Origin of the sequence: Alkalinema pantanalense CENA528 (assembly GCF_050753345.1) — a bacterium.
In the GTDB taxonomy this organism is placed as follows: Bacteria; Cyanobacteriota; Cyanobacteriia; order Leptolyngbyales; family Leptolyngbyaceae; genus Alkalinema; species Alkalinema pantanalense.
In genome coordinates, this window is the sequence record NZ_JBLZFX010000044.1 from 1 (window position 1) to 47996 (window position 47996).

Genomic DNA, 47996 nt, shown 5'->3' on the forward strand with positions numbered 1-47996 from the left:
TACTTGAATCAGGATACAAAGCAACTCATTCATGACAAACCCCCAACTCGTCACCCCGGTCAACTCAAGCGGCGTCTGTTATCTCAATTGCGAAAGTTGCAGAAGTTGCCTGCTCGCGTCAAAAACTATTTCAAGCATCCATCGATTGCTTATGCTGCATTGTAGAATTCACTCTATTTAATTGCCGAGGTAATAACTCTAGACGAGACTTAGCAACCGTCACCTTTGCTGCAGCTATGGCATCCAGACCATCGAACCATTTCTGATAAGGGCTTGAACCATCTTCTCTAATATATTCTTGAACTTTCATACTAGATTGATAGTAACTTATACGTTACTAGCCGTCAAGGACTAAGGTGTGGGGAAGGAATATGTACCTAACGCAAAGTTCACCTGTTGCGAGTTGATTTTGCTGAAGACAGTGTAGCATTGCCAGTCAGGTGCAACGATCGGTTAGGCTGGGCTAATAAGGAATATTGTCTGAAAATTCAACTCGGAACGACTACTCACGAAATAATCTGAAAAGCCGATCGAACTTTGCATCACACGAATGAGGGAGAAACTACACGATCGCTCATAACTACCCCGATCGCTGCTTTCGCGGACGAGATTCTGGGCCAATGAGCCGCCCACTTTTGCCAACCCCCCCTGAGGGACCTACAGTCTGCCAGATGAACAAACTTGTAGGTCATCTCAGCTTCATCGTTACCGTTAACGCAGCCGTTCACGACTCAATATATCGAACGATCTGCAATCAAAAATATGCTTGTTCTAACGATTTTGGCTACCGCTATAATTTTGGCGATCGCCCTACGACATTGCCAAATATTACAGGATTGCAAAATTTTGAAATACGGTTGACAGAACCTTCGTTTGTCCGTAGGCTTGTTTCTCATAGCTGAGTACAACCGTGTTGAACTTCCCGATTGAATCAGCTTAAGCTCCCGAAAATTAAGGCGCTACCCAATGTTGATTGAGCCCAACAAAGGGCAGCTAAACCCCCAAGCTGAGACGACCAGCAAGGCGGTCTGACACGGATTGTAACATTCGATCGGGCCACCCTACTTGTCCTGCGCAAAAGGGTGGCTTTAATTTTTGGGGTTTCTTCCCGTCCCTACAATCAGGAGAAATCCCATGTTTACTGGCTTCGGCGGCAGCGATCGCCCAGAAAATTCGATCGACGATTCCCGCAGACCCTTCCAAATTTACCTCCTCGGCACCCGCGAAGAAATCCAATCCACGATCAACCAACTGCAAGTAGTACGGTTTTGCGAACGGATTCGTTGGAGTCCCCCCATTCCCGTCCTCGGTTCTGATTGGAAATACATCAGCATGATGGAACGAGATCGGGCTTTGGAATAGGTGCGATCGCTGAGTTTTCCTAAGGGATTTGCCAAGAAATAATATCCCCTCTTCATTCCCCTACCCTTTTACCCTTTTACTCTCCTACCCCTACCCAATTGGGATTTTATTGATGCGCTGTTCCCTAAGGAGGATCAAAACCGGAATTCAGGATGGGTTATTTACTAACTGACAACACTGAAGAGCGTTCCGGTGCAGATTACACCTGCCAATGATCCGGGAGTTTTGTATCTTTCCAATAGTGGTGATCCGACCCCGATCGCTGCTGCCAGCGCAGCTGAGTGGCAGCGACGTCATTAGATCTGGCAGTATTTCTGATTCAGTGTAGGACAGTCTAGCTCACTAGGACAGTCTAGTTAACCTAGAGTAGCGATTTCCATTGCCATACTGCGGTTCATGTCAACTTGCCACACACAGTTACAGCCCTTCTATGGATCTCATGCTGATTAGACAAACCAGGAAATTGGAAATGCTTGAACGGGATAACAGAATTCTTGGAGTTTCCAGCGATCGCTGGTATTTTGTCGTTATGCAGTTTCACCAACTTCCTGTTGAATGGGAATCTGAATTACAAACTCAGTACCTTGGCCAGGGGTCGAAAAAACCTCTAACTTACCAGCATGGGTGACGGTGATAATTTGATAACTGATGGACAAGCCCATGCCCGTCCCCTTCCCAACCGGTTTCGTCGTAAAAAATGGATCGAAGATACGATTCTGAATGGGTTCAGGAATGCCGCAGCCATTATCCGAGATCGAAACCATGATCCTCTTAGAATCGACCACAGACGTGCAAATGGTAATTTGACTAGAAGAATGCTGATCTTGATCCATCTCTAGGGCATCAATCGCATTGCTCAAGATATTCATAAACACCTGATTGAGTTGCCCTGGATAACACTCTACAAGCGGCAAATCACCATAGACTCGACGGATGGCAATCCCCGCCTTTTTCGCGTTGGGTTTAAGTCGATGTTGCAAAATCATCAGCGTACTCTCAATCCCTTCATGGATATCAACGCTCTTGAGACTGGCTTCATCCAGGCGCGAAAAATTTCTGAGAGATAGGACAATCTGACGAATTCGATCGGTGCCCACCCGCATGGAGGAGAGCGCTTTGGGTAAGTCGGCTAATAAATCCTCTAGAGCAATCTCTTCCGCTTTATCTTGCACAACAGGAATAGCTTGGGGAGAATGCGCTTGCAAGAGCTCAGTGAATTCAATCAAATCTTGAATGTAATTTTGTACACAAACCAGATTGCCATGAATAAAATTAACTGGATTATTGATTTCATGGGCAATGCCTGCCACCATTTGGCCTAAGCTCGACATTTTTTCAGTTTGAATCAGCTGAGTTTGCATCTTGTGGAGGTCATGCAGTGCCTGCTGCAGTTGCTGAGCCTGCTCACGAGAACAGGTTTCTGATTGGCGGAGGGCAATCTCAGTTTGTTTCAAACTGGTAATGTTATGGAAAACAGCAATTCCACCCTGAACAGTGTTTGCCTGATCGTAAAAAGACCGCGCAGTTAAACTAAACCAATGGCCCTCCAAGGAGGGTTCAAGACGCACGAATATCTCCGTAGCCTCCACGTTTTTCCCTTGCATGGCTTGAAACAGCGGGAAAGATTCCAAAGGATAAAGCGTCGTTTGGTCTGAGTGATAAGCCCCCCACGTCTGCGCCCACCTTTGCAGCGATGAGCAATCCGGGCTAATGCCTAACAAACTTTCAACAAAGGTATTGAGAAACAGAAAATTGCCTTGCTGATCTACCACCATGACCGGATCACCGATGCTGTTTAACATCGATCGCAGAGTTGAAAGGGCGGATTCTGCATGGGTCAGGTGCTGGGCATGGCAATGGAGGTCAGCTAAGGCTTGCTCCAGTTTGCCAGCTTTATCCATAGACTCCTGCTCATAGACCTCAAGCAACTGTTCTAAGGCGATCACCTGTGCCCTGAGTTGCTCCACTTCGCTAGTGGCCGATTCGCTGGTTGCCGAAGGTTGGCGACTGCTGTCTTGGGGTAGGGATAGACTCATAGCGATGCTCTAACTTACAAACAGACCTGAAACTTATAGTGTTGTTAAAGCAAAAGATGAATTTGGGGTTATCTGTCTTGAAACTTTAGTTGTGATGAATACTGCGAGAGATCGACTCCTGCACTGATTCCTACCAGGATTAATCCCCTGCCAAGGGAGTAGGCATTCACGGTGACTGGGCCTGCCTAACCAGAAAAAAATTATGCTAAAAGAGATGCTAAAAGAGATTCAAAACTAGAAGAGAATTAACCAGAAGAGACTTAAACAAGTGTGGGTGTAAAGATCGTGCCTTGATCAAAGGGTAAAATAGCTATTTTGGCATTTAGGGCAAGGGGTTTGAACAATTCTGCTGTTTCCCGTTGAATAGGAACCTTAGAAAATAGAATAATTGCCATGAGGTTACCGGATGGTAATACGCCGCCAAAACCTAGAACTGACTGAATTTGGAAGGGACAGACAAACTCATCTTGGGCAGGAATGTAGGGACTGCTTTTCGCCTCTGGCACATGAAAAACGTTATAGGTGCGCTCTTGCAAATTCACCAGCAGATCGGGATCGGGTGCGATGATATTGTCGATAGTCAAGCCTAGTTGCCGGATTAATTGTGAAATCATCGGGGCTTGGGTCACCATCTCCTCACTCGGCAGCGGAATCACTTGGTGACCTGTGGATGCAGTTCGAGAATTCCAGTCTGGCCGATCGCCCACTGTAGCCAATAAAGTCAAACATTTCAGGCTGGGTTGAATCGAGGCAGATCCCAGGTTCTGTTGGGCGATCCGTTGGAGGTCTAAGGGGAGATCGCCATAGGCATGGGTCTTAAAAATACGAGCCAAGGCCAAGGCACTTTGCCCAGTTTCTGGATCGAGAAATTGGTTGTAAAAGTAACCCACAAGTCGATTTGCAACTTCCTCCATACTGACTGCACCAGCTCCAAGTTTGCGTAGCGCTGCCCCACACTCGGTCATTTCCCTTAGTGTAAATTTAGTCAGACTATACATAGTGCAGGATCATCTTGTGTGAGAGTGGCGTAGTTGCGAAAGCACTAAATGGACAGATGATTTAACATAGAGAGCATCAACGAGATCTCTCAACCCAATATTGCAAATAGTTCCCCTTTCAGACATCCGCCTAACAACAATTGTATGGATAAATTTCTGAGTTGCACCCAATCAATTTATGTTTGCAACCTATGACAATTCCCGGTTGCTGGATGTGAGCACTGGGGAGAACAGAGCAGTGGGGATCGCCGCCATAGCACAGCACTGAGGAGAATAGGGCGAATGGGAAGCTCTAACACACGTCTAGCGTGACCACTAGACTCTATCTGGAGTAAACCACGGCCTTAGGCGGCAACTATGGAACGCTGTAAATCTATGAATTACAACCCTAGCCAAGTTGTCTCTAATGCATGACTTCGATCGCTGGCCCCTACTTCACTCCAGGCAAATGAAGTTTGTTTTGGCTTTGACAATTTCGATCGTGAACTGTATTTAACGTAGCCTTATGTGGTCTCGATATGTGGTCTCGATGATCCAAGAATCCCCCGAATTCGATCCGGGGGACTGTCAAAATCGCGGAAGTACAATCGATAGTTCCCATTCACTTTTGAGTGATGCATCCTGTGGTGGGTCACAGAATGTGGTGGGTCGAAGAAGTTTTCCACTGACCTAACCAATGTCACGTCCAGATCTGTGGAATAACTTCATACCCCAGATGCCCCATCCCATTCATGACCACTGATGCAACTTGATATCCCAATTAGCACCTAGTGTATTTATTGACCAGCATCAATTAACCAGTAGCGGATTCGATCGAGCGACTCCTGTCATCTGTTGCCGTTGCTTCTTTTTTTGCCAATCTGCTTGAGTAAACGACTCGTGGTAAGAGCGTTCTGTGTTGACATCCCAGAGATTATGGGATTCACCAAACAGGTTCCGCGCCGCTAACACCGCTGTTAGCATCGAATGATCCTGATTGTTGTAACGGTGCATGCCATTGCGTCCGATCGTTTGTAGATTTTCGATCGTACTTAAAAAATCTTGAATCACCTGTAAATGCTGGCGATAGTCGCGATCGTACACCGGATAGGCCTTCGGTTGACGAATCACCGTTCCATCTTCCACCGCTTCCATCGGAGCCAAGCCCAACGCCGCCACCTCACGGGTCGCCAAATCCAGCAACTCCGTATCGGACATCTCCCAGAGCTCATCGCCTTCCGAACAGAAATACTCCATGCCCAAGCAAGTTTTACTCGGATCGGGTACCATCGCCGGACTCCAATTTTTAAAATTCTGAATCCGCCCCACCTTCACCTCTGGGCTATGGATATAAATCCAATTATCCGGGAACAGATCCGCCCGATCGATCACGATCGGCACAATGATAAACGCACGGTAGTTCAGCGATCGCGCTGCTTCCAGCACCTCCGGTGGTGCAGGCGGATTCAGCCGTTGCACCAACGCCGTCACTGGCATACTGGAAATAAACTGCTCCGCCGGAACCTCCAGCGTTTCCCCGGCTTGGCGTGTCGTAATGCTACAAATGCGGTTGCCCTTGCGATTGATCTGCACCACCCCCGTATTCATCACCACTTGACCGCCCCGCGCCTCGATCGCCTGCTGGAAGCGCTCCCACATTTGCCCCGGCCCTAGGCGAGGATAATCAAACTCCTTAATCAAGGTTTTCGTGTTATTCACCTTGAACAACGCATTCATCACCGCCGTGCGCAGCGACAGCCCCTTAATGCGTTGCGCCGCCCAATCCGCCTCAATTTTGTCGCATTCAATACCCCACACCTTTTCCGTATAGGTTTTGAAAAACGTGCGGAATAAGCGACGGCCAAAGCGATTCGTCACCCAATCCTCCAACGTGGCTTCGGAGGCAATTGGACGGGCTTTCACTTTGAGATAACTCAGCAGAATCTTGGCACTTTCACGAATCCCTAAATTTCCCAACGTATCTAGCAATTCCAGGGGATAGTTAAAGTAGTTGCCATTGTAGTAAATGCGCGACAGACGGGGCACCTTGATAAACTCATCCCCCATGACCTCCTGCCATAATTGATTCACCACATCCACTTTGGTGAAAAAGCGATGGCCACCAATATCAAAGCGATAGCCCTTATACACCTCTGTCCGGGCAATGCCCCCCACCTGATGCGATCGCTCCAGCACCAACGGCTTCACACCGTTTTTCACCAATTCATAGGCCGCAGTCAGCCCAGCGGGGCCAGCCCCAATTACCACCACAGGATGTTGCTTCACAGTTGATACCTCCACGATGGAAATTGCTTATCGTTTTTGTGCGACTAGGCTAGACATGGGTTGAGCAAGCGGTTGAGCAAGCATAACCCGTTGCGACCGATCGGCTCCGCTTCCAGACTGCATCCAATACTTCACTGTTCCGAGAACAAACGCAATCCCGCTGTAGGCATAGTATAGCCAGTGCCAAGGAATAACCTGAAGGGTAAAAGTCAAACTGCGTTTATGGAGAAAAAATCGATAGACTGATGCATTCAATAACAGTAAAACTAAGCTACAGACAATAACGCCGTTAACTGCCCAGAGACTAAAGGGAATACAGGTTATAAAAACTGCCAAACTATAAACTGCAATGACACTAAGACGGCTATTGGTGTCTAAGTTCAAATCGTTGACCAACATCCGATCGCGCCAAATCAGTTCAGTCCAAGGCACAGCTCGGTAGAAAAAATCCGCCTTCAGCAGCGATCGCACGCCCCAGCGCTTCAGATGGGTCACCTGCACTTGCTTACACAGACCAATGTGATAGTGATGATGCCTTAGCCGATAGCCCAGTTCAATGTCTTCGATCGACGGATAGCGATAGGCTTCATCAAATCCGCCAACATCAAAGAAAACGGATTTACGAATGGCACCACAGGCCCCCCAGAACGTAGAGGCTTCCTCGCGGGAAACTTGGTGGGTGTAGTGGTGCAATAAATTCTTGTATTGCGATAGAAAGTTCACAGCCCCCGGCGTATCGTCGTAGGAACCAATTAGGGCATCCAGAGCCGGATTCGCTTCAAAGGCTAAGGCAATCTGGGTCAATGTATCCCAGTGGATTGCCACATCCGCATCCATAAAAAATAACAAATCCCCCCTAGCCGCCTGGGCACCCACATTCCGCGCATAGGCTGGCCCCTGGTTACGATCGAGGCGAATTACTTTGGCTCCAAACGATCGGGCCGCTTGTTCACAGGCATCACTGCCCCCATCGATCACAACAATCACTTCCACCGTAGGCGGCACAAATTGTTCTAAACTGGCTAAACAACGGCGAAAACTGTCACCTCCGTTGTAAACCGGAATGATGACGGAAATCTCTGACGGGTGAAGCAGGGAGATAGCAGGAGCTCTATTTACCGCTGCAGTGAAAGCAGTAGGACTCATAGGGGGACAATCTGATCTGAATCTGAACGGTATCTGGATGGGAGGCAAAAGTAACAAAAGCCACCAAGTTGCTAGAAATTACTTAAGTAATTCAACGGTGTATATTCTGTTACTCACATGCCCCGCATGGTATTAGATCCGCCTCGAGCCAAGCTACAGCCGATCCATTCTCTTCATCGACTCTTTGTAGGAATCCGAATTTTCCCCTAGAAATTACAAGCGATTGTGAAGAATCCTGAATATAGATCTCCCTTTTTGCAAGTTACCTAGGATTTCGATGATTTCTGTTGATTTCACCCAATGTCATCAATAGATTGTCAATGGGTTGTCAATCCTCATTTTGAGTGAGAAAGCCTGAAATAACGCCCGATCGATCAAAATCTGTGTAGCCCCTTAGGTCTATAGACCCTTTATGGAGCAATAGAATGGACAAGTTGGAGCATTTTTTGCCTATTTGAATCTTTTACAAACCTTGGATGAAACTCCTATGAAACCCATTTACTACAAGCCTCACTGGCAGGAGATTTGATTCAGTATATTTACGAGGAAACAAGCTACAGAATTATTGAGAGGATGGGCAGTGTAAACGCAAACATCCGCAAAAGCAGCTAAAGCATCTGCACAAACAATTTTATACAGTACATTTTTATGCAATACATTCAACTCAATAATATTTTGGAGGCTGATAGTCTACACTGAAGCTCATCAATTATTTTGACCATAGGATTTTGATCAAAACTTGAACCCATGCCGTTGAATGAGCCAATCTTCAGATGTCCATCTTAGATTTTCCGTGATTGTGCCGACCTACAATCGGCCTCGCCCTTTACAGGCTTGCTTGCAGGCGATCGCACAGATGGATTACCCCCGCGATCGGTTTGAGGTGATTGTCGTGGATGATGGCGGTACCCAGCCCTTAGAGGCGATCGTGGAACCCTGGCAGAGTAAACTCGCATTGACCTTAATCCAGCAACCCAATGCTGGCCCCGGAGCCGCCCGTAACCACGGCGCAACCCAGGCACGCGGCGATTATCTGGCCTTTACCGACGATGATTGTCAGCCCGATCGCCGTTGGTTAAACACCCTCGCAACCCAAATTCAGATCCATCCCACTGCCCTGATTGGCGGAGCCATTCATAACCGCCTCACCCGCAATCCCTGTGCCGAAGCCAGCCAGCTCATCATCAGCTACCTCTATCAGTACTTCGCCCACAATCCCCAAGCCCCTCGTTTTTTTACCTCCAATAATCTGGTGGTACCGCGCGATCGCTTCCTAGCCTTGGGGGGATTCGATCCAGCCTTTCGCATCGCCTCGGAGGATCGGGAACTGTGCGATCGCTGGAACCAGCAAGCCGAGCCGTTGATCTATTGCCCCGCAGCCCAGGTCTTCCATAGCCATGATTTAAATCTATGGAGTTTCTGGAAACAGCATTTTAACTACGGTCGCGGTGGATTTCGCTTCCAGCAACAGCACACCCAGCGGCAATCCCCATCAAAACTAGCCCCAGAATCACCCCCAAAATCTCCCCCAGAATCACCCCTAGTTGGAGCCCAATCCCAGACCGATCGCCTGCGTTTTTACCGCAACCTGTTGAGCTATCCCTATCGCACGGTTACCCCCAAAAACCTCCGGACGATGCTCTGGGCGACGGGTCTAGCGTTCTTGATTCTACTGGCCCAAGTCGCAACGGCCAGTGGCATGATTTGTGAATGGGCACGATCGCGGCAGGAGACACGCAACACACCATGAGATTAGAGCCTTCGATCGATCCGCCTGCAACTCAACCCCGGTGGGAGATTCAGCCCATCGATCCGCCATTGCCCCAGGACATCGCCGTGTCGATCGTTGTCGCCACCTACGATCGGCCCCAGGATTTGCAAGCCTGTCTGACGGGCTTAGTGCAGCAAAACAGCGATCGCCCCGTGGAAATCATCGTGGTGGACAACCATCCAGCCTCGGGTATGACCCCGGAAATCGTACAGCAATTTCCTAAGGTGAAATTAGTCCAGGAGCCGCGCCAAGGCAGTTCCTACGCCCGCAATGCTGGAATTCTAGCCAGCCGAGGGGCGATCGTGGCCATGGTGGATGATGATGTGCGGGTGCCACCGGATTGGCTGGAGTCGTTACTGGCCCCCTTTAGCCGCCCGGAGGTGATCGCCGTGACGGGGCATATTTTGCCGATCGAGCTAGAAACCCGTGCCCAGAAGCTTTTTGAGCATCACTACGGCGGCTTGGGGCGGGGCTGGAACCGTCGAGAGGCCGATCTAACTTGGGCCCAGCAAACCCGCTGGTTTTCGCCCCCCACCTGGGAATTGGGAGCCACCGCCAATGCGGCCTTTCGGGCTGAGTTATTCAACCATCCCAAAGTCGGGTTGTTTAGCGAATTCCTTGGGGCAGGACTGCCGATCGGTGGCGGGGAGGATACCTATTTTCTCTATCGAGTCGTGCGATCGGGGGGCACGTTGGTCTATGAACCCAGTGCTTGGGTGTGGCATTGCCATCGTCGGGACATGACAGCCCTCTGCCGACAGGTGTATAACTATCGCAAAGGCCATGTGGGGCATCACTTAACGGCATTGTTTCACGACGGGGAATGGCGAGGGTTGATGAATCTTCTGGTGGGCATTAATGTGCACGATGCCAGACGAATTTACCATCGCTTGCGCGGCTGGAGTGCCTACCCCATTCAACTGGTTCTCTGGGAAATGCTAGGCACTTGGGTTGGGCCTTGGGCCTTGGGGCGATCGTACCTGCGGGTCAAGCAGCTCGGAACCAGCCGCCAACCACCCATAAAAAAAGGCAGATCGTTTATCGCTAGAGACTCGATCCCCCCTAGCCCCCCTTAAAAAAGGGGGAACCGGATTGAATACTTTTCTGTTCTATTCGTTCATCATCTTCAACTCAAAGTCTCCCTTGATAAGAGGGATCCTCACTCAGATCCGACACCATGTCCTACCGCCAAAAGTTTATTGACATCGAACTGAGCCAACCTTTACCCACGCTGACAGGCTTGGGGAGTTATCAACAGGTACAGGGATTGGTGCGCCTATGGGGGGAAGTGCTGGGTTGGGTTTGGATTCCGGTACGCAGTGGCATCTGTTCCGCCGCCGCGATCGCCGAGGCCATTTTTCCTAAGTACGCCCGTCCTGTCAGCCAAAAACTGCTGGCCCAACGGTTACTGCGGCCTACAGTCGGCAGTTGGCGGGTGGCGGATTGGTTAGACGAAAACGGTTTGCTGCAAGATCGCAGCGATCGGCAAACTCCTGCAAGCCAGCCTTGGCCCTCGTTAACCGTCGTTGTCCCCGTTCTGCCGGAGGAAGCCGATCGCGCCACCGAAGGACTTCAATTCCTCCAGCAAGCGGTTCAGCAGGCGATCGCGACGATGCCTACGGCGGAACTTACGGTGATCATCGTTGAAATTACCCCTTGCAACGATCGCCTACAAAGCCTGATCCGCACGGACTATCCCAGCTTCCGTTACCGATCGACGGACAATCCCAGCGTCAACGCCGCACGGAACTTGGCCCTTCAGGAAAGCCAAGGGGAAATCGTGGCCTTCACGACGCCGCTAGCCCAGGTTGATCGGGCTTGGTTGACGACGATCGTTCAAAGTTTTATCCAGCATCCAAACCTTTCCCTGCTGACCGGATTGGTGGTGCCAACTTGCATCGAGCACGATCGCGATCGGCGCTATGAAGTGGGTTACAGCTTGGAGCGGGGCCATGAGCGTCGCTGGTTCCACTGGTCAGCCAATCCTCCTTGGCCGGAGTTGGGCCGGATGCAAATGGCGGCTCCAATGAATTTTGCTCTACGACGATCAGCCTTGAGTGCGATCGGCAACTTTGATCCGGCGCTGGATTTACCAAAGCTAACGGGCTTGGGCTGTGGGGTATGGGAACTGTTCTGTCGGGGCTTATTGGCCGGACAAACGGGACTGTATGAACCCGCCTTAGTAGTACGCTATCCCCTACCGGAAACCCGGCGGGAAATGGCCCGATCTGCCCAACAATTTGGACGTAGCTTTTTCAGCTATGTGACCATGGGGCGTCGTCGCTACCCGGATTTGAAGGGACGCTTTTTCCTGCTGGGCTGCTGGAAACTGACCTGGATCCTCATGTTGATTGTGGGGGGACGCTATATTCCACGGTTGTGGAAGTGGGCAGAACTACGCGGGGCGATCGGCAGTTGGGGCAGCTATGACAAAGCACTCCAGCAAGTTGCCGCCCTGCCGCCCACCCCCTTGGCCCTGCAAGCGCCTGCGTTATCGCTGACCATGGCCGTGCGGGAAGTGGATCTGGCCCAACCTTTGCCGAAAGTCCTGGAAGCCCCAGAAGCTCAGGCAGTACGGATCTTTGTCAAACTAGGCAGTCGCTTAATCGGTTCCGTGGATATTGCCCACGACGGACAGCCAATGTCGCCAACTCGCTTGGCCCAGGCGATCGCCAAGCAGCTAACCCTAGAGTTACTCGCCCTCCCCTACCAATCGGACACCGCCCAAGCCTGGAACCGTACCCAACAGGCGATCGCCGATCACTGGACGCCTAAGGGCATGACGCAGATTCCCCAAACGGCTCAGCGCTATGACCGATTGCCGCAATCCATGACGGTGAGTGTGATCATTCCCACCTGCGATCGCCCCCAGGATTTAGTCCGCTGTTTGCAGCATGTGTTATCGCAAAACACCGATCGGCCCTTTGAAGTGATTGTGGTAGATAATCGGCCCCAGTCCGGCATCACCGCGCCGATCGTGGCCCAGTTTCCCACTGTGAAATATATACCCGAAACCCGCGCTGGCAGTTCCTACGCTAGGAATACCGCCATTACAGCCAGCACCGGAGACATTGTGGCGATGGTGGATGATGATGTGGTGGTGCCGCCCGATTGGTTGGAAACGTTGATTGCGCCCATGGCGCGGCCTGAGGTGATGGTGGTGACGGGAAATGTTTTGCCCCTGGAACTGGCAACCCCAGCCCAGGTGATGTTTGAAAATCTGAAAGGGGGACTCAGCCCTGGATTTGTCCCTTTTGAAGTGGATAAACGCTGGCTGGACTCCTTTGAGATCTGTGCACCGCCAATTTGGGAGTTGGGCGTCTCGGCCAATGCGGCTTTTCGATCGACGATTTTTTCCCATCCGACGATCGGGTTAATGGATGAAGTCCTCGGCCCTGGCACCCCCACCTTGGGCGGCGAAGAAAATCACCTAATTTACAAAGTGCTGAGATCAGGTTTTACCCTCGTTTACGAACCGGATGCCTATGCTTGGCACCACCACCGTCAGAGCATGCAGAGCCTCTATCGCCAAACGGTGGGGCATATGCGCGGGGGGATGTGTTATCACATTCTGATGTGGCGGCAGGAGCGCGATCGCCGGGGATTTTTACAACTGTTTAAGGAAATGCCCCGCTATTTGACCCAACGGATGTGCGATCGGGTTTTGGGACGGCATCAAACGCCGTGGGGTCTATTGCGTAGCGAAATTTGGGGCTATTTATCTTCCTTTTGGAGCTATGCCCAAAGCAAAAAACGGGTGCAACGCATCGGTCGCAGCCAACCTTATATTCCCAAGGATCAGAGATCGACGCTATTGGAAGCTGACAACTCTGTTCAAGTTCAATCCACGCAATTGCTATCGAGTCAGCCCTCCCTGCCTGAATCCCCGCCGGGATAGGCGAGAGATCTTCCCTGGCTTCATTCATTTCTCATTGAACGTTGGATTTATGTGTAGATTTCGTTCTTCCCCGAGTTTTCGATCCCCCCTAGCCCCCCTTAATAAGGGGGGGATTAGATCGCAAGTTTGTTTTTCGCAATGGATACACGACCGTCAATTCAAAGTCCCCCTTTTGAAGGGGGATTTAGGGGGATCAACTCTTCACTGCACGATCCGATCCCCCCTTGCCCCCCTTATTAAGGGGGGGATTAGATTGCAAGTTTGTTTTTCGCAATCGATGCACGATCGTCAATTCAAAGTCCCCCTTTTGAAGGGGGATTTAGGGGGATCTGTTCTCCGTTGTTGGATTCGATCCCCCCTTGCCCCCCTTAAAAAGGGGGGGATTAGATTGCAAGTTTGTTTTTCGCAATCGATGCACGATCGTCGATTCAAAGTCCCCCTTTTGAAGGGGGATTTAGGGGGATCAACTCTTCACTCATCCCAACAACTAATTTATGCATGACTTTCAATCCCCCCTTGCCCCCCTGCGCAAGGGGAAAAAATTCAAGCGACGACAGTTGATTTACTACCGAGATTTACTGTGGGAATTGGTGGTACGGGATTTAAAACTGCTCTATAAGCGATCGCTGTTAGGAATCGCTTGGACGTTGTTAAATCCACTTTTACAGTTGGTTGTTTTCTCCTTTGTCTTTCGAGCCATTCTGAGAGGATTAAACATTGAACATTACATTTCCTATGCCTTCAGCGGCATTCTAATTTGGACGTGGACACAGACAGCCCTCTTCCATGCAACGGGACTAATCACAGGTAACCGACCTTTAATTCGCCAACCCGGTTTTCCAGTAGCCATTTTGCCCATTGTTACAGTCACCACAGGTTTGATTCATTTTCTGTTAGCTTTACCTGCACTATGCATTTTTCTATTCATTGAACAAGTTCAGATGTCTAGCAGTTTATTACTATTCCCGATCGCGGTAATTTTGCAGTTCCTAATCACCCTCAGTCTGGCCTATCCATTAGCAGCCTTAAACGTTACCTTCCGCGATACCCAACATACATTAGGGGTGCTATTGCAACTTCTATTTTACTTACTCCCCATTTTCTATACGATCGAACAAGTCCCCGCCGCATTCCGCACCTATTACCGTTGCAATCCCTTCGTCATTCTCATCGATACCTACCGGGCAGTCTTGATTGATGGCCGTTTTCCCGAGTGGCCTGCCCTATTCAGCTTAGTCATCCTCTGCGCTTTACTCTTACCGATCGGGTATCGTATTTTCAAACATCAAAGTGCAAGATTTGTCGAGGAGGTGTAATCATCTTAAGAGAGATGCCATAGGCATGTTTTAGTCGATCGTAAAGTGGGTTGAGATCCCCGCTAGCCCCCCTTAAAAACGGGGGAACATGAGAAATGCATTCAAAATCCCCATTAATAAGGGAGATTTTGAGGGGGATCAAATAGAAAATTCGGGACATTTAGCTGTTGTGGAAACTGGTTCATGAAACCTGCCGTCGTTGCGCAAAACCTAGGAAAACGTTACGCCCGTTACCACACGGAACGGCCCCGCACGATCATGGAAGCCGCGCTGGCGGGATGGCGACGCATGGGCGCGACGGAAACCTTTTGGGCGCTGCAAGGCGTGAGCTTTACGGTTATGCCGGGACAAATGCTGGGCGTGATTGGACACAACGGCGCAGGCAAATCGACGTTGCTGCAAGTGCTGAGTGGCATTGTGCGCCCCGATGAGGGGCAGGTACAGGTGTCCGGTCGTATGGGTGCCCTGTTGGACTTGGGCGCGGGGTTTCATCCCGATCTGACGGGCCGAGAAAATGCCCTGATTAGCGCGATCGTCGGGGGCCTGACCCGCCAAGAAGCCTTACAACGCTTCGACGCGATCGTGGAATTTGCCGAACTCGAAGCTTTTATTGATAATCCCTTGCGAACCTTTAGCACGGGGATGCAGATGCGCTTAGGGTTTGCAGTGGCGGTGCACACTCGGCCTGAGGTGTTATTAGTCGATGAATTTCTGTCCGTAGGCGATTTAGCCTTTCAGAAAAAGTGCCTCGATCGCATTATGGAACTGAAAAAAAACGGTTGTGCGATCGTTCTGATTTCCCACAACACCGACCAAGTTAAAGATCTTTGTGATCAAGCGCTGTGGCTGGAGCGCGGGCAGGTGAAAGCCTACGGGGATACGGAATTGGTGGCTAGTCGCTACGCCGGGAAGATGGATCTCAAAGCCCATATGCGCCAACTCCACAGCTTTTCCCAGGAAGTAGAGATTAAACAGGTGGAACTCACAAATCTCCAGGGAGAACGCATTACTGAAGTCAATTCGATCGAGATTGCTGCGGGTGATGGCTTACGGATTATGGTTGAATACGAAGGCCATCAGGAATTAGAGAACGTTATTGTCAGCATTAGCATCAGTCAAGATGACGGCCAGATCTATTTCAATACGAATACTGCTACCCCTCGCTTAATCTTGCCAGTAGCCACCGATCGCCGCAGAATCTCCTTGCAAGTCGATCGTCTAGATTTGAGTGGTGGCAATTATTTTGTCAATGTCGGGTTGTTTAGCCCTGACTGGAACCTGACCTATGATTACCACTGGCATCGCTACCCGTTTACCATCCAATGGACCCCCAACGAGCAAAGCTGGCTCCATCCCCCTCGCCATTGGGAAATTGAGAAACCAGATAATCCGCCAGTAGAACCTGATTCCACACCCTCTGCATAATCTGCATAAGTGGAACGAACTCTGGGATATTTGCCACCATCGCCGATTCAGTCCGCCATGCATCACCCGGTTTTGCCCCCCATACCTTTAGGCAAGAACAAACCATGTGGAATTACCGCCCCTCGATCGCCCGCCAACTGTTCACCATGCCCCTCGGTTGCCTATTGAGTAGCCTCACCCTGATCGCATGCAGCGCGCCCCCCAAAACTTCCGCTTCCAGCAACCCAGTGCCACCGCAGCCCCAAACCACTACCGTCGCGACTGCAGCGCCGATCGAATCGAATAGTAATCCCGAGAGCGAACCTGTCAGTGCATCCGTAGATCAAAAAGAAAAATCCCAAGAGAAATCAGAAACATCGATCGAGCTCTATGATGGGCGTAACGTCACGTATAAAGAAGAAGCTGCCGTTAGTGGAATCGCTCGATCGATGGTGAATAAAGCCGTTAGTGAAGACAAAGAAAAAATCCGTCCCCATAACCAATTTGACTGCGATCTAGACCTACCGAGTCGCTTCAGCCCCGACTCCAATGGCCCTGGAACGGAGGGTGTGAGCATCATTGGCAGAGCTGAAGGCTCGTTTACCCGCCCTAACACGAACCAAAGCGCCTTTCTCTACACCCTCTGCGAATCCGGTCGCACCTTTGGTTTAGGTGGCATTTTAATTCTGGAAAACGAAACTGTTGTCGCCCATTACCTCTACGGGGAGAACGGCTTGATGTATGGCATGCTGTCCGCTCCAGACGTTAACCAAAATGGCTTGACCGAACTGATGCTGACCTTTGGGGGACTGAATCAAGGTTACGCAGGTCGGGGGATTAGCCTGTTTGAACTGGGTAATGGCAACCTCACCTTCCTTGGCCGAGAATCCACCTACAGCGATAACAGCGGCGCAATGCTCGATCGATCTAAAGTCGAAACCTTTGCCTACAGACTTTGGGTAGAACCCGCAGCCAGCCCCCGCTTTTTAAAAGACACCTACAAAAATGCTCAGTTAATCACCCAGTCAGAACCGATTTCCCTCTCTCAAGTGGAACCTGGCAAGTTTATCAAACTTCGATAAGCCTCCAGCCCTTCGGGTGATACCGTCCCTAGGGCACAGTACCCCTTTCAGCAAACTCTAGCTCAATTGATGACCGCAACTAGCGCAAAAGCGATCGGTGGGTTGCACAGCATTCCCACACTGGGTACAAAAGCGCTTAGCATTCAATTCAGCACTAGAAGAACCCGTAGAGGCAACACTAGAAGAAACGCTAGAGGAGACATTTGAAGCAGCCGAAGCTGAAGAAACGGAAGCATTTGCCGTCGGGTTCCCCATCCGCATTTCCATATTCCCCATTCGCATTTCCATTGGATTCGAGTTCATCTGCATATCCCCCATCCGCATGGGTTGCATGGGTTGCATGGGTTGCATTCCCGGCATAGACTTCATGGGCTGCATTTCTGGGATGGGCTGCATTCCTGGCATGGGCTGCATTTCTGGGATGGGCTGCATTCCTGGCATGGGTTGCATTCCCGTCATCGTCGCCGTCTGTTGCATTTGCAGCGCCTGCCCTTGGCTGCCCGCCGGAAAACCTTGCACCATGGCTGCACTTGAGCCCTGCACTTGGATGGCAAGTTCCCCCTGCTCCGTGCGCAGTTTAATCACCGCACCATTGGAAAATTGCAAGGCTTCCGGCGGCGCGACCCAGGCTCCAGTTGTGAAACTCGTGCCCGATTGCTGTTGCTGACCGGGCTGGGATGACGCGATCGTCATTGTGGTTTGCTGACCGATATTATCGAGATATATTCGCTGTCCGTTATTTAATTCACAAAGGTACGGCATAGCCTATGACTTGAATGCTTCACTTTCCATTGTCAGGACAGTTTCCTAACTTCTCCTAGGGATTTAACAATTGTGTATTGTTTGAAGCAATTGTTTATTTATTCAACAAACCTTGATTTTCTATTGATTGCCAAGAAAAGACAGTGAATGGGAAAAAAACGTGAATTGAGCCATTCTAACGCACGGGGCCTGCACCATCCCGTTGCAAGTCATACAGCACCTTGTCCACATACCAGCGATCGGGCTTACCGGGATACTTCAAGCGTGCGCCCTGGAGCAACCGTTCCGCCAAGGCCCGATCGCCCTTCGTCGCCTTCAACAGCTTGCCATCAATCCGACCACTCACGCCCCGGCTACGCCCCGATCGATCTCGATCCTGCAAAACGGAATACACCAGTAATCCCAACGCTGCCAGGATCAACAGCCCTGCAATCAGTTTCACCATCACTCCATCCTATCTGGGAAAAACATTAAGGACCAAAACACCAATCAACCCAACCTCACGCATTCCAAACTTAGCCCAGGTTGTGCTGAACCGCATTCCGTAGAATCCACTGCTCCAACTCCTGTATCTTCAACCCCTATCCGTTGGTTTACGAATATTAATCGGCTTTGCATAGCCCTATTTATGCAGCCCGTTATGAACTTCATTCGGCGAATTCATTGAGCTAGTACGTCCATTCCGCACCTTCTGGATCGGTCACGATGAATTCCAATACCGAATTTTGCGATCCCCCAAATTTGAGTTGGGTACCTGGATAGAGCTGCACCTCCTGGTGATTAATCTTCTGCCAGCCCTGTGCCCCCAAAACCCAGGTGCCATAGCGCGAAAAATCACGCAAATGATAGGTCATTACCTCATCTCCATTAAAGGCATTTCGGCAGAAAATTTCGGCATGTTTCCGAGACACCCCCGGTTCTCCCCGCAGCACCAAATCATTATCTTCGCTAATACCCACCCGCATTAGCCCCCCCCGAATTGTCCACATCCGTGAGGTGATTAACGATCGCAACGAGACGATCGGCATTTTACGCCCGAACTGGCTGGGATTGCTGGGAATCTGCGTCAGGCTCTCATCCAAAGGTTTGATCAACTCCCCATCAAACTCCGGATGCATGTAGAGCACCGGCAACGTCCAAGCCTGCTGATTAAACTTAAACAACGTCAGCAAATTCTGCCTTGCTACCGCCATCGCTTGGTCGATCGACAACCGTTCTGCCAACGCTTGTGAGAATGCTTGAATAAATGCCAACGCTTCTTGATCCGTAATTGAGTCCCGCATGGCTAATACCGCCGGAACCCCATGGTGCAGCAACACTTCCGCCAAACTGCTGCGGGGAATTGTCTGGCCCCCTTGGTGATCGGGTTGCGCCCCCCAGCAAGCGTTAAATACCGCCAGTTTGACCCGTCCCCGCCGCAACACCTGCGCCAGTTCTGTCCCGTTCATGGCCATATCCGATCGTAGGAACAACAGCCCCCCATCGGGAGCCGGAATCCCATGCCCTGCATAGAACAGGACATTGTACTGCTGCGTTTCCAGGCGAGCAATCAGTTCCGCTGGCGAGGGCTGCACCAGCACATCCACATTACAGAGCGCCGCATTGCCAAATCGACTAGAGTTACGCAACACCCTCGACAGCGCCTCTGCTTCCTGATCTAACTTCAGGCGATCGTCCATCTCCAAATGCTGCTGCGTCACGTCTCCAAACCCTGAGCCAGAGTGAGGTTCCATCTGAGGCGTCGAATCTTGACCTAACACCAGCAGCACGTTTAACATCTGCTCCGTCCGCAGGGGCGGTAAATCTTCAACGTCACTCGTCGTGCGGCTAAATAAAACTTGTTGTCCCAGGGAAATTGCGGGTTTGCCCGCCTGACTTTGCATAATCTCCCAAGGCACTGCGATTAAATCGGGATCCCGGATATCCAACCGCAACCGCAGCGGCTTATTCTGCCCCATGGCAATGCCTTGACTTTGGCTCAGGCAAGTTTGGATCGGCCCGGTAAATAGCCATTGCCATAGATTAATACCTAGAGTCTGCATCAAACGAACGCTATAGGGAACCGCTTGTCCAGAGGCAGAAGGCCCGGTTTCCATTACAGGCGGTTTCGAGGGCGGTAGACCTGCTTCCGACACATAGGGCACCGTCGGCACCGATCGCACCGCAAACATCTCCTGCCAAGAGGCCCAAACCTGGGAGAGTGATTCGGCCCAGAGCCCATCATGCAACACATACCCGGCGCGATAGGGCGCATGGATAACATGGATGGCAAAGTGGTTCGCCCCCGTCGCCCGCAGACGATCGATGGCCAAATTGAGACAAGGAATGTCCGAGGAGCCCATGCTGAACTGTTCCAAAATGACTACATTCAAGGAAAATGGCCCCAGTGGAACCATCCATTGAACCAACTACGGAGAACTGGCTGCTGGCGCAGGAGATGAGTTTGCTGCGGGTGACGAGGATGGCGCGATGCAGGAACCGATCGACGCATTAGGCATAACCGATAGAGGTTCCGTCACCCGACTCAGGACAGCGGCCTGTTGCCAACCCTCTACACCCAGCAATATCTGCTCCGTGGGTGACGGTTGGGGTGAAGGTTTAGACGAGGGCCGTGCCGCAGGAGCGGTTGGGATCGCAGAACTTTTGGCATTAGCACTAGAAACACCGGAATTGGGAGAACTGGAACTGGAAGACCCGGAACTAGTGGGATTAGTCGTGGGATTAGATGGCATAGGCCCCGAACAGAGCTTCAACTTCACCCATTGCCCCAAAGATGCATCAGGAGGATTCTCCACCTGCAACACTTGGAGCACCGATCCCACCGCCGCATCCCCCACTTTGATGGGAATGTCGCCTGGAGCCTGCTGAGTCGGCTGAGGTAGAAGAGCAAGCCCTTGGGGCGATCGAGCGTCCGGTTTTACCTTGACCAATTGACCCACCAAGAATTCCCGGAGAGGTGAAGATGGACGGGGGGGAGCAGGCGATCGAGACAATCGAGACAACCACCCCACATTACCTCCCCCCAAGACCCAAGCAACCCCCGCAACGGATAATGCAACTAACGCTAGGAACAAAACCCTAGGAAACCAGCCACGGAAGGAAGACTGGCTGGGCTTCATCAGACGAGTTTTAAGGCGGGAAACCCTGTTTTCATCTAGACGACTCGTCGGAAGTTCAGCTTGGTTCAACAAGTCAGGCTGGGACACAGTGGACTGGGACACAGTGGGCTGGGACACCGTTGAAGATTGGTAATGCAACAGGGCGATCGTGACATTGTCATGCCCATTGCGCACATTGGCAATTTCCAATAACTGCTGACAAGCTTGGCTTAAATCCGCCTTCCCATCTAACACCGGCAGCAATTCCGTTGCCCAAGACTCTTCAATGCGATCGAAATCACTGAGCCCATCGGAACAGAGAAGATAGATGCAATCCTCATCAAACACAAAGCGCTTTGTATGGGGATACAGGAGGGAAGAAGGCACCATCCCAAGGGCTTGGGTCAAGGCTCCGGAACTGGAGTGCTGCGTGGCTTCCCGGTAAAGGGTATAGGCTTGGCGGACATCCCGCGACGCAATGTCGTCATCGATCGTGACTTGATAGCAACCTTGGCGCGTAATGCGATAGGCTCGGCTATCCCCGATGTGGGCAATGCAGATCTGGTTGCCGTAGATTAACCCGGTGACGATCGTCGTACCCATCCGTTGCCGTTCTGTCCGTTCCTCTTGGTCATTCCGGGCGCAAATGGCATCGTTGGCCTGACGGATAGCTTTGGCTAGGGCACGTCTTGCACTATCAAAACTGGAAATCGTTTTGTTGCTCACCGTTTCCAAGGCAGTTGCGATCGCCAAGTTAGAGGCAACATTTCCCCCTTCATGCCCGCCAATCCCGTCGCAGACCAAAACCAAGGACTGAGCCGAAGTGTTTAAATTGAGCTCTGTAAAAGTTCCAGCTTCTGGATAACAGGAATCCTCATTACGCTGCCGATTGGGGCCTTGATCGGTCTGCGTAGTAATAAAAATTCGACTACCCGTCCGTTTTACCTGACTAATCTCATGATCCAGAAGATTAATTAATTGATCAAACTCACTGATCTCCTTCTGGATCAAACGCTCACAAAGCCCCGTCCAAAACTTAGGGTTGGCACTAGTTGCAGCCAGTTCTTGCCAAAACTCTCCTAGGTGAGGTAACGTCACTTCTAAGTCCGGTTGATAGAGAATTTCTAACAGATGGATCACCCCTCCATTCACCCGAATTAATTCCGGTTGTAGAAGTGTAGCTGATGCTTTTACCTGGGAAAGGGGTTTCCACAGATCAGCTAGTTGGAGGATCCAGTTTACCTGTTGTAGATGTGAAGCCTGTCCCCATTGTTCGATCAGTTCTGGCATGAGACGTCCCGCCAAGGATTCTCCTGTGGAACTTAGGGTTTGTGCACCATAAACCGCTCCCTCTTCTAGTAGGATGATGGATTCTAGTTCTTGAGTCCGAATAATTCCATAAACCTGGGGGGTTCGGGGTCGATGGGCTAGCAATCGTAGGTAGGTTTCTAGCTTGAGGGAGATGTCCAGCGGAAATTCGGGCGAAAAACCTGGGGTCGTGTCTAGAAGAATTTGCGGGGCAATGACTTGATAGCGATCGGCAACCAACGTTCCCACCGTTAGTTGCTCTGCACCCCCACCCGTTGCCCAAAGGTAGTGTTTAGGAATGAAGGTCTGGCAGCGATCGCAGAAAAGATGATCGTCTGAATTGGGCGCTTTGCAGAACGGATTGGGACATTGGAGGAAAGCGTCTTTGGCCATAGTTGGATGCGATCGCGTGAACAGAAACTTTTCAAGAAGAAACTTCAAAGCGTTAACAGTCAGTTTCGCCTATCGCTTCCTGGAACTACAATGAGCATAAGCATATGTACGCATTTGGTGTTGAGACCTCTATGGCAGAAAGTGATTCTCAAGCTCAAGCCCCGCTGTCCGATCGAGAACTACAGGTGATCGAGCTGGTGGCGGCTGGGTTGACCAATCAGGAAATCGCTGAAAAGCTGGACATTAGCAAGCGCACCGTAGACAACCACATTAGCAATATTCTGACAAAAACCGAGACCGAGAACCGAGTTGCTTTGGTTCGGTGGGCGTTGCAGTGGGGCAAAGTGTGTTTAGACGAGGTGAACTGCTGCACATTACCAGCCTTTAAACAGGGAGAAGGGGCTTAATTGTAGGCATGATAATGTTTTCTGTGAAGAATGATTCGGTGCCTCTGGCGGTTTACCGAGAAATCGCTGCGCACTTAGAGCAAGTAGATGGGGTGGTGGTGGAATGTTTGCCCCAAACAGCACGAGAATTTAACTATTTGCAAAGCCAATTGGGGGGCCTACGGATTGAATTGCCCGATCGACCGGAGACTCAACACCAGGTTGATCACATTTTGGCGTACTATGGCGATCGCTATGGCGCGTGGGAGCGGGGTGACTAGTTAGGCATTGCGCCTGTACCCTGATCACTTGTAATGGGCGTGGCTTCTTACGGAACGGTAATCAGAGACTGAGACATCATGGGTTCTATTCAGGCAATTCGCGGGACACGAGACATTCTGCCCGACGAGGTCAGTACTTGGCAGTTTGTGGAGGCAACGGCGCGCGAAATTCTCAACCGAGCAGCTTTTCGGGAGATTCGTACCCCCATTTTTGAACAGACGGATCTCTTTGCGCGGGGGATGGGAGAAGCCACCGATGTCGTCAGTAAGGAAATGTATACCTTTCTGGATCGGGGAGATCGCTCCCTCACCCTGCGCCCTGAAGGAACGGCGGGGGCAGTGCGATCGTATATTGAGCACGGCTTACAGGCCCAGGGTGGCCCACAACGGCTCTGGTATGTGGGGCCAATGTTCCGCTATGAGCGGCCCCAAGCCGGACGGCAGCGGCAGTTTCACCAGTTGGGCTTGGAACTGCTGGGCAGTGGTGATGAGCGGGCGGATGTGGAAGCGATCGCCATTGCTACGGATATTCTGCAAGCCTTGGGTCTGAAGGATCTAAAGTTTGATTTAAATTCCATTGGGGATGCGAGCGATCGCATTGCCTTCCGCGAAGCCCTAGTCAACTACCTCACGCCCCATCAAGCGGATTTGGATCCCGATTCTCAGGATCGCTTGACCCGCAATCCCCTACGGATTTTGGACTCGAAGGATCAAAATACCCAGCGCATTCTGGACGGCGCACCCAGCATTTTGGATCACCTCAGTCCGGCCTCTAAAGCACGTTTCGATCGGGTACAGCAATTGCTGGCGGATTTGGGCATTGCTTGTAATGTCAACCCTCGTCTGGTGCGGGGCCTAGACTACTACACCCATACAGTGTTTGAAATCCAGTCCGATGATTTGGGGGCGCAGGCGACGGTTTGTGCGGGCGGACGTTATGACGGCTTGGTTACAGAATTGGGCGGGCCAGAGACGCCTGCGGTGGGCTGGGCCATGGGCTTGGAACGATTGATTTTACTGCTACAAAAGTTTCAAGCAGCGCCGATCGGCAAAACAGACTTTTATCTGGTATCCCGAGGAGCCAAGGCCGAGGCTCAGGCGTTACGCATCGCCCAACAACTGCGACAGGCAGGGTTTAAGGCGGAACTGGATCTCAGTGGTAGCGCCTTTGGCAAACAGTTCAAACGCGCCGATCGATCGGGTGCAGCGGCCTGTTTAATCCTGGGGGATGCGGAAGCAGAGAATTGCACAGTACAACTCAAGTGGCTAGCGACGGGGGATCAGAGCGAAATCCCACAATCCGAGATTGCCCAGTACTGTGATGATTGGCGGCGGCTCATTGCCCAAGGGACGATGTAGGGGAATAGCGTACAAGTACAAAGCCCAAAGGCATGGCTATAGGAATCGGGGATGGCGTTGCTTAGCAAATCCCTAGATTCTGGGGGGATTGGGCGCTTTGTCAGCAAAAGGATAGTTGTCCTAGCAATCTTGGTTACAACCCTGAGTATCTAGCCATTAGGTATTTGCCAAGAAATAATATCCCCTCTTCATCCCCCCACCCTTTTACCCTCCTACCCTCCTACCCCCTATCCCAATTGGGATTTTATTTATACGCTGTTCCCTTAGTGTGTGACTGTTCGTGTCTAATCACGAGCGTCTTAATGCTTCTCTATCCTCTGGAAGTCAGCACCATGGCGGTGAGTCTTTTGTGGCGAAATTTTGGATTGTTGAGGCTGAGACGGTTTCTGAGGTTGGGTTCGAGGTAGCGGGGTTCGATCGGGGCGAATCCTAGCTTTTGATAAAACGAGATGGTCGTCGGCAGGCTAGCTAGGTAAATTGGGATCGTGGCTTCTTGGATCAGGGTCTGAATGAGGGCTGCCCCCAGTCCTTTGCCGCGCCAGTAGGGATGCACAAAAACGTCGTAGACTTCGGAGTGGGTGGGATTGAGGTAGAGCTTGGCACAGGCTACAACACTGCCTCGATGTTCAACCACCCAATAGTCTGACCAGTTCACCCAAGGCATGATTACCAGAGTTAACAGCCCTAAGCTCACTAGCAAAATCAGCCAAGCAAAAATGACTCCGGTCGGTTCTGGAATGGTGTAAAGGGCGTAGATGGCGATCGCGATCGCCATTCCCAATCTGAAGTAGCCCCACCCCGTTTCTGGCAGGGCTAGTGTAAGGATGGGATGGGTGATGGATTTGGCTAGAGCCTGGGCAGAGGACGGAGAGGCTGGAGTTGGGGATTGGAAGGCGAAACTTGCGAGGGCACGGGTGAGCTGGGTGATCGATCGTGTATCCCGGCGGTTGGCCGGACGAATCACAAATTCCTGGGGTAAAGCAGAATCACGCATCAAGACTTCCTATCCAACTATCCAGCTCAAGATTCCCGTATGGATAGTTTAGGGGGAGACAGTTCTTCATAGTGCCCGATTTGTAACGCTATCCACCAACTGTCCTAAGGGATTTGCTGAGAAATAATAGCCCCTAATTCACCCATCGACTGGCCCATCGACTGGCCTATCGACTGGCCCATCCACGCAGGATTTTGGATCGGATGCCATTCCCTAGGGTGTGGCTGAGATTCGGGTCACTCGATCGGGCAATATTGCTTAATCAAATGACATATTCTCCCAAAACATGAACTTTTATAACGTTTAGCCATGAACTTTTCTGAAGCAATTCGCCGATCCTGAGAATCTACCGATACTCAACCCGTATGATTGAAGGCGAGTTCATTCTCCCTTTTCAGAAAACTGTTAGGAATCATCTAGCTATGGCTCAATTTGTCAAGGCTTACAACGACGATCCCTTCGTTGGGCACCTCTCCACGCCCGTCAGCGACTCCGATTTTACCCGCGCGTTTATCGGAAACCTGCCCGCTTACCGTAAAGGGCTGTCTCCGCTGCTGCGTGGTCTCGAAGTTGGGATGGCACACGGTTACTTCATCGTAGGACCCTGGACGAAGCTGGGTCCCCTGCGCGACTCTGACTTGGCTGCTTTTGGTGGCTTGGTGAGTGCGATGGCCCTCATCATTATTGCCACGATGGCTCTCTCTGCCCACGGCTTAGCTCGTTTCCAGAATGATGACTCTGGTAGCTCCAGCGAGCTGCAAAGTGCCCAAGGTTGGAGTAAGTTCTCCGGTGGGTTCTTCATTGGTGCAATGGGTGGTGCATTCTGTGCTTACCTGCTGTTGGCCAACATTGGCACGATCGATGACATTTTAAAGGGCGTAGTGAACTACTAACGTCACTCGTTCATTAAGATTGCTTGTCAATTGCATGAAAGCGCAGAGGTCTGACTTGTCACCAAGTCTGGCCTCTATTTTTATGCTGTTTTTGGGCTGTTTTTGGGCCAGATGAGTGTGTCTAGGCTGATTATTTATCCCACTTTCGTTCCCTACGGTAGACTGTAGACCAAGCTACCCCTATTGCATGGATACGATCTATGGCTGGACAAGAAACAACCTGGGATTTTCTGTTACAGCAGGAGGGTGATCGATCGTGGTTACCCTTGGAATCGCCGGATGTGGAGATTCTGGAGGGGCGCTATCGGGTCTTGGTGCGATCGACTTTCAAAAATGCCGATATTGAACTGCGGATCACCCACGAAGCCACGGAGGAGGATCCGCCCAAACGTCGTACCCAGCGCCGCCATAGCCGCACCAATGCCGATGGTCTGATGGTGGTTATGCCCTTTACGATGCTGCAACCGGGGGTATGGGAACTGCATTGCAGCAGTGGCCTCATGACGGATTTGATCGGGGCGAGTTGTCAATATTCCGTGCAGTTGCATGTATTGCCTAAGGAATCGGAGATTGGTGGTGAATGGGAGCCGGATTGGGCCCAACCTGCGGCGGTGGCGGAACCTGTGCAGTCCGAAATAGAAGATTCTTCCCCGGTGGCCGACCTGAGTAATGCGCGACCTGGAATGGATGAAGAAGCGGCACTGTTCGCAGAATTGGGGTTGCCAGAGGTCGATGATCCGATCGGGGACGTGGTTCCTGAGGATGCAGCTTTTGGAGGGACGATCGACCAAGTTCTGGATTACGACAGCGAGATCATCGCAGATCAGCCGACTTTAGCAGCGAATTTAGAGGCGGAGTTAGATTTAGAAACATTTGACTTAGACGACTTGGCAGGGGAATCGGGACTGGAACCGGACATTGCCGACATAGCTGCCGACATAGCTGACAACATAGCTATTGATGTGCCGACCGATGTGTCTAGCGACCGATCCGTTGATGTCTCGACCAATGCACTGGCTGATGGTGTGGCGGATGTCAAATCTAGCTCGGAACCCAGTTTAGATAGCTTACTGGATGAGCTAGAGTTTGCGCCCTTGGAGGAGATTTCTGTCCTAGAGCGATCAACCACGGCGACGGCAGAGGGAGAAAGCCAGCTTGGGGCATTGCCGACGGATGCGGATCTGGGACTCGATCTCAAAGATTTCCCTCTAGATAATGACGATGTCTGGGCTGCTCCGATCGCCGAAGATCCCCAGGAGCGTGCTGCGATCGCTGCGATTCCCGAAAATAGCGCTGTGGTAGGCTCGGCGGGCCTGTCAGAAATGGGCCTGTCAGAAATGGGCCTGTCAGAAATGGGCCTGTCAGAAATGGGCAGTGAGTTGCCTCCGGTAGAAGTGATCCTGCATCCGGACACCTATGAAATCAGTGTGGGACAAAGTCTCCAGCTTGCGGGGCAAGTCACTACGGAGCCACTGATGACTTCCGAACGGTCGGAGACCACTGCCCTGATGAATCTGGATGCTCAAGTGGTGCTGCGGGATCCCCAAACGGGGGAGATGGTAGTGAATTGGGAAGACGCCTTGCCTGTGGAAACGCTGCCCCAGGATTTCCTGCTGGTGGTAGCCATGCCCACGCCACTGGCGGCGCAGCTCTTGTTAGGGGAACTGGTGTTGCGCGATCGCCTTAGCCAGACGACCTTGGCCACCCAAAGCTTTACGGTAACGGCGGCGCTGGAGGATCTGCTGGCGTCGATCGCCACGGAGATTACGCCCGATCTGTTGGAACCGACGATCGAGCCGGAACCCACTGGGCCAGACTTGGATTTGGCGTTTTTGGGCTTGGTGAATCAGGGGCCAACGGTGCCCGATTTCACGGCCAGTCCAGGACAAACCCTGCCGCCGCAACTAAAGCAACCCAGCGATCATGAATCCAGTGAACGCAAGGCGATCGAACTGCCGCCGTTGCCCCAGCCTGTTCAACCCGCGACTGAAACGGAAGAAGCTGATGAGCTTCTCGGTCTGTTTGATGATGATTTATCGATAGATGATTTACAGCTCGAGGACTTTGACGAGGACTTGCTGGGTGGGTTGGCCACGGAGGAAGCGGGTTCTGATCGGGATATCTTGCGGGCTGAATCGCCTTCGGTGGAATTGATTCCGCCGCCGCCGGAATTTTTTGCGGAGTTCGATCGGGAACCTACAGGCTTAGAAGGGTTGCCGGGTGAGGATTTGGATCAATTGTTGACGGAAGATTTATTCCAGCCAGATGTGACAGGGCGAGGGGCTGCCTCCGATGACCTGCGATCGGATGCGGTTGAAGATATGGCCTTCGATAATCCCTTTGCGGATTCATTGGTGGATTCTCTGGTGGAACCGGATGAACTGTTTTCGGGCACGTTCCAGGGTTGGGAAGATGCGGAAGATGCGCCCCATCTAGACGGGTTTGACAGTTTGGATGCGTTAGACGCCTTTGAGGAGGCCAATACGATCGAGGTGACGGCGGCTCGGTTGCCCGATGAGTTTGAAGCGCTGAATTTGGACGATCGGTTTATGGATCGGTTGGCCAGTTTTGCTGAGGAAACGCGGGCGGAGGATGCAGCGGCGACGCCCCCGGAACCCGCTGGGCCGATCAATCCCTTTGTGACGCCATCGCTGGGGAATCCTGAGGCGGTGAGTGAATCGGTGGTGATGGATGAACTGCCAATTTTTGCAGTGCCGTCTACGGGAACGGATACGCCGGAGAATCCGCTGAAGTTGCCGGAGGATGAGGCGGTTCCGGTGCCACAGTTGGAGGTGGAAGTGGTGACGGAAGTGGTGGCGGGGCAACCGTTGTTGGTGAAGGTGAAGCTGCCGAATTTGTTACCCAAACTATATGTCAAGCTGTGGATTAACGATCGGCAGACTCGGACGTTGTTGGATGGGCCGCGCTATTTGGTGGATTTTGTGCCCAATGCCCAAGGGGAGTTGGAAGCGACGACGCAGTTGACGGTGCCGCTGGGCAGTTTGGAAATTCAGTTGGAGGCGATTACGATCGAAACAGCGACTAAGCGAGAAAGTTATAAAACGTCGGCTTCATTACCCGTGGTGCCGCCAAATTTGCCCGATGTGTCCTTCGATGATTTTGGGTTTTAGTCAGGGAGCCATGGGAGTTCCACAGGTGTGGACGCGATCGCGGGGGTTCGTTAGGCTAGGGGCGATCGGGGTTTTGATTGCGCTGGTGGGCTGTGGGTCGCGACCTAGCTCCGATGCCCATTTACAATCTGCTTCGAGGGCTGCGATGGTGAAGTCTGAAGCGTCGGGTGCGGGGGCTGCAAAGCCTGCTAATCCCTCTGTTGTGCAGTATTCGACGCGGACGATCGAGGGGGCGATCGTGCATGTGGTGGCGGTTCCGGCGGGTCGGGGCTGGGTGGTGAGTCCGGCGCTGGCGGAGACGGTGCAGCCGATCGAGGATTTTGTGAAGCAGCAACCGGGGGCGATCGCGGCGATTAATGCGGGGTTTTTTGATCCAGAGAATCAGGGTTCGACTTCGTTCGTAATGCGGGGGCGGCAGTGGGTGGCCGATCCGAGGCAGAATCGGCGGTTGATGGAGAATCCGTCGTTGCAACCCTACTTGCCGCAAATTCTCGATCGCAGTGAGTTACGGCGGTATCGCTGTGGCGGGGCGGTGCCGGAGACGCAGTATGAGATTGTGCGCCATGGGGCGGTGGTGGCGGTGGGTTGCGAACTGCTGGAGGCAATCGGGGCGGGGCCGCAGCTTTTGCCGCAGTTGACGGCGACGGAGGAAGGCTTTTGGGCGGAACGGCAGGGGCAGGTGATCCGGGATGCGATCGGGGTTGAGGGACGGAATGCGCGAAGTGCGATCGGGTTGGCGGCGGATGGTCGGGTGTGGTTGGTGATGGTGGCGCAGAGTGAACCAACCGGGGGCGTCTCGTTGCGGGGGTTGGCGGATTTGTTGCGATCGTTGGGGGCCGATCGGGGGTTGAATTTGGATGGGGGCACATCATCGGCGCTCTATTTTCAAGGCCGGAAGTTTGAAGGGAAAGTGGATGAAAACGGTCGATCGGCCAGTCGGCCTGTGAAGTCGGTTCTGTTGGTGAAACCGGAGAATGATTAGGCGAATGCTAAAGGTTATGGAATCTAAGTGTCGCACTTGAACATTCAATGTGAGCTAATGAAGAAATTAATACAAAATTTTCCCTGTTTACGTCAAATTAACTAGTATTAGTTTACTAAACTGACCAATACACCATGTTCAGTAAGGATCAATCAACTATTTGGAGCAGTGCTATGAATTTGGTTTACACCCTATGTCAAGTGCAGTGTCAAGCTTCTAAGTTAGAAGTAATGGAGTATTTGTTTCAGTCTGTTAATTCTGCTCAGCCGAATTTAGATTGTGAAATACTCATAAATATGATTTCTACATTGAAACAAAATTTGCTTAGAGATTCCGAGAAATGTCTTGACTTACTCTTAAAGACAACATCTCCAGATGATCTAACTCGAGCTACTCGAACTCTAAGAAGTACAGTTATAAGTGTGAATAATTTGCTAATCAAAATGAGCAGTGGGCTCACTACCCCGGAAACGATTGTTCTAAAAGAAATTCTAATGAATATTATTACTTCATTGATGGCAATAAATTCAGATCTAGAAGCTCAATCGGAAACATCAATTAATTTATTGAGTAATTGGTCTATAGAAAATCAAGCTTCAAAAAATGATATTGATATTGAATTGGAGCAGATGAAGATTGCAGTTTCATCATCCGAATCCATGCTCGGACAGCTAAGGCAAAAATGCATGGGAAATACTGAACAAGTTGAACGATTAATTCAATATGAGCTTCAGAAAAATCCTCAGATGAGTCGAGATGATGCTATTCAATCTGCAATTATCAGATGGGAGCTTGATAACCTCTAGATAATTATTCTGAAGATTTTTATTAAATCAATTTGTTGCAACTGTTCCACTCTAAGGTCATTCAAATCAGTAATTTGGGTAAGTCATCCTGCATCGCGGGGGAAAAAAGTATGGCGTGTCTAATCGTCTACCCTCCAGCAATTCCTGAAATTCGTGATTCATGGTCGATCGATCTATCCGCTGTTCTGTGTGTAATTGTGGCAATGCAATCTAATAATATTTGTTCACAACGCTTGTAAGCCTACTATCTTCGCTGTAGTATTGGGTACCTAATTTTAGTTTCGCGTTCGAAATCATGACTGTCCAGTACCTCTCTGTCAGAGAAACCTCGGAACTCTTAAACTGCTCAGAACAATATGTTCGTCAGCTACTTCGAGACGGGGAAATCAGTGGTGAGAGGATTAGCAGTCGGTGGATTGTCGCCTCAGAATCTGTTCAGAACTATCGCGTCAAAGGAGAACAGGTTAGTCTAAGCATTCCTGATCATGGCCGACGATCGTTTAGCAAACCCAATCTGAAAGCTTTAAGTTTTTTTTCTGGCTGTATGGGGCTGGATTTGGGGTTGGAAAAAGAAGGTATCAAGGTATTGCTGGCTTGCGAAATTGATGCCGCTGCCCGAAAAACGATCGAGCTCAATCGACCAGACATGGCGCTGATTGGGGATATTCGGGATTACTCTGCCGCAGAAATTCGAGAAAAGGCAGGATTGGGGCCGACGGATGAGATTGATGTCATTGTGGGCGGTCCTCCCTGCCAAGCTTTTAGCAGTGCGGGCAAGCGTCAAGGGTTCAATGATGAGCGGGGCAATGTCTTTTTAACGTTTATCGATTTAATCACTGAACTGCGGCCAAGATTTGCAGTGATTGAGAATGTGCGGGGATTGTTGTCTGCGCCGTTGCAACATAGGCCGCATGAAATGAGAGGGAAGAATTTCCCTGCCCTATCTCAGGATGAACAACGGGGCGGGGCGTTGCTGTTTATTACACAAAGGCTAAAAGCGGCTGGGTATAGTGTTTCTTTTAATTTATACAATGCTGCTAATTTTGGCTCTCCCCAGCAACGAGAACGGGTGGTGATTGCTTGTAGCCGGGATGGTGAAAAACTACCCTATCTCACACCGACGCATTCAGAGAAAGGTTTATACGATCTGCCACCTTGGACAAGCTTACGAGATGCGTTAGCGGGTCTACCTCAGGATGGGCATCATTTTGTGAAGTTTCCTGAAAAACGGCTCAAGTATTATCGACTGTTAAAGCCTGGACAATATTGGCGAGATTTGCCGGAAGCGTTACATCAAGAAGCGCTAGGGGCTTCCTATCATGCGGGCGGTGGGAAAACGGGATTTTACCGTAGGCTGGCTTGGGATAAGCCTGCCCCAACGTTGGTGACTCATCCGGCGATGCCTGCGACGGATTTGGCGCATCCAGAAGAGGATAGACCCCTGAGTATTGAAGAGTATAAGCGTATTCAAGAGTTTCCCGATGATTGGACGATCGCGGGCACTTTGCTTGATCAATATCGACAGGTGGGGAATGCGGTTCCTTGTTCGTTGGGACGGGCGATCGCGAGAATGTTATTAACGCATTTGAAGGGTGAAATGCCGATCGTTTATCCAGATTTTCCCTATTCCCGCTACCATAAAACTGATGATGTGAGTTGGATGAGTGAGGTCGGTTGTCTGGAAGATGCATCGGTTCAGCAACTCTCGCTCAATTTAGTTTGATGCATCTGACTGCTTGATCCAAGGATTGTTGGCTTCGATCGCGAGGGCATTGGGGTTTTTGATCAAAACCTGCTGAACGAAGGTAATGAAATTTGCTTCTGAGAAGCGATCGGTTTGGTAGCGATCGTTGAAATAAGACCAGCGGTAGGAGCCTGTGCTGGCATTTACTCGATACCATTTGTCGATCGGCTGGTTAATTCTGACTCTGGAGGAGGAACTGTTTTCTGAGTTGCTACGGTTCTTGACCTGTAAGAGAGAGCCGTCAATATTGCAAAAATCAACATGTCGAACGGATTCGCCCCAACAGCAGTACCAACCATAATCAGCGAGTTGTTCAGCTAAAAATTCTTCTAATAGCAGTCCTTGAATATTTTCGGCGGACATGGATAGCCGATGGGCGTATTGGATCTGATCAAGCTGCTCTGGTGTGAGTTCTGTTAATCGGGTGTTGATGATGATGTTAACGATTGGATCAGCGATCGTACCTGGAAGTTTTGAGATTCGTTGGGAAATTCGATTGTTATAGCTATCATTATATTTTTCGAGCCACGTTTGAGCGAGTATTTCTGGCGTGGTTGCTTTTAGTCTGGGAGAGAGTCCTGGGTTTCTGTAACAGGCGGTTAGAATGGTGCGATGGGCTTCTTGTAGATGCTGATGTTGTTGAGAGAATGCGTCTTCAAAAATTTTTAAAAACTGTTGTTCGGAGGTTGAAGCGTTAATGATGGCGTCGAAGTTTACAGACATCAACGATTTTCCTGTTGGACGTACAAACTATGAAACGGAAACGTCCATCATTGTACGCACCAATCCTGATTCTCGGTGCTTTAATTAAACGATCGAAGAAATATAGAGTTTGTTACAAAAATGACTGGTTGGACTATTGAACAAGCGCAACTACTGCAATCCCAAGTAGAGTAAAGGTAAGTCACGATCGCTCTCCGAAAATCACAAAAGCTTCGATCGCAGGTTAATTCCTACTAAGTCGATCGCCTGTGTTTAATCCTCCTAAATTCTAGTTAACAAGAGCGACTTTGTCGTATTGCCTTAAACGTTCGATCGTGTGGTTCATTTCCCAATCTCTAATGGTCGATCGCGTGGCTTTAAAGAGGAAAACTATCGCCCTGCGTGGAGGATGGCGGCGGCGGTGAGATCGAGGCTGGGAAAGGTGGGGGACTGGATACGATCGCTGCCCTGGAAGGTGGTGAAGTGGTAAGTGCCATCGGTGAGGGTGCCCACTCGTACCCAATTGCGGGTAGCATCAACCTGCCACATTTCCGGGATACCCCGTGCGGCGTATTCTTTGGGTTTACGATCGTAGTCGCGTTTGTAGTTATCGCTGGTTTCGGGGCCTGGGGAGACGATTTCGACGACGATGAGGGGGGTGGGGTCGCTGAGGCGGAGGCAGGATTCTTTGCGGCCATCGTCCAGGGCGGCGGCGGACTGTTCGGAATGGATGATCAGGTCGGGATCGCGGGCGGTGACGTGATAGCTGTCAACTTGCAGGAGATGTTTGAGGCCGAAGCGATCGATGGCTAAGCCTAGGTCACGGAAAGCCAGGATGAGAAACACTGCAATCCAGGTGTTGAGCGGACTTTCGGCCCCCATTGCGATCAGAACTCCGTCTTCAAGCTCGTAGCGGGTGTCGGTGTTGTCGTCATAGTGCAGGAATTCCTCTAGGGTTAGGGATTTCGGTTGGGCAATGCTCATGGGGAATCTCCTTTGCTTGCACCGGGATGGCTTTATTGTAAGGGGTCGGTTTATGTAACCGTAAGTGATAGAGCTATTGCCCTGCGTGGAGGATGGCTTCGGCGGTGAGATCTAGGGTTGGAAAGGTGGGGGAAAGGATACGATCGCACCCTTGGCAGGCGGTGAAATGATAGGTTCCATTGGTGAGGGTCCCGATCTGAACGGTGGCGCGATCGGGGTCGATGATCCAATATTCTGGGATGCCGCGTTCTGCGTATTCGCTGGGTTTTTCTTGGTAGTCTCTGGCCCAGGATGTTTTGTCTGTGAGGCTGTTGGAGACGACTTCGACGACGAGGAGCGGGGCAGGACTGTTGGCCGATAGGATTCTACCGTCTTGCAGAATGGCGGCTTGGGAAGCCTCGCTATGGATAATTAGGTCGGGTTGGCGAGCGGTGGCTTTGGTGGAGTTTGTGGCGATCTGGTGACCAATGACGATGCGGAAGTAGGGAATGCCTTGGTTTAGGAAAATGGAGAAGAGATAACTCGCGATGAGGGGATTTAGCGGATGTTCAGCGCCCATTACAACCAGTGCTCCGTCTACCAGTTCGTAGCGGGTGTCAGTGCCGTCGTCATAGTGCAGGAATTCCTCTAGGGTTAGGGATTTCGGTTGGGCAATGCTCATGGGGAATCTCCTTTGCTTGCACCGGGTTGATTTCTATTTTACTACCCGATCGCGGAGGCCGATCTTGATAGATCATACGTTCTAGTAGTCTGCGCTTACGGGTGCTGAATGATACGCAAAAAAGCGTTTTTAAATACGGATTGACAGAGCCACTATTTCTTCGTAGGGTAGTTTCTCATAGCGATCGCCATGGACATCCTTCTTTCGCGAGACGGTTTGTACGAAGCATGGGGTCGCTGGGTTCCAAAAATTTAGGCCACTACCTGGGATTGCGCCAACAACCCCAAGTAGCTATTCCCCCTCGCTGGTTCAGGCAGCAAGGCGGCTTGTTGAGGATTTTAGCATCCGACCGAGCCACTCTTGTTTGTGATGTCAAACGGGGTGGCTCTAAATTTTTGGGCTTCTTAAGACCCACCCTTCGGGAAGCAAGCCACAGCCCCGGCCCTTCTCCCAGACTAGGAGCAGGGAGCAATGCAGCAGGGATGGGATTCACTACATCAAGGAGAAGCTCAATATGTGTTTTACAGGTTCTAGCGATCGGAGCGATCGTTCAGTTCAACATGGCCCACAACGGCTGCAGATCCACTTAATCGGTCATCCAGAATTCATTCAGGACACGATTAATCAATTGCATGCCCATCGGATCGCGGATAGGATTCATTGGAGTCAACCCATGCCGATCGTGCATTCCGACGGCCAATACATCAGCATCCTCAGCCGCGAACGTCAGCGTTAAACCTTGAATCGTCATATGATCGGAAGTAAAAAGTAAAAAGGTAAAAGGCAAAAGTAAAGACAATAAAGAAAAAATGAGAAGTGGACTATGATTAATGATGCTTAGTGATTAAGGCTACTCAAAGCATCTATTGTTACTTTTGCCTTTTTACTTTTGCCTTTTTACTTTTGCCTTTTTACTTTTGCCTTGCCCCCAATTAACCCTGTTTGAAAATCTCAAGTATCCCAACTGGGGCTTAATCGTTCGGTTCGCTCCGAAAAAGCTGCCTGACTCTGATGGAAAACTAATTCAGCAGGCAATTATAAAACAGATCAACTTATAACACTGCTGACGCTTATGTCTGCACCCATTCCAAATTTACAAACCCTTTTTCCCCATAATGCCACCTACCCAACTGCCCTAAAAAACTGTGCTGCTTTTAAAACTGCGCCACCGCTGACTGCGATCGGCAATCCTGATTTGCTCTTCCAAAATTCCGTCGCTCTCTTCTGCTCCATCAAATGCCCCGGTGATCTCATCCTTCAAACCTACGACCTTGCTCAAGCGTTGCGAGATGCTAATATTCCCGTTATCAGTGGGTTCCACACGCCGATCGAGCAAGACTGCCTCAAAATTTTGTTGCGGGGCACCCAACCCATCATCCACTGTCCTGCCCGCAGCCTCCACACCCTGCGCCTTTCCCCAGATCAACAGCAGGCGATCGCCGATCATCGCTTACTGTTGCTTTCCCCCTTCAAGGCCAACTATGCTCGCGCTACGGCTGCCCTGGCTGAGAAACGGAATGCCATGATTGGCGCGATCGCGCATAGGATCTTGATTACCTACGCCGCCCCGAACAGCAAAACCCTAGCCTTAGCTAAAACCCTGATGGCAGCAGGAAAATCTGTCGCGACTTTTGCTAGCTCTAGTAACCCCTTGTCACAGGAGCAAGGCATGGTGACGCTGGATATTAATAACGAAAAACTCGACCTGATCACAACACTGCTATAAGCATCGGCAACCATCTGCCTGTTGTCCCCTACAATCCGCGAATTCTTTCATGATCGACATAGTACAAATAATCTAGTGCATCCTGGGCTGCTTTACGGACTGCTGGATCGGGATCATGCCTGACCACTTCCTCGAGTAATAAAGCGCTGCCTGGTACGTCTGCCCCGATCGCGCCCAACGCCGCAACCACGCTGATACGAACACTGGGAATCTTATCCTTCAGCAGAGGGGTGAGTTCAGGCACTGTAGACTTCGCTGCATCGCCCATTGCGCCTAATACTTCAGCCGCCTGACTGCGCGTCTCTGGATTATCATCTTTTAACTGAGTAATCAGTTCGGGGATGAGTCCTGTGGCTAAATCTTGTTTTCCCATGTAACCCAGTGCGATCGCTGCACCATAACGACTGTTCCGATCTGACTCTTGCAGCAGCGGCTGGATAGCTTGCAGTACTTTCGCTATAACCTGGGAATCAGGCTGCCAAAACTCCCGCATCGTTAGTTGATATATCGCCTGAGCCGCACTCTTCCGGATGGGAGGATGGGGGTCTTTTAGGAGGTCGGTGAGGGAAGGAATGATGGCAATTTTGGCGGGTTCGTCAAGACGATCGATGTTGTAGACGGCGGTGCTACGGGTTTCGGGGTTAGTGTCGCGTAGCTGCGAGAGAAGAAGTTGCGGAATGGCTTCTGTGTTCAGCCAGTCGGACTGTTCGGTAACCGCCGCTGGTGCATTGGAAGGAGCGGCTTGCACCGGGGTGACAAATGGGATAACGAATGGGATTAAGAGGCTGCAAAAGCAAAGGAGTAGGGTACGTTTCATGGTGATTATGGGGGATGGCGATCGGCTCATTCAATTGCCCTAATCAAGTTCATCAAGGATTGAGGTAATGGTGAAAATGGGCGTCAATTCCCCGATCAACTTAAACGATCAGCAAAAGTATAGATTCTGGTACATCCAGCGATTCAGAGCTTATGCAGTCGATCGCTCATCTGTGTGAATCAAGTCCAACGTAAGCTGAGATGTTCCCTACCCACCGCACGCTAAATTCTCCACCGCAGTTTAGGTGAAGATTGTTCAGAAGATCGTAAGAGATTCGATCGTGCTTAGGGATTTGCAAAGAAATAATATCCCCTCTTCATTCCCCTACCCTCCTACCCTTTTACTCTCCTACCCCTACCCAATTGGGATTTTATTTATGCGCAGTTCCCTTAAATCCGCTTCCAGAACTGCACCTGTTCCCAGAGCAACTCCCAAGAAAACTCTTGCTTCCGTTTCGCCCGCCGCGACAATGTCCGGAAACGTCGGCGATTTTCCCGCACGATCGCCACATCTTCCAGACTCGCATCCTCAATGATTTCTTCCTTCTTCGGCTCTTCTTTAATCTCCCACCAAAAAATGATTGTTCCAGAAGCCACTCCCCCGATCGCCCCTAGCAAAATACTGAGCGGCACTGCATATCCCAACACCCAAAACACCAGCAGAAAAATCAGCCAAACCTGGATGCCAGCGGAGAACCCTTTCGATACAGCATCATTTGGTGGGAGAGCCATAGTTAAATACGAGCCACAGACTAGAGATTTGCTAGCTCTAATTGTGCCTTCAGATCCTCAGTTGTGCTCACCGATTTTACGAATGCCTGCTCAGAATCTGTGAATGCCTCAAAGGACTGGCCTTCCAACACTGCCACCGTCGCGTCAGCAATATCCCCCGATCGGGCGGCTACCCGCTCCCGCAGGACGTCCATCGGCGCTTCACAGGCCACGATCGTCAAGGGAATCCCCGCCGCCTGGGTTTGCTCGATCACCGCCTGCCGCAAGGCCACCCGATCGTACTTCGCATCCAGAATCACCGGTTGCCCCTGGGAAGCCAACAGCAACGCCAACTCCAGCAGTCGATCGTAGGTCTTCTGGGTCATTTCCGGCGTGTAAATCTCATCGCTGCCCCGCTGCTCCACGGGAATTCCGGCTAACTGCTTGCGCACCGCGTCCGATCGTAGGTGGATCGCCCTGTGCTGCCGTGCGATCGCCTTTGCCGTCGTGCTCTTGCCCGATCCCGACAGTCCCGCCATCACGATCACCCGACCCTGGGTCGCCTGGGTGTAGTCGTAGGCCAATCGATAGTAATCCGCTGCGGTTGTGGCTGATGCTTGCTTCACGTCTTCGGGAATCGCTGGATCGTCCAGCAGAAACGAAGTCACCTTGGCCCGCACGTAGGCTTGGCGGCTTAGGTACAGCGGCAACACCTGCACGCCCTCGTAGTCCCCCGTCTGCTCTAAATAGGTATTCAGCAGTAGGTTGGCCCAATCCGATCGACCTCGCGCATCCAAGTCCATGCAAACAAAGCCGACATCATACATCGTGTCCACAAACCGGAAAGGCTCATTGAACTCTATGCAGTCAAACAACAGCATTTCGCCATCCCAGCAGGCAATGTTGCGCAGGTGGATGTCCCCGTGGCACTCGCGAATTTTGTCCGCTGCCATGCGATCGGTAAATACCGCCGCCCGATCGTCAAAAAAGCGATCGGTATAAGTTTTTGTGGCGTCCCACTGGGCCTGGGTTTGCGCCCGATCGATGTATCCTTCGCTCTGGGCGTAATTTTCATCAAATGCCTGCCGCACTTTTTCCACCGTGCCAAAGCTGCGGATATAGTCATTGGTCGTGGATTGGGCGTGAAAGGCCGCTAAGCGCTTTGCCAGGGCTTCGATGTCGCTTTCTGTCAGTTCCCCGCGATCGAACCTCTCGCTCAGCAGCGTCTCCTGGGGAAACTGCACCATCTTCACGGCATATTCCACGACCTCACCCTCGCTTCCCAGGTGAAATGCTTCCCCCGACTGCGCGACAGGCACCACACCCAAGTACAACTTCGCTGCACCCCGTTGATTCAGCCGCACTTCCTCTTGGGCAAAATGCTGCCGTTTTTCCAGCGTCGAAAAGTCCAGAAACCCAAAATTCACAGGCTTTTTCAGCTTGTAAACGAAGTCCCCCGTCAGCAACACATAGGAAATGTGGGTCTGCACCAGTTGGATCGGCTCCTTCACCGGATGGGGATAAAACTCCGGCTTCAGCATCGCTTGAATCACCGCAGGCAGCGCAGCTTCACTCATAATCAATTCTCTCGTGGGTTCCGCAAAACATACCACCAAGGGTCGCCTTGGCTCTACCTAAAATACCGGAATTTCTGCCCCTGTGCGGGGTCTCCACAGAAGATTCATCTTGTCAGAGCCGCGATCGACCTATGCCCAGCTTCTCCAACGGCTTGCCCGACAAAAAAGGCGCTCCTCAGAACGCCCTCAAGTCATCAGGTTATGTCGATGAAAGTTGTGAATGAAAGTTTTTCATTGCCATCACGGATTTGGTGTGGCTCACTGAAACCGACAATTGCTCGCTGCCTTAGATGGAAAGCCCCAACTTCAGCCCCAACGCTGCATGAACCACGAGTAACACCATGATCGCACTGCCTAAATAAGCGTGAATGTTCCGGGCACCTTCCACACCTTTTTTGATGCCGAAGAAAGAAATGGCCCCATTCGTCATCAGTAACGCCACCACTAGCGTACCCGTAATAAAGTGGGGGCTTTCCAAAATGGGTTTACCCTGCATGACCAGCGATAGAACCCCGCCGGTGTAGCCCATGGCGATAAACATCGTCATAAAGGGTGCAGTTTTGCGGTGCAGTTGGCGATTTTTATCAACCACTTCTTCGTCGGTGGAGGTGCGAACTTTCCAGCCTGCTAGGGCTACGGCTCCACCCATCACAAATGCTACAATCCCCATCATCACAGGATGGCCCCAGTGAACGATCGGTTCTGGTGTATTAAACGAAGCAAACCAGTCCGCGATCGGCTGGAGCTTTTGGGCTAACTCATCTCCAAAGGCCATTGTGTTCTCCTCTTGTCTTCTGCGTCAATCTTGTCTTCTGCGTAACACTCAGAATCCACCACCATCAGGGATAATCCTGGGAAGTGTAATTCATCCCTTGTATTGTATCCATTTCTAAAAAATATTGAATCTATATCGAGTTGATCGATTTTAGGCGCAATATGATGAATTTATCTATTGTTTGCAATGTCTCCCATGGCGTCTCCCACTGTATTAATGGATTGCATTAATCAATTGCATGGATGGATAGAGTGTGACGGCTCACTTCCGGAGCTTGCAACTTGACGAAGTTTGTAAAAAGAGTTAGCCTGTAGTTATCAAACAGAGTCCAAACCTAGGATGTTAAGAGCATTTTGGGCTTTTGGGGAGGACAAAGTTTATGAAGTACTTCTTGATGCGAATTCCTGACATACCAGACACTTAGCTAATTTCAATTGAGATTACAGTTGAGATTATAGCTTTTCTAAGATTGCAGCTTACTTAAGATTGTGACTGACCTGGGGTTGCGACTGACTCCAGTTGTAAAGGGTTCAGCTTTTCTGGCGGCAGCGGCTATGGAGGATTCTATAGCTTGCCTTTGGTGCATCTCGACCGTGGGTTTGATGCATTCATTGCACTATCATTGCAACTGTACTAAAATTTCACGCTGGAAACCTAGATTTCTGTGTGCAAATTTTTCTGGATTTTTCCCACTAACTATTGCTTTTACCATTAAGGAAGCTATGGGCTTCACGTAGTATTTTTTTTGATTTGTGGTTGCCGACGGCTAGGTTTTAAACCTTGCTTCAGCATTGTATCTAATGTCATATTTCGTGAATGAAAAGAATGTTTTTCGTTGCGAAAATATTGTGCATTTTTGTTTGATTTTTTGATTTTTTGATTTATTCAATCAATCCTTTTATGTTGATTCAATCGCTTAGCCATGCGACGCTGCATGGTGCAATTTCTGTACTCGATCGAACGTTCCCCAGTAAAACTATTTTTGAACAAATGAGCCTACGGGCTTGTTTAAACCGAGATCAATTCATCTATCGCTTAGGTTTCTTGATTGCGGGGGTGCAGCAATTAAACTACTGGGTGGCCCTAGACGATCGTGGTTCCCAGTCCTCCTCTGATCTACACAATTCAGCCGTAATGGGCATGATTGGCCTCTACAACCATCAGGAAGATGCCGACGAAGCTCTGTGGATTGCTATGTTCTGCGTTGATCCAGCCTATCGTGGGCAGGGAATTGGGAAAGATCTGCTGAATTTTGCCATTAATAAAGCAAAATTGGCGGGCAAACGCTACCTTCGCCTCTATACCTCCACGGATCCCAACGAAGCCAAGGCCCAGACAATTTACGATAAAGTCGGTTTCCGCATCATCGATCGCCGCCCTATCCCCGGAGAGTCCTGCGATCGGATTTATCGAGAGATGGATTTACAACTGGATGCACTCCGAACAATCTACCCCAGCACCCAACTGCAATCCTACCCCATCAATCCCCTCTGGGTGCGGGCATTGCTGCAACTGCCTTAATGCCAAATCTGGGATTATAGCTATGGCAACGGGCTGGGCATGGTCTCAGGGTTCTGGGCGGTAGGTGGGGACGCTCAATCGTTGGGATCGGGATGATTTCTGTTGGTTCTTGTTGAGTGCGGCAACTCAGAGCGGGTTGTGTTTGCATGAGACGACGTATTTTGTCTACGATCGCGACCATGTGGCGCTAGAGTTCACGGGCAATCGTGTGACGCGCTATCTGTATGGGCCAGGGGTCGATCAGGTCTTGGCGCAGCAGGTGGGCGATCGGACGGATTGGTTCTTGGCGGATCATTTGGGTTCGACGAGGGCGTTGATTGATAATAGTGGTGTGATTCAGAAAAGCTTTACCTACGATGCGTTTGGTAAGGTGGTGGGTGAGTCGGGCAATGCGGGGGTGGATACGCGGTATCGTTTTACTGGACGGGAATGGGATGGGGAATCGCAACAGTATTACTATCGTGCTCGGTATTACGATGCCAATACGGGACGGTTCATTGGGCAAGACCCGTTAGGATTCGCAGCAGGCGATAGTAATTTGTATCGCTATGTCGGGAATAGTCCTGTCATGGCGACTGACCCTAGTGGAATGGTTTCCAAAGAAGTTGTTGCACTGATAGAAGCTTCAGTTCGTAGACCAGGAAAACCCACGATTGCGGCCTATCATGAAAAATTTAAGAATTATGAGGAAGCCTTACTCACTGCAACTAATTGGTTTTACATTATTTCAGACCGAAATAGTCGAAGACAGCCTCCAAGCAATTTACCGTGGCTTCTCGTGGGTAAGATTAAGAATGACTTTGGTTTTGTTGTACTTCGTCCCTACGGCACACAACCTCGTGAGGATACTGGCCGCAAAGACCCAACGATTGAATTTCAGCCAGAAGGTAAAAAGAAAGTTCGGCAATATCCAGAAGGAGCCATGGGAGTAACAGAAGTAAAATTTGAATATAAAGAGAAAAAGGATGATGATGGAAATAAGCCTTGTCCAGTCCTTTATCCTAAGGATGAACCTGAGTTGGTCAACGGTAGACCTAAAATGCCATTTCGACTTCCTGAGATTCCACTGCCTAATATTCAATTACCTGATCAACTCCCTCCCATTCCGATTCCATTACCGATTCCAAGACCTGAATTCTAATGGCATTTAACTAAGGCCATTTGTTAGGAGACTTTGAATGATCCATGCATTATCGCAAGAAGAGTACGACACCATTCTTCAACCCTTAGAGAATCAACTGACTCATCGCAGCATTGTTGATAATCAATACTATGAAGTCTACATGACCGATGCACTGCCCGATCGGAAATTAGTCTATCCCTGTGTATATGAACTTGCCGAAGATTGCCTTGCTGCTTTAGAAGCAACCTTTCAGCACAATGGAACAGGGGACTTCTACCTAGATATTAGCCGTGTTTGGGAATATCGTAATAAGCTGGGTGTGATGGAAAAGCTGCCCCAGTACTATTATGTTCCATCAGGACAACTGAGATACGTCTTAGACGACGAAGGGGTTGCTCTAGAGTATGATCATTCCGAATATCCATACGTCATTATTGATCACTGGATTTTATATTCAGCGCAAGGGGATTGGGCTTTACATATTCATGGAGAGGCTAATTATGCCCTTTTAGGAGGAACCCAAGAATTTATGAAGCTCTTTGATTCTTTCTATCCTGATGATTCGGAACACATTCAGAACTTCCTAAAGAACTATGCAGGGAACTGTACATGGGATGCACAGAATTTAGAGATTTCCTATAACTGGATAACCCGGTTGATGGTGCATGTTTATGGCTACGAGATAGGAATTCGTAAAATGAATGAGCTAGGTTTGTTTAATGCAGGTAATCCGCCTATCTAATGAAGAGCACTCAATATTGCGATTAGCTGAGGTCTAGCGTTTACCTACGATGCGTTTGGTAAGCTGGTGGGTGAGTCTGGCAATGCTGGGGTGGATACGCGCTATCGCTTCACTGGACGGGAGTGGGATGGGGAATTGCAACAGTATTACTATCGTGCTCGGTATTATGATGCCAATACGGGACGGTTCATTGGGCAAGACCCGTTAGGTTTCGCAGCAGGTGATAGCAATCTGTATCGCTATGTCGGGAATAGTCCTGTCATGGCAACTGATCCCTCCGGTGAAATTGCTTTTGTGCCTGCTCTTATCTGGGCGGCAGGGGTAGGACTTGGAACCGTAGCAGCGTACACCGTATCCGAAGCAGTCGTCCAACAACCCGGCCAAACCCCCACCAGCAGGAATGATAACCACCCCTACGAGAACTACTATCGTGACAAAACGCTAGTTGACTTAACTCTGGGCTTTGGTCCTGCATTTGCGAAGAAGGTTTTTCCCGCTACCTTGGCTGTAGGTCAAACTGCATTCCGTAAAGCGGGTGCGCTATTTGACGATCTGGCCTGTCATTTCCCAAATTCTGTACCCGTTCCAGCAGGGGGACCCTTCTCGTTCAAGCCTAGCCCTTTATCTAATGGGTCTAGTCTTGGGGGCTTCCCGCCGCTCCATCCAGAGTCCTCAGGCAACGCGATCGCCAATCAGATCAACAACGGTGGCATCCTTCGCAGTCAAGGGGAAAATTCATCAGGTAGTGGAAAGCCTCCATATTGGGAACAGCCAGGGGCACAAAGACGTGCGCAAACTGGTCATGATGTGACTTTGCCATCTGAAGCTGCTGCACGTAGGGAGGTATTCAGAGATTATCGAATTCCTGCTCGTAGTGGGAAGAATTTCAAGCGCGAGTCTGTGTACGGTCAAAACCTCAATATGAGAGGTCCGAATGGTGAACCCTATGAAATAATTAAAGCTCAGGATGCTAATGGGCAATCCATTGCAATCCAACACCACAGTAATGGACATGGTTTCCCCAACGGCACATATGAATTTCCGCATTATCAAGGAAGAAATGGCAGACACATCAGCTATTCCCCAAACTAATAAAGGCTGGGTATATTACTCAAGTTCGCATGAAGAGTTTGAAGAAATCTTGGGATTTCTGAAAAAAGTCAACTACTCCCTGCTATGGCTCAAACCTGAGGAGTATTACTTTAACCAGAATGAACTTGCAGTGCTGTTACAAGCCTTTAGTCCTCTCAAATGTATTCTTGGGTACACTACCTCTGGTGGAAGTTGTTCATCTGAAAAACTTAATGAGTTGAAGCGAGCTTTTGGCGGATGGAAAGGTTTATACAGGAATGTTTTTAGACGCAAAGACTACCTAGTACAACAGGAGAAATATTATTCAGATCTGAGTGTTCTAACTTACTCTGAGATCGCTGAAGGAGAGGAATTTTTCTCAAGGAACCTTTTCGGATACGATAGCGCTTTATTCTTTGCTCAAAGCCTGGATAACATTTCTGCTACTTTTGACAAATTAGTTGAAGCACGGTTTATACGGTTGCAGGAAAATGGTATTCCTACATCAGGAGACAGGCAACGATACGTCCTTGAGTGTATAGATGCCCTACTTCAAAACAAAGTCGTAGTTGTATTGGTTATTGAAGATACAGAGTGTTGTAAGAGTTTACTTCTGCTAAGTAGAGAAGAAGACTATCTTAAGCAAGCTAACGAAAGATTAAAAGCGAGTGAATATTTCCACTCTGCCAGATCTAATGAAGTTTCTTGCTTCGTAGAACGAGGTTTGGGGTTAACTATTTTCTCTTGAATAAGAAAAAGGAAACTATGCGACAGTTTTACACAGGACTTATTGAATGGTCTAACGAGAACACATCTCATTTTCGTGTTTGTTGGCTGTGGGCAGCAACTATTGGAGAGGCTCTTGCTGACATGATAAACTGTGCAATATTCCAAGGAATTCAAAACCCCACCATTCGCCAATTTGATCCTTATAGGTTCACCGATCTACCAATGGATAAGGTAGATGACTGCGGAAATGGAGTGTTTTGGTCAAAAAACACTTATTCTTTTCCTGAAAAAGCTAATTATCAGCTTCCTTATGGGGTAGTTGCTTCTTGTCTTGAAGGTAAGCACAATATTACCGATATTCAGGTTGGATACCAGTTAAAATGCTACGAGCAACTGACTGAATTAACTGTTGTTACTGAAGCAGATGCTTGTCTGTCTCTATATATTCAACTCTTGTGTGTATTGCCTGAATTGTCTGCATTTTTAGTGACGTTTCAACACGATTGGGAAAACTATGGGGTAGAAGAGGTATATGTGTGTGACAAACTAGTAGCCCCACAATCTATCAATGCTTTTCTGAATCATCATTATATTGACATTTTCCTAAATGGGCACCTTACACTAACTAGCTATGCAAATCAAGGAGAAACGAATATTAGTATCGATGATCACAAGCTAATTCTCGTCTCGGGTTACGATGAGAGCGTAATTCAACTAGCGTGTCGGTGCCTAGAAAAATATGGCATCTTCAGAAAAAATGATCTGGTCACTATTCAAAGTAACATTTATCATTGGCACTACAAGCATCCAGAAGGAAGGGCAAGGAAAGACTTGACTAAACTACTTAAAAAAGCAGAATTTGCCTTTTCGGAGGCTTTGAGCGCTAGAACCTCTGATCCTGAAACACTTTAGCCTATTCTTCATTGAGCAAACTTATCCAAATATTCAAAATCATTGTGATTGATAATTCAGGGTAAGCGCATCTTAAAGAGTAGCTCTGTATACAGACGATTTGCATAGACTGTGAGTTATCAGCTTATTCCCCCCGTACTCGTGACCGAATTGAGGTTTTGAGGGATGATCAACCTGTCCTGCTTATCCGAACTGAACCCATGTCTTCAGGCTTTACTCCACCGAATCCAGCCGTTTCTCCTCGTCCGGTGATTCTACAAGCGTCTGTCTTAAGTGAACGCTTAAGAGAGAGTTTTGCCACACTGAAAGACCCTCGTGTGGAACGGACTCGATTACATCTGTTGTCTGATGTAGTGACGATTGCAATACTCTCGGTTGTGGCTGGGGGAGAAGGTTGGGAAGACATGGAATTGTATGGGATAAGTAAGCAAGCTTGGTTATCAACCTTTCTGGCATTACCCCACGGAATTCCGAGTGCAGATACGTTTCGCCGAGTGTTTGAGCGACTGAATCCCAAGGAATTTGAGGAAT

At 50.1% G+C, this 47996-nt stretch carries 39 protein-coding genes and 1 pseudogene; 24 read left to right on the forward strand and 16 right to left on the reverse strand.

Annotation, left to right across the window (positions count from 1 at the left end):
* Nucleotides 1–1134: 1134 nt before the first annotated feature.
* Nucleotides 1135–1362 carry a hypothetical protein gene (locus ACN4EG_RS15245; RefSeq protein WP_431630660.1) on the forward strand — a complete coding sequence of 76 codons (228 nt, stop codon included), beginning with the start codon at nt 1135–1137 and terminating at the stop codon, nt 1360–1362.
* 527 nt (nt 1363–1889) lie between these two features.
* Here ACN4EG_RS15245 and ACN4EG_RS15250 read toward each other — a convergent pair.
* The 4 genes from ACN4EG_RS15250 to ACN4EG_RS15265 form a co-directional block, all read right to left on the reverse strand.
* On the reverse strand, nt 1890–3398 hold the full coding sequence (locus ACN4EG_RS15250; RefSeq protein WP_431630661.1) for a PAS domain-containing sensor histidine kinase: 1509 nt from the start codon (nt 3396–3398) through the stop codon (nt 1890–1892).
* A gap of 260 nt (nt 3399–3658) precedes the next feature.
* Nucleotides 3659–4363: a hypothetical protein gene (locus tag ACN4EG_RS15255; RefSeq protein ID WP_431630664.1), complete on the reverse strand. Its 705-nt coding sequence runs from the start codon at nt 4361–4363 to the stop codon at nt 3659–3661.
* A gap of 822 nt (nt 4364–5185) precedes the next feature.
* Complete coding sequence (locus tag ACN4EG_RS15260; protein WP_431630665.1) at nt 5186–6661, reverse strand: NAD(P)/FAD-dependent oxidoreductase; 1476 nt, start codon at nt 6659–6661, stop codon at nt 5186–5188.
* 27 nt (nt 6662–6688) lie between these two features.
* Nucleotides 6689–7807, reverse strand: coding sequence for a glycosyltransferase family 2 protein (locus tag ACN4EG_RS15265; protein WP_431630666.1), 1119 nt, complete (start codon nt 7805–7807; stop codon nt 6689–6691).
* A 757-nt stretch (nt 7808–8564) separates the two neighbouring features.
* Here ACN4EG_RS15265 and ACN4EG_RS15270 point away from each other — a divergent pair.
* The 6 genes from ACN4EG_RS15270 to ACN4EG_RS15295 all read left to right on the forward strand — a co-directional run bounded on the left by ACN4EG_RS15270 (nt 8565) and on the right by ACN4EG_RS15295 (nt 17278).
* The gene (locus ACN4EG_RS15270; protein ID WP_431630667.1) at nt 8565–9557 is read left to right on the forward strand and encodes a glycosyltransferase; all 993 of its coding nucleotides are present in this window, start codon (nt 8565–8567) and stop codon (nt 9555–9557) included.
* Complete coding sequence (locus tag ACN4EG_RS15275) at nt 9554–10654, forward strand: glycosyltransferase family 2 protein (RefSeq protein WP_431630668.1); 1101 nt, start codon at nt 9554–9556, stop codon at nt 10652–10654. The genes ACN4EG_RS15270 and ACN4EG_RS15275 overlap by 4 nt, the downstream gene beginning before the upstream one ends.
* 101 nt (nt 10655–10755) lie before the next feature.
* Nucleotides 10756–13476, forward strand: a complete 2721-nt coding sequence (locus tag ACN4EG_RS15280; protein ID WP_431630669.1) for a glycosyltransferase — start codon at nt 10756–10758, stop codon at nt 13474–13476.
* Nucleotides 13477–13970: 494 nt separating this feature from the next.
* Nucleotides 13971–14792, forward strand: a complete 822-nt coding sequence (locus ACN4EG_RS15285; protein ID WP_431630671.1) for an ABC transporter permease — start codon at nt 13971–13973, stop codon at nt 14790–14792.
* A gap of 183 nt (nt 14793–14975) precedes the next feature.
* A complete protein-coding gene (locus ACN4EG_RS15290; protein ID WP_431630673.1) occupies nt 14976–16217 on the forward strand; it encodes an ABC transporter ATP-binding protein in 1242 nt (413 codons plus the stop codon).
* A gap of 104 nt (nt 16218–16321) precedes the next feature.
* Nucleotides 16322–17278: a hypothetical protein gene (locus tag ACN4EG_RS15295; protein ID WP_431630674.1), complete on the forward strand. Its 957-nt coding sequence runs from the start codon at nt 16322–16324 to the stop codon at nt 17276–17278.
* 57 nt (nt 17279–17335) lie between these two features.
* On the opposite strand, the gene ACN4EG_RS15300 is transcribed toward ACN4EG_RS15295, so the two are convergent.
* From ACN4EG_RS15300 to ACN4EG_RS15315, 4 genes are all read right to left on the reverse strand, one after another.
* Entirely contained in the window at nt 17336–18040 is a 705-nt protein-coding gene (locus ACN4EG_RS15300) for a zinc ribbon domain-containing protein (protein WP_431630675.1), read from the reverse strand.
* A gap of 175 nt (nt 18041–18215) precedes the next feature.
* Nucleotides 18216–18485, reverse strand: coding sequence for a hypothetical protein (locus ACN4EG_RS15305; protein WP_431630676.1), 270 nt, complete (start codon nt 18483–18485; stop codon nt 18216–18218).
* Nucleotides 18486–18708: 223 nt separating this feature from the next.
* Nucleotides 18709–20382 carry a CHAT domain-containing protein gene (locus ACN4EG_RS15310; RefSeq protein WP_431630677.1) on the reverse strand — a complete coding sequence of 558 codons (1674 nt, stop codon included), beginning with the start codon at nt 20380–20382 and terminating at the stop codon, nt 18709–18711.
* Nucleotides 20383–20448: 66 nt separating this feature from the next.
* Nucleotides 20449–22839 (reverse strand): PP2C family protein-serine/threonine phosphatase, encoded by a 2391-nt coding sequence (locus ACN4EG_RS15315; protein ID WP_431630679.1) that lies wholly within the window; start codon nt 22837–22839, stop codon nt 20449–20451.
* A gap of 131 nt (nt 22840–22970) precedes the next feature.
* Here ACN4EG_RS15315 and pedR point away from each other — a divergent pair, with 131 nt between their 5' ends.
* The 3 genes from pedR to hisS all read left to right on the forward strand — a co-directional run bounded on the left by pedR (nt 22971) and on the right by hisS (nt 24865).
* Nucleotides 22971–23246 (forward strand): photosynthetic electron transport-dependent transcriptional regulator PedR, encoded by a 276-nt coding sequence (pedR, locus tag ACN4EG_RS15320; protein WP_431630680.1) that lies wholly within the window; start codon nt 22971–22973, stop codon nt 23244–23246.
* Between the two features lie 14 nt (nt 23247–23260).
* On the forward strand, nt 23261–23506 hold the full coding sequence (locus tag ACN4EG_RS15325; protein WP_431630681.1) for a hypothetical protein: 246 nt from the start codon (nt 23261–23263) through the stop codon (nt 23504–23506).
* 78 nt (nt 23507–23584) lie between these two features.
* Nucleotides 23585–24865, forward strand: a complete 1281-nt coding sequence (hisS, locus tag ACN4EG_RS15330; protein WP_431630683.1) for a histidine--tRNA ligase — start codon at nt 23585–23587, stop codon at nt 24863–24865.
* A gap of 310 nt (nt 24866–25175) precedes the next feature.
* On the opposite strand, the gene ACN4EG_RS15335 is transcribed toward hisS, so the two are convergent.
* Nucleotides 25176–25859, reverse strand: a complete 684-nt coding sequence (locus ACN4EG_RS15335; RefSeq protein ID WP_431630684.1) for a GNAT family N-acetyltransferase — start codon at nt 25857–25859, stop codon at nt 25176–25178.
* Nucleotides 25860–26281: 422 nt separating this feature from the next.
* Between ACN4EG_RS15335 and ACN4EG_RS15340 the strand changes: the two genes are divergently transcribed.
* The 5 genes from ACN4EG_RS15340 (at nt 26282) to ACN4EG_RS15360 (ending at nt 33394) form a co-directional block, all read left to right on the forward strand.
* On the forward strand, nt 26282–26752 hold the full coding sequence (locus tag ACN4EG_RS15340) for a photosystem I reaction center protein subunit XI (RefSeq protein WP_431630686.1): 471 nt from the start codon (nt 26282–26284) through the stop codon (nt 26750–26752).
* 200 nt (nt 26753–26952) lie between these two features.
* The gene (locus ACN4EG_RS15345) at nt 26953–29883 is read left to right on the forward strand and encodes a hypothetical protein (protein WP_431630688.1); all 2931 of its coding nucleotides are present in this window, start codon (nt 26953–26955) and stop codon (nt 29881–29883) included.
* Nucleotides 29884–29893: 10 nt separating this feature from the next.
* Entirely contained in the window at nt 29894–30865 is a 972-nt protein-coding gene (locus ACN4EG_RS15350) for a phosphodiester glycosidase family protein (RefSeq protein WP_431630689.1), read from the forward strand.
* A 173-nt stretch (nt 30866–31038) separates the two neighbouring features.
* Nucleotides 31039–31671, forward strand: a complete 633-nt coding sequence (locus ACN4EG_RS15355) for a hypothetical protein (protein WP_431630690.1) — start codon at nt 31039–31041, stop codon at nt 31669–31671.
* 295 nt (nt 31672–31966) lie between these two features.
* The gene (locus ACN4EG_RS15360; protein ID WP_431630691.1) at nt 31967–33394 is read left to right on the forward strand and encodes a DNA cytosine methyltransferase; all 1428 of its coding nucleotides are present in this window, start codon (nt 31967–31969) and stop codon (nt 33392–33394) included.
* On the opposite strand, the gene ACN4EG_RS15365 is transcribed toward ACN4EG_RS15360, so the two are convergent.
* From ACN4EG_RS15365 to ACN4EG_RS15375, 3 genes are all read right to left on the reverse strand, one after another.
* A complete protein-coding gene (locus ACN4EG_RS15365) occupies nt 33386–34138 on the reverse strand; it encodes a SinI family restriction endonuclease (RefSeq protein WP_431630693.1) in 753 nt (250 codons plus the stop codon). The genes ACN4EG_RS15360 and ACN4EG_RS15365 overlap by 9 nt on opposite strands.
* Before the next feature lie 369 nt (nt 34139–34507).
* Complete coding sequence (locus tag ACN4EG_RS15370; protein WP_431630694.1) at nt 34508–35101, reverse strand: Uma2 family endonuclease; 594 nt, start codon at nt 35099–35101, stop codon at nt 34508–34510.
* A 73-nt stretch (nt 35102–35174) separates the two neighbouring features.
* Complete coding sequence (locus tag ACN4EG_RS15375; RefSeq protein ID WP_431630696.1) at nt 35175–35762, reverse strand: Uma2 family endonuclease; 588 nt, start codon at nt 35760–35762, stop codon at nt 35175–35177.
* A gap of 514 nt (nt 35763–36276) precedes the next feature.
* On the opposite strand from ACN4EG_RS15375, the gene ACN4EG_RS15380 reads away from it, so the two are divergent.
* Both ACN4EG_RS15380 and ACN4EG_RS15385 read left to right on the forward strand, forming a co-directional pair.
* Nucleotides 36277–36498, forward strand: a complete 222-nt coding sequence (locus tag ACN4EG_RS15380; protein WP_431630697.1) for a hypothetical protein — start codon at nt 36277–36279, stop codon at nt 36496–36498.
* A gap of 336 nt (nt 36499–36834) precedes the next feature.
* Nucleotides 36835–37488: a DNA-processing protein DprA gene (locus ACN4EG_RS15385; protein WP_431630699.1), complete on the forward strand. Its 654-nt coding sequence runs from the start codon at nt 36835–36837 to the stop codon at nt 37486–37488.
* 28 nt (nt 37489–37516) lie between these two features.
* On the opposite strand, the gene ACN4EG_RS15390 is transcribed toward ACN4EG_RS15385, so the two are convergent.
* The 4 genes from ACN4EG_RS15390 to ACN4EG_RS15405 form a co-directional block, all read right to left on the reverse strand.
* Complete coding sequence (locus ACN4EG_RS15390) at nt 37517–38305, reverse strand: HEAT repeat domain-containing protein (RefSeq protein ID WP_431630700.1); 789 nt, start codon at nt 38303–38305, stop codon at nt 37517–37519.
* Nucleotides 38306–38694: 389 nt separating this feature from the next.
* Complete coding sequence (locus ACN4EG_RS15395) at nt 38695–39036, reverse strand: hypothetical protein (protein ID WP_431630701.1); 342 nt, start codon at nt 39034–39036, stop codon at nt 38695–38697.
* 20 nt (nt 39037–39056) lie between these two features.
* Nucleotides 39057–40592, reverse strand: coding sequence for a bifunctional aminoglycoside phosphotransferase/ATP-binding protein (locus ACN4EG_RS15400; RefSeq protein ID WP_431630703.1), 1536 nt, complete (start codon nt 40590–40592; stop codon nt 39057–39059).
* A 286-nt stretch (nt 40593–40878) separates the two neighbouring features.
* Entirely contained in the window at nt 40879–41367 is a 489-nt protein-coding gene (locus ACN4EG_RS15405) for a DUF4079 domain-containing protein (RefSeq protein ID WP_431630704.1), read from the reverse strand.
* A 900-nt stretch (nt 41368–42267) separates the two neighbouring features.
* Here ACN4EG_RS15405 and ACN4EG_RS15410 point away from each other — a divergent pair.
* From ACN4EG_RS15410 to ACN4EG_RS15440, 7 genes and pseudogenes are all read left to right on the forward strand, one after another.
* On the forward strand, nt 42268–42888 hold the full coding sequence (locus ACN4EG_RS15410; protein ID WP_431630705.1) for a GNAT family N-acetyltransferase: 621 nt from the start codon (nt 42268–42270) through the stop codon (nt 42886–42888).
* A 142-nt stretch (nt 42889–43030) separates the two neighbouring features.
* Nucleotides 43031–44029 (forward strand): RHS repeat domain-containing protein, encoded by a 999-nt coding sequence (locus ACN4EG_RS15415; protein WP_431630706.1) that lies wholly within the window; start codon nt 43031–43033, stop codon nt 44027–44029.
* A 37-nt stretch (nt 44030–44066) separates the two neighbouring features.
* Complete coding sequence (locus tag ACN4EG_RS15420) at nt 44067–44753, forward strand: hypothetical protein (RefSeq protein WP_431630707.1); 687 nt, start codon at nt 44067–44069, stop codon at nt 44751–44753.
* Between the two features lie 57 nt (nt 44754–44810).
* Nucleotides 44811–45845, forward strand: a pseudogene (locus ACN4EG_RS15425) (RHS repeat-associated core domain-containing protein); the annotation flags it as partial.
* Complete coding sequence (locus tag ACN4EG_RS15430) at nt 45814–46572, forward strand: hypothetical protein (protein WP_431630708.1); 759 nt, start codon at nt 45814–45816, stop codon at nt 46570–46572. The pseudogene ACN4EG_RS15425 and the gene ACN4EG_RS15430, both read left to right, overlap by 32 nt.
* Before the next feature lie 17 nt (nt 46573–46589).
* Entirely contained in the window at nt 46590–47465 is an 876-nt protein-coding gene (locus tag ACN4EG_RS15435) for a hypothetical protein (RefSeq protein WP_431630710.1), read from the forward strand.
* 200 nt (nt 47466–47665) lie between these two features.
* Nucleotides 47666–47996, forward strand: a 331-nt coding sequence (locus ACN4EG_RS15440; protein ID WP_431630711.1) for a transposase family protein, incomplete at its 3' end; no start/stop codon positions are given.

Coding starts and splice junctions, on each gene's coding strand:
- ACN4EG_RS15245 (WP_431630660.1), top strand. CDS start 1,135: ATGTTTACTGGCTTCGGCGGCAGCGATCGCCCAGAAAATTCGATCGAC.
- ACN4EG_RS15250 (WP_431630661.1), bottom strand. CDS start 3,398: ATGAGTCTATCCCTACCCCAAGACAGCAGTCGCCAACCTTCGGCAACC.
- ACN4EG_RS15255 (WP_431630664.1), bottom strand. CDS start 4,363: ATGACCGAGTGTGGGGCAGCGCTACGCAAACTTGGAGCTGGTGCAGTC.
- ACN4EG_RS15265 (WP_431630666.1), bottom strand. CDS start 7,807: ATGAGTCCTACTGCTTTCACTGCAGCGGTAAATAGAGCTCCTGCTATC.
- ACN4EG_RS15270 (WP_431630667.1), top strand. CDS start 8,565: ATGAGCCAATCTTCAGATGTCCATCTTAGATTTTCCGTGATTGTGCCG.
- ACN4EG_RS15275 (WP_431630668.1), top strand. CDS start 9,554: ATGAGATTAGAGCCTTCGATCGATCCGCCTGCAACTCAACCCCGGTGG.
- ACN4EG_RS15280 (WP_431630669.1), top strand. CDS start 10,756: ATGTCCTACCGCCAAAAGTTTATTGACATCGAACTGAGCCAACCTTTA.
- ACN4EG_RS15285 (WP_431630671.1), top strand. CDS start 13,971: ATGCATGACTTTCAATCCCCCCTTGCCCCCCTGCGCAAGGGGAAAAAA.
- ACN4EG_RS15290 (WP_431630673.1), top strand. CDS start 14,976: ATGAAACCTGCCGTCGTTGCGCAAAACCTAGGAAAACGTTACGCCCGT.
- ACN4EG_RS15295 (WP_431630674.1), top strand. CDS start 16,322: ATGTGGAATTACCGCCCCTCGATCGCCCGCCAACTGTTCACCATGCCC.
- ACN4EG_RS15300 (WP_431630675.1), bottom strand. CDS start 18,040: ATGCCGTACCTTTGTGAATTAAATAACGGACAGCGAATATATCTCGAT.
- ACN4EG_RS15305 (WP_431630676.1), bottom strand. CDS start 18,485: ATGGTGAAACTGATTGCAGGGCTGTTGATCCTGGCAGCGTTGGGATTA.
- ACN4EG_RS15310 (WP_431630677.1), bottom strand. CDS start 20,382: ATGGGCTCCTCGGACATTCCTTGTCTCAATTTGGCCATCGATCGTCTG.
- ACN4EG_RS15315 (WP_431630679.1), bottom strand. CDS start 22,839: ATGGCCAAAGACGCTTTCCTCCAATGTCCCAATCCGTTCTGCAAAGCG.
- pedR (WP_431630680.1), top strand. CDS start 22,971: ATGGCAGAAAGTGATTCTCAAGCTCAAGCCCCGCTGTCCGATCGAGAA.
- ACN4EG_RS15325 (WP_431630681.1), top strand. CDS start 23,261: ATGTTTTCTGTGAAGAATGATTCGGTGCCTCTGGCGGTTTACCGAGAA.
- hisS (WP_431630683.1), top strand. CDS start 23,585: ATGGGTTCTATTCAGGCAATTCGCGGGACACGAGACATTCTGCCCGAC.
- ACN4EG_RS15335 (WP_431630684.1), bottom strand. CDS start 25,859: ATGCGTGATTCTGCTTTACCCCAGGAATTTGTGATTCGTCCGGCCAAC.
- ACN4EG_RS15340 (WP_431630686.1), top strand. CDS start 26,282: ATGGCTCAATTTGTCAAGGCTTACAACGACGATCCCTTCGTTGGGCAC.
- ACN4EG_RS15345 (WP_431630688.1), top strand. CDS start 26,953: ATGGCTGGACAAGAAACAACCTGGGATTTTCTGTTACAGCAGGAGGGT.
- ACN4EG_RS15350 (WP_431630689.1), top strand. CDS start 29,894: ATGGGAGTTCCACAGGTGTGGACGCGATCGCGGGGGTTCGTTAGGCTA.
- ACN4EG_RS15355 (WP_431630690.1), top strand. CDS start 31,039: ATGAATTTGGTTTACACCCTATGTCAAGTGCAGTGTCAAGCTTCTAAG.
- ACN4EG_RS15360 (WP_431630691.1), top strand. CDS start 31,967: ATGACTGTCCAGTACCTCTCTGTCAGAGAAACCTCGGAACTCTTAAAC.
- ACN4EG_RS15365 (WP_431630693.1), bottom strand. CDS start 34,138: ATGTCTGTAAACTTCGACGCCATCATTAACGCTTCAACCTCCGAACAA.
- ACN4EG_RS15370 (WP_431630694.1), bottom strand. CDS start 35,101: ATGAGCATTGCCCAACCGAAATCCCTAACCCTAGAGGAATTCCTGCAC.
- ACN4EG_RS15375 (WP_431630696.1), bottom strand. CDS start 35,762: ATGAGCATTGCCCAACCGAAATCCCTAACCCTAGAGGAATTCCTGCAC.
- ACN4EG_RS15380 (WP_431630697.1), top strand. CDS start 36,277: ATGTGTTTTACAGGTTCTAGCGATCGGAGCGATCGTTCAGTTCAACAT.
- ACN4EG_RS15385 (WP_431630699.1), top strand. CDS start 36,835: ATGTCTGCACCCATTCCAAATTTACAAACCCTTTTTCCCCATAATGCC.
- ACN4EG_RS15390 (WP_431630700.1), bottom strand. CDS start 38,305: ATGAAACGTACCCTACTCCTTTGCTTTTGCAGCCTCTTAATCCCATTC.
- ACN4EG_RS15395 (WP_431630701.1), bottom strand. CDS start 39,036: ATGGCTCTCCCACCAAATGATGCTGTATCGAAAGGGTTCTCCGCTGGC.
- ACN4EG_RS15400 (WP_431630703.1), bottom strand. CDS start 40,592: ATGAGTGAAGCTGCGCTGCCTGCGGTGATTCAAGCGATGCTGAAGCCG.
- ACN4EG_RS15405 (WP_431630704.1), bottom strand. CDS start 41,367: ATGGCCTTTGGAGATGAGTTAGCCCAAAAGCTCCAGCCGATCGCGGAC.
- ACN4EG_RS15410 (WP_431630705.1), top strand. CDS start 42,268: ATGTTGATTCAATCGCTTAGCCATGCGACGCTGCATGGTGCAATTTCT.
- ACN4EG_RS15420 (WP_431630707.1), top strand. CDS start 44,067: ATGATCCATGCATTATCGCAAGAAGAGTACGACACCATTCTTCAACCC.
- ACN4EG_RS15430 (WP_431630708.1), top strand. CDS start 45,814: ATGGCAGACACATCAGCTATTCCCCAAACTAATAAAGGCTGGGTATAT.
- ACN4EG_RS15435 (WP_431630710.1), top strand. CDS start 46,590: ATGCGACAGTTTTACACAGGACTTATTGAATGGTCTAACGAGAACACA.